This window comes from Streptomyces sp. NPDC050546 (assembly GCF_044457425.1).
In the GTDB taxonomy this organism is placed as follows: domain Bacteria; phylum Actinomycetota; class Actinomycetes; order Streptomycetales; family Streptomycetaceae; genus Streptomyces.
Genome location: NZ_JBITGX010000003.1, coordinates 1 through 54,612 on the forward strand (window position 1 = coordinate 1; position 54,612 = coordinate 54,612).

55 protein-coding genes, 1 tRNA gene and 1 riboswitch (1 of these 57 only partly in view) are annotated in these 54,612 nt (G+C 70.7%); of the genes, 30 read left to right on the plus strand and 26 right to left on the minus strand.

The window, feature by feature from the left end:
* Positions 1-1,149, plus strand: a 1,149-nt coding sequence (locus ACIBK5_RS07880) for an FtsK/SpoIIIE domain-containing protein (protein WP_399017333.1), incomplete at its 5' end; no start/stop codon positions are given.
* A gap of 204 nt (positions 1,150-1,353) precedes the next feature.
* Positions 1,354-1,818, plus strand: a complete 465-nt coding sequence (locus tag ACIBK5_RS07885) for a hypothetical protein (protein ID WP_399017335.1) — start codon at positions 1,354-1,356, stop codon at positions 1,816-1,818.
* 45 nt (positions 1,819-1,863) lie between these two features.
* Here the strand turns inward: ACIBK5_RS07885 and ACIBK5_RS07890 are convergent, their stop codons facing one another.
* Positions 1,864-2,070, minus strand: coding sequence for a hypothetical protein (locus ACIBK5_RS07890; RefSeq protein ID WP_399017337.1), 207 nt, complete (start codon positions 2,068-2,070; stop codon positions 1,864-1,866).
* Between the two features lie 444 nt (positions 2,071-2,514).
* Here ACIBK5_RS07890 and ACIBK5_RS07895 point away from each other — a divergent pair, with 444 nt between their 5' ends.
* The 5 genes from ACIBK5_RS07895 (at position 2,515) to ACIBK5_RS07915 (ending at position 7,550) form a co-directional block, all read left to right on the plus strand.
* Positions 2,515-3,210: an SAM-dependent methyltransferase gene (locus ACIBK5_RS07895; RefSeq protein ID WP_399018295.1), complete on the plus strand. Its 696-nt coding sequence runs from the start codon at positions 2,515-2,517 to the stop codon at positions 3,208-3,210.
* Entirely contained in the window at positions 3,207-4,055 is an 849-nt protein-coding gene (locus tag ACIBK5_RS07900) for a bifunctional DNA primase/polymerase (protein ID WP_399017339.1), read from the plus strand. Before ACIBK5_RS07895 ends, ACIBK5_RS07900 begins: the two co-directional genes overlap by 4 nt.
* Before the next feature lie 2 nt (positions 4,056-4,057).
* Positions 4,058-5,530, plus strand: coding sequence for an ATP-binding protein (locus ACIBK5_RS07905; protein WP_399018297.1), 1,473 nt, complete (start codon positions 4,058-4,060; stop codon positions 5,528-5,530).
* 460 nt (positions 5,531-5,990) lie between these two features.
* Positions 5,991-6,236: a helix-turn-helix domain-containing protein gene (locus tag ACIBK5_RS07910; RefSeq protein ID WP_399017341.1), complete on the plus strand. Its 246-nt coding sequence runs from the start codon at positions 5,991-5,993 to the stop codon at positions 6,234-6,236.
* Positions 6,237-6,311: 75 nt separating this feature from the next.
* Positions 6,312-7,550: a tyrosine-type recombinase/integrase gene (locus ACIBK5_RS07915; protein WP_399017343.1), complete on the plus strand. Its 1,239-nt coding sequence runs from the start codon at positions 6,312-6,314 to the stop codon at positions 7,548-7,550.
* 78 nt (positions 7,551-7,628) lie between these two features.
* Here ACIBK5_RS07915 and ACIBK5_RS07920 read toward each other — a convergent pair whose 3' ends face one another.
* Positions 7,629-8,390, minus strand: a complete 762-nt coding sequence (locus ACIBK5_RS07920; RefSeq protein ID WP_399017345.1) for a phosphoglyceromutase — start codon at positions 8,388-8,390, stop codon at positions 7,629-7,631.
* Between the two features lie 162 nt (positions 8,391-8,552).
* Between ACIBK5_RS07920 and ACIBK5_RS07925 the strand changes: the two genes are divergently transcribed.
* Positions 8,553-9,848 (plus strand): MDR family MFS transporter, encoded by a 1,296-nt coding sequence (locus ACIBK5_RS07925; protein ID WP_399017347.1) that lies wholly within the window; start codon positions 8,553-8,555, stop codon positions 9,846-9,848.
* 65 nt (positions 9,849-9,913) lie between these two features.
* Here ACIBK5_RS07925 and ACIBK5_RS07930 read toward each other — a convergent pair whose 3' ends face one another.
* From ACIBK5_RS07930 to phoU, 3 genes are all read right to left on the minus strand, one after another.
* Positions 9,914-10,165: an SCO4226 family nickel-binding protein gene (locus tag ACIBK5_RS07930; protein ID WP_399017349.1), complete on the minus strand. Its 252-nt coding sequence runs from the start codon at positions 10,163-10,165 to the stop codon at positions 9,914-9,916.
* A 194-nt stretch (positions 10,166-10,359) separates the two neighbouring features.
* On the minus strand, positions 10,360-10,515 hold the full coding sequence (locus tag ACIBK5_RS07935) for a hypothetical protein (RefSeq protein WP_399017350.1): 156 nt from the start codon (positions 10,513-10,515) through the stop codon (positions 10,360-10,362).
* Between the two features lie 146 nt (positions 10,516-10,661).
* On the minus strand, positions 10,662-11,366 hold the full coding sequence (phoU, locus tag ACIBK5_RS07940; RefSeq protein WP_399017352.1) for a phosphate signaling complex protein PhoU: 705 nt from the start codon (positions 11,364-11,366) through the stop codon (positions 10,662-10,664).
* Between the two features lie 264 nt (positions 11,367-11,630).
* Between phoU and ACIBK5_RS07945 the strand changes: the two genes are divergently transcribed.
* Together ACIBK5_RS07945 and ACIBK5_RS07950 are read left to right on the plus strand one after the other, a co-directional pair.
* Entirely contained in the window at positions 11,631-12,923 is a 1,293-nt protein-coding gene (locus tag ACIBK5_RS07945) for a sensor histidine kinase (protein ID WP_399017354.1), read from the plus strand.
* On the plus strand, positions 12,920-13,600 hold the full coding sequence (locus tag ACIBK5_RS07950; RefSeq protein WP_004929857.1) for a response regulator transcription factor: 681 nt from the start codon (positions 12,920-12,922) through the stop codon (positions 13,598-13,600). Before ACIBK5_RS07945 ends, ACIBK5_RS07950 begins: the two co-directional genes overlap by 4 nt.
* 108 nt (positions 13,601-13,708) lie before the next feature.
* On the opposite strand, the gene ACIBK5_RS07955 is transcribed toward ACIBK5_RS07950, so the two are convergent.
* On the minus strand, positions 13,709-14,416 hold the full coding sequence (locus tag ACIBK5_RS07955; protein ID WP_399017355.1) for a DUF461 domain-containing protein: 708 nt from the start codon (positions 14,414-14,416) through the stop codon (positions 13,709-13,711).
* Positions 14,417-15,016: 600 nt separating this feature from the next.
* Here ACIBK5_RS07955 and ACIBK5_RS07960 point away from each other — a divergent pair.
* The 6 genes from ACIBK5_RS07960 to ACIBK5_RS07985 all read left to right on the plus strand — a co-directional run bounded on the left by ACIBK5_RS07960 (position 15,017) and on the right by ACIBK5_RS07985 (position 21,486).
* A complete protein-coding gene (locus ACIBK5_RS07960) occupies positions 15,017-15,499 on the plus strand; it encodes a CarD family transcriptional regulator (RefSeq protein WP_003953493.1) in 483 nt (160 codons plus the stop codon).
* A 296-nt stretch (positions 15,500-15,795) separates the two neighbouring features.
* Positions 15,796-16,560: a 2-C-methyl-D-erythritol 4-phosphate cytidylyltransferase gene (gene ispD / locus ACIBK5_RS07965; protein ID WP_399017358.1), complete on the plus strand. Its 765-nt coding sequence runs from the start codon at positions 15,796-15,798 to the stop codon at positions 16,558-16,560.
* A complete protein-coding gene (gene ispF, locus ACIBK5_RS07970) occupies positions 16,550-17,056 on the plus strand; it encodes a 2-C-methyl-D-erythritol 2,4-cyclodiphosphate synthase (protein WP_399017360.1) in 507 nt (168 codons plus the stop codon). The genes ispD and ispF overlap by 11 nt, the downstream gene beginning before the upstream one ends.
* A gap of 103 nt (positions 17,057-17,159) precedes the next feature.
* A complete protein-coding gene (gene cysS / locus ACIBK5_RS07975) occupies positions 17,160-18,575 on the plus strand; it encodes a cysteine--tRNA ligase (protein WP_399017361.1) in 1,416 nt (471 codons plus the stop codon).
* Between the two features lie 143 nt (positions 18,576-18,718).
* Complete coding sequence (rlmB, locus tag ACIBK5_RS07980; protein ID WP_399017363.1) at positions 18,719-19,654, plus strand: 23S rRNA (guanosine(2251)-2'-O)-methyltransferase RlmB; 936 nt, start codon at positions 18,719-18,721, stop codon at positions 19,652-19,654.
* A gap of 128 nt (positions 19,655-19,782) precedes the next feature.
* On the plus strand, positions 19,783-21,486 hold the full coding sequence (locus tag ACIBK5_RS07985; protein ID WP_399017365.1) for a DoxX family membrane protein: 1,704 nt from the start codon (positions 19,783-19,785) through the stop codon (positions 21,484-21,486).
* A gap of 96 nt (positions 21,487-21,582) precedes the next feature.
* Here ACIBK5_RS07985 and ACIBK5_RS07990 read toward each other — a convergent pair whose 3' ends face one another.
* The 3 genes from ACIBK5_RS07990 to ACIBK5_RS08000 all read right to left on the minus strand — a co-directional run bounded on the left by ACIBK5_RS07990 (position 21,583) and on the right by ACIBK5_RS08000 (position 24,173).
* Positions 21,583-22,314 carry an NDP-sugar synthase gene (locus ACIBK5_RS07990; RefSeq protein WP_399017367.1) on the minus strand — a complete coding sequence of 244 codons (732 nt, stop codon included), beginning with the start codon at positions 22,312-22,314 and terminating at the stop codon, positions 21,583-21,585.
* 101 nt (positions 22,315-22,415) lie between these two features.
* Positions 22,416-22,871 (minus strand): hypothetical protein, encoded by a 456-nt coding sequence (locus ACIBK5_RS07995; protein ID WP_399017369.1) that lies wholly within the window; start codon positions 22,869-22,871, stop codon positions 22,416-22,418.
* A 219-nt stretch (positions 22,872-23,090) separates the two neighbouring features.
* Entirely contained in the window at positions 23,091-24,173 is a 1,083-nt protein-coding gene (locus ACIBK5_RS08000; RefSeq protein WP_399017371.1) for an ABC transporter ATP-binding protein, read from the minus strand.
* Between the two features lie 238 nt (positions 24,174-24,411).
* Here ACIBK5_RS08000 and ACIBK5_RS08005 point away from each other — a divergent pair.
* Positions 24,412-24,485, plus strand: a tRNA-Thr gene (locus tag ACIBK5_RS08005).
* A gap of 40 nt (positions 24,486-24,525) precedes the next feature.
* On the opposite strand, the gene ACIBK5_RS08010 is transcribed toward ACIBK5_RS08005, so the two are convergent.
* The 3 genes from ACIBK5_RS08010 to ACIBK5_RS08020 are packed head-to-tail and all read right to left on the minus strand — an operon-like array spanning position 24,526 to position 27,649.
* Positions 24,526-25,446, minus strand: coding sequence for an aminoglycoside phosphotransferase family protein (locus ACIBK5_RS08010; protein WP_399017373.1), 921 nt, complete (start codon positions 25,444-25,446; stop codon positions 24,526-24,528).
* Between the two features lie 5 nt (positions 25,447-25,451).
* On the minus strand, positions 25,452-26,444 hold the full coding sequence (locus ACIBK5_RS08015; RefSeq protein ID WP_399017374.1) for a zinc-binding dehydrogenase: 993 nt from the start codon (positions 26,442-26,444) through the stop codon (positions 25,452-25,454).
* Between the two features lie 44 nt (positions 26,445-26,488).
* Positions 26,489-27,649, minus strand: coding sequence for an FAD-dependent oxidoreductase (locus tag ACIBK5_RS08020; RefSeq protein WP_399017376.1), 1,161 nt, complete (start codon positions 27,647-27,649; stop codon positions 26,489-26,491).
* A 135-nt stretch (positions 27,650-27,784) separates the two neighbouring features.
* Here ACIBK5_RS08020 and ACIBK5_RS08025 point away from each other — a divergent pair, with 135 nt between their 5' ends.
* Entirely contained in the window at positions 27,785-28,480 is a 696-nt protein-coding gene (locus tag ACIBK5_RS08025; protein ID WP_399017377.1) for a pentapeptide repeat-containing protein, read from the plus strand.
* A 36-nt stretch (positions 28,481-28,516) separates the two neighbouring features.
* On the opposite strand, the gene ACIBK5_RS08030 is transcribed toward ACIBK5_RS08025, so the two are convergent.
* Together ACIBK5_RS08030 and ACIBK5_RS08035 are read right to left on the minus strand one after the other, a co-directional pair.
* Entirely contained in the window at positions 28,517-29,173 is a 657-nt protein-coding gene (locus ACIBK5_RS08030; RefSeq protein ID WP_399017379.1) for a hypothetical protein, read from the minus strand.
* 137 nt (positions 29,174-29,310) lie between these two features.
* The gene (locus ACIBK5_RS08035) at positions 29,311-29,811 is read right to left on the minus strand and encodes a hypothetical protein (protein ID WP_399017381.1); all 501 of its coding nucleotides are present in this window, start codon (positions 29,809-29,811) and stop codon (positions 29,311-29,313) included.
* 38 nt (positions 29,812-29,849) lie between these two features.
* On the opposite strand from ACIBK5_RS08035, the gene ACIBK5_RS08040 reads away from it, so the two are divergent.
* Positions 29,850-31,244 carry a M1 family metallopeptidase gene (locus ACIBK5_RS08040; RefSeq protein ID WP_399017382.1) on the plus strand — a complete coding sequence of 465 codons (1,395 nt, stop codon included), beginning with the start codon at positions 29,850-29,852 and terminating at the stop codon, positions 31,242-31,244.
* A 163-nt stretch (positions 31,245-31,407) separates the two neighbouring features.
* Here the strand turns inward: ACIBK5_RS08040 and ACIBK5_RS08045 are convergent, their stop codons facing one another.
* A complete protein-coding gene (locus ACIBK5_RS08045) occupies positions 31,408-31,983 on the minus strand; it encodes a TerD family protein (RefSeq protein WP_382840672.1) in 576 nt (191 codons plus the stop codon).
* A gap of 168 nt (positions 31,984-32,151) precedes the next feature.
* Between ACIBK5_RS08045 and arfB the strand changes: the two genes are divergently transcribed.
* On the plus strand, positions 32,152-32,589 hold the full coding sequence (gene arfB / locus ACIBK5_RS08050) for an alternative ribosome rescue aminoacyl-tRNA hydrolase ArfB (protein WP_399017383.1): 438 nt from the start codon (positions 32,152-32,154) through the stop codon (positions 32,587-32,589).
* 17 nt (positions 32,590-32,606) lie between these two features.
* On the opposite strand, the gene ACIBK5_RS08055 is transcribed toward arfB, so the two are convergent.
* Together ACIBK5_RS08055 and ACIBK5_RS08060 are read right to left on the minus strand one after the other, a co-directional pair.
* Positions 32,607-33,074 carry a GNAT family N-acetyltransferase gene (locus ACIBK5_RS08055; protein WP_399017385.1) on the minus strand — a complete coding sequence of 156 codons (468 nt, stop codon included), beginning with the start codon at positions 33,072-33,074 and terminating at the stop codon, positions 32,607-32,609.
* Positions 33,075-33,124: 50 nt separating this feature from the next.
* Positions 33,125-33,709, minus strand: a complete 585-nt coding sequence (locus ACIBK5_RS08060) for a flavin reductase family protein (protein ID WP_399017388.1) — start codon at positions 33,707-33,709, stop codon at positions 33,125-33,127.
* A gap of 371 nt (positions 33,710-34,080) precedes the next feature.
* Between ACIBK5_RS08060 and cdgB the strand changes: the two genes are divergently transcribed.
* Entirely contained in the window at positions 34,081-35,742 is a 1,662-nt protein-coding gene (gene cdgB, locus ACIBK5_RS08065) for a diguanylate cyclase CdgB (RefSeq protein WP_399017390.1), read from the plus strand.
* A gap of 119 nt (positions 35,743-35,861) precedes the next feature.
* On the plus strand, positions 35,862-36,818 hold the full coding sequence (locus ACIBK5_RS08070) for a carbohydrate-binding protein (RefSeq protein WP_399017391.1): 957 nt from the start codon (positions 35,862-35,864) through the stop codon (positions 36,816-36,818).
* Between the two features lie 6 nt (positions 36,819-36,824).
* Here the strand turns inward: ACIBK5_RS08070 and ACIBK5_RS08075 are convergent, their stop codons facing one another.
* The 3 genes from ACIBK5_RS08075 to ACIBK5_RS08085 all read right to left on the minus strand — a co-directional run bounded on the left by ACIBK5_RS08075 (position 36,825) and on the right by ACIBK5_RS08085 (position 40,035).
* Entirely contained in the window at positions 36,825-37,754 is a 930-nt protein-coding gene (locus tag ACIBK5_RS08075; protein ID WP_399017393.1) for a 1-phosphofructokinase family hexose kinase, read from the minus strand.
* 128 nt (positions 37,755-37,882) lie between these two features.
* Entirely contained in the window at positions 37,883-39,094 is a 1,212-nt protein-coding gene (gene nagA, locus ACIBK5_RS08080; protein WP_399017394.1) for an N-acetylglucosamine-6-phosphate deacetylase, read from the minus strand.
* Positions 39,094-40,035 carry an ROK family protein gene (locus tag ACIBK5_RS08085; protein ID WP_399017396.1) on the minus strand — a complete coding sequence of 314 codons (942 nt, stop codon included), beginning with the start codon at positions 40,033-40,035 and terminating at the stop codon, positions 39,094-39,096. The genes nagA and ACIBK5_RS08085 overlap by 1 nt, the downstream gene beginning before the upstream one ends.
* 154 nt (positions 40,036-40,189) lie before the next feature.
* Here ACIBK5_RS08085 and ACIBK5_RS08090 point away from each other — a divergent pair, with 154 nt between their 5' ends.
* Together ACIBK5_RS08090 and ACIBK5_RS08095 are read left to right on the plus strand one after the other, a co-directional pair.
* Positions 40,190-41,443: an ABC transporter substrate-binding protein gene (locus ACIBK5_RS08090; protein WP_399017398.1), complete on the plus strand. Its 1,254-nt coding sequence runs from the start codon at positions 40,190-40,192 to the stop codon at positions 41,441-41,443.
* Positions 41,444-41,478: 35 nt separating this feature from the next.
* Complete coding sequence (locus tag ACIBK5_RS08095; RefSeq protein ID WP_399017400.1) at positions 41,479-41,742, plus strand: DUF3263 domain-containing protein; 264 nt, start codon at positions 41,479-41,481, stop codon at positions 41,740-41,742.
* Between the two features lie 83 nt (positions 41,743-41,825).
* On the opposite strand, the gene otsB is transcribed toward ACIBK5_RS08095, so the two are convergent.
* The 3 genes from otsB to ACIBK5_RS08110 form a co-directional block, all read right to left on the minus strand.
* Positions 41,826-42,653 carry a trehalose-phosphatase gene (gene otsB, locus ACIBK5_RS08100; RefSeq protein WP_399017402.1) on the minus strand — a complete coding sequence of 276 codons (828 nt, stop codon included), beginning with the start codon at positions 42,651-42,653 and terminating at the stop codon, positions 41,826-41,828.
* Between the two features lie 6 nt (positions 42,654-42,659).
* Positions 42,660-44,048, minus strand: coding sequence for a trehalose-6-phosphate synthase (locus tag ACIBK5_RS08105; RefSeq protein WP_399017403.1), 1,389 nt, complete (start codon positions 44,046-44,048; stop codon positions 42,660-42,662).
* 107 nt (positions 44,049-44,155) lie between these two features.
* Positions 44,156-45,100 (minus strand): glucosyl-3-phosphoglycerate synthase, encoded by a 945-nt coding sequence (locus tag ACIBK5_RS08110; RefSeq protein WP_382495068.1) that lies wholly within the window; start codon positions 45,098-45,100, stop codon positions 44,156-44,158.
* A gap of 155 nt (positions 45,101-45,255) precedes the next feature.
* Positions 45,256-45,412, plus strand: a riboswitch (SAM riboswitch).
* 18 nt (positions 45,413-45,430) lie between these two features.
* Between ACIBK5_RS08110 and thrC the strand changes: the two genes are divergently transcribed.
* The 6 genes from thrC to ACIBK5_RS08140 all read left to right on the plus strand — a co-directional run bounded on the left by thrC (position 45,431) and on the right by ACIBK5_RS08140 (position 52,712).
* Positions 45,431-46,717, plus strand: coding sequence for a threonine synthase (thrC, locus tag ACIBK5_RS08115; RefSeq protein WP_399017405.1), 1,287 nt, complete (start codon positions 45,431-45,433; stop codon positions 46,715-46,717).
* Between the two features lie 103 nt (positions 46,718-46,820).
* Positions 46,821-47,096, plus strand: a complete 276-nt coding sequence (locus ACIBK5_RS08120; protein WP_148000006.1) for a MoaD/ThiS family protein — start codon at positions 46,821-46,823, stop codon at positions 47,094-47,096.
* Positions 47,097-47,544: 448 nt separating this feature from the next.
* Positions 47,545-47,748, plus strand: a complete 204-nt coding sequence (locus ACIBK5_RS08125) for a cold-shock protein (protein ID WP_003949956.1) — start codon at positions 47,545-47,547, stop codon at positions 47,746-47,748.
* A gap of 333 nt (positions 47,749-48,081) precedes the next feature.
* The gene (groL, locus tag ACIBK5_RS08130; protein WP_399017407.1) at positions 48,082-49,704 is read left to right on the plus strand and encodes a chaperonin GroEL; all 1,623 of its coding nucleotides are present in this window, start codon (positions 48,082-48,084) and stop codon (positions 49,702-49,704) included.
* Positions 49,705-49,943: 239 nt separating this feature from the next.
* Positions 49,944-51,065, plus strand: a complete 1,122-nt coding sequence (locus tag ACIBK5_RS08135) for an NADH:flavin oxidoreductase (protein ID WP_399017410.1) — start codon at positions 49,944-49,946, stop codon at positions 51,063-51,065.
* Between the two features lie 96 nt (positions 51,066-51,161).
* A complete protein-coding gene (locus ACIBK5_RS08140) occupies positions 51,162-52,712 on the plus strand; it encodes a carboxylesterase/lipase family protein (protein WP_399017412.1) in 1,551 nt (516 codons plus the stop codon).
* 10 nt (positions 52,713-52,722) lie between these two features.
* On the opposite strand, the gene ACIBK5_RS08145 is transcribed toward ACIBK5_RS08140, so the two are convergent.
* From ACIBK5_RS08145 to ACIBK5_RS08155, 3 genes are all read right to left on the minus strand, one after another.
* The gene (locus ACIBK5_RS08145; protein ID WP_399017414.1) at positions 52,723-53,292 is read right to left on the minus strand and encodes a hypothetical protein; all 570 of its coding nucleotides are present in this window, start codon (positions 53,290-53,292) and stop codon (positions 52,723-52,725) included.
* Positions 53,293-53,314: 22 nt separating this feature from the next.
* Positions 53,315-53,947, minus strand: a complete 633-nt coding sequence (locus ACIBK5_RS08150) for a Uma2 family endonuclease (protein ID WP_399017415.1) — start codon at positions 53,945-53,947, stop codon at positions 53,315-53,317.
* A gap of 89 nt (positions 53,948-54,036) precedes the next feature.
* On the minus strand, positions 54,037-54,612 hold the 3' portion of the coding sequence (locus ACIBK5_RS08155) for a hypothetical protein (protein ID WP_399017417.1). 282 nt of this gene lie beyond the right edge of the window; only the last 576 of its 858 coding nucleotides appear in the window; its start codon lies beyond the right edge, outside the window; its stop codon occupies positions 54,037-54,039.

A 54,612-nucleotide genomic window follows, 5' to 3' on the forward strand; every position in this document is an offset into this window, starting at 1 on the left:
GCGCTGGACGAGCCGATCGGCCCGTCCCCGCTGGTCACCGACGAGACCATGACCGCCGACTACACCAAGGGCCGCGCCCCCTGGGGCCAGGACCTGCGCGGAGATGCCGCCGCGCTGAGCCTGTATCAGCGCCACCTGCTCATCACCGGCCTGTCCAACCAGGGCAAGACCGTCGCGCTCAGGTCGCTGGCGCTGTGGCTGTCGCTGGACAAGTCGGTGCAGTTCCTCATGGGCGACCTCAAGGGCGTGGGCGACTGGGCCATGTTCGACGGCCTCGCCGGCACCCTCATCCAGGGCCCGACCGATGAGCACGTGATCCAAGTGGTTGAGATGGTCGAGGGCGCTGTGGAGGAGATGAACCGTCGTCTCCAGGCGCCGCCCGGCAGCGTCTTCCCGCCGCTGATCGTGCTGGTCGACGAGGCGCAGGTGGCGTTCATGTGCCCGCTCAAGGACGAGGAAAAGCGGCCCTACGGCGGCCAGAAGGCCAACTCCCGCTACTACATGGCCGTCCGCAAGATTCACAACCAGGGCCGGGCGGTCAACGTGCTGATGTGGCAGGGCACCCAGGACCCGACCAACGAGAACCTTCCCAAGCTGGTCCGCGAGGGCGCCCACACCCGCGCCTCGCTCGCCCTGGGCACCGAGTCACAGGCCCGCATGGCACTGGGGGACAAGGCCGTCGACGGCGGCGCCGCCCCCAACCTGCTGCGTCCCGGCCTGGACCAGGGAACCCTGGTCCTCGCCTCCTCCGGCATCGACATCCCGGCCGGACAGTCGTCCATCACGGTGCGCACGCACTACATCGACGACGACAACGCCGAAGCCATCACCGACCGCGCCAAGGCGATCCGCGACGGCGTCACCACCCTGCACGCCATCGAGCGGGGCGAGGAGCATGACTCGCTCGCCGACATCGCGAATGTGCTCGGGGAGTCCTCGCGGGTGCGGACGAAGGATGTACTCACCCGTCTGGCGAACCTGAACCAGGACGCCTACGGCGGCTGGTCGTTCATCGACCTCAAGCGCGTCCTGGACGACGCCGGCGCCGAGCCCTACAAGTCCGACGGCGTCATGGTCGTCGCCCGCGACCGCGTCGCCCGCGCCCTCGCCAACCGCGACGACGAGGGTTCCGCTTCCGCCGACGGATGACAGGGATCCAGCCCCCGACGGGTCAGGGAGGCAGGGAGAACTCCCTAACCGCCTCCCTGGCCCGCCTCCCTGGCCCTGACCTGCATGAATGATCACTCAGGGAGTCAGGGAGGCACCGCAGGCCAGGCCCCTGAAACCCCCTCCACACGGCACCCCGAAGGGGGTGTCTCAGCCTCCCTGAACCGGCACCGGAAGGGATTCCGCATGTACCCCGAACACCCCGGCCACGCGCCCGCCGAGAGGGCCGTGGAAGTCCACCACCCCACCCCCATCACCCCGGCCGCCGTGACGCCCGTGCCGCTCATCCCCGTCCAGCCGCACGGAGTGCCGACGGTTGCGAGCGTGGTCCTGCCCGACGGCCGCGTGGTCACCGGCTACGCCATCGAACCCGCCAAGGCCGAACCGGTCGCGACCAAGCCGCCGGTCTCCCGGGCGGCGGTGAACGTCGCCCTCGGGGGCGTCGGGTTCCTCGCTGTGTGCGGCGGGCTCATCCTGCTCACGTCGTTCATCGCCGCGCTCACCGCGTTCATCACCCAGCTCATCATCCTGGCCGCCGTGATCTTCGGCGGATGGCTCGCCGTGCAGATCTTCAGCGCGAGCGGCCACCAGGGCGGCACCACCGTGAACATCCGCAAGGCGACGTTCAAGCGCAACCACTTCCACGGCTAGCACGAAGGGTGCCCCGGCGGCCGGCGCCTGCCGCCGGGGCAAGACTCACTCGCCCCCGCCCGCCCCGGACTTGCGGACGATCAGCACCGAGATGGCACGGGCGTGGTTGGCCATCGCACGCAGGTGATCGCTGATGGTCTCCGCCGACTTCTTGGCCGACGGACCGCAGGGCGCGACCGGGTCGGACGCGAGAGCGATGAGCGAGAAGCAACCCAGCGTGAAGGGCACGGTCTGGGCGATCAGGTCGAACACGGGTTTCCCCCTTGAGCGTTGTGATCATTGGATGCGCCGGGCGCCTCGACGCACATCCAGGATCACGACCTCAAAAGCAAGATCGCAAACAGCGTTTCCGCAGGTCGCGGAGATTTTCGTGGGGGTGGGGGGGGGGGGGGGGGGGGGGGGGGGGGGGGGGGGGGGGGGGGGGGGGGGGGGGGGGGGGGGCCCCGGGGCGCCCCCCCCCCCCCCCCCCCCCCCCCCCCCCCCCCCACCCCCACATCTCCGCGCCACCCGCACCGCCTCATAACGGTTGAGCAACAGGTAACGGAGCATCAGATTCCGTCGCAGAAACGCGAGTTGGTCACCCTCGCTGCTTCCACGCTCACCCGCCGGTATGCCAAGGGCGGCCCCCGCATCTCGTCAAAGAACTAGGGCCGCCCTTGTCAGCCAGAACCTTTCTAGGAACTGGAGATGTCCAGCATGACCCACCCCACCACCATCCGACGAGTGCCCAGCCGACGGCCGCGCTTACTGGACCTGTTTTGCTGCCAGGGCGGCGCCGGCAAGGGCTACACCGATGCCGGGTTCGACGTGACCGGCGTCGACAAGGACCCGCAGCCGCGCTACCCGTTCCGGTTCGTGCAGGCGGACGCGATCACGTTCGTTCTGGATCACGGGGCCGCGTTCGACTTCATCCACGCTTCGCCGCCGTGCCAGCACGACACCGAATGCCAGCGCATCCAGGACAACGACCATCCCGATCTGATCGCCCCGACCCGCGTGGCACTGGAGGCGACCGGCCGCCCGTGGGTGATGGAGAACGTGCGTGGTGCGGTGCCCAAGCTCCACGCCCCGGTGATGCTGTGCGGGCAGATGTTCGGTCTGGCCAACTACCGCCACCGGTTCTTCGAGACCGGCGGCGGCTTCACCTTCGCCCAGCTCGGCCACCCCGCGCACCTCGTACCGCAGGCCAAGATGGGCCGCCCCGTCCCGCCCGGCCACTACGGGCAGTTCGTCGGCAACTTCTCCGGCGTCGACCTCGCCCGTCGGGTGCTCGGGGTGCCGTGGATGAACCGCGACGGCATCCGCGAGTGCATCCCGCCCGCCTACAGCGAGCACATCGGGCATGGCGCACTCGCCCTGCTGGCCACAACCGGTCTGGAGGCAGCCGCATGAGCACGCTGTCTGAGCCCCTGCGGACCGCGCTCACGCTGGCAGCTACCGGTGTGCCGGTGCTGCCCCTGCGCGCGGGGAAGGCGCCGTTCGGCAACTGCCCGCAGTGCGCGAGCAACGTGTGCGGCGGCCGACCGAACATGAAGAGCGCAGGCCCGTGCCGGTGCCCGGATGTCTGCCACGCATGGGCCGCCGCAACCACCGACCCGGCCGTCCTCACGTCCCCGGCCTGGACGGCCGCATGGCGGCGGGCCGTCTGCGTCGCCTACCACCCCGGAGCCGCCGGGCTGACCGTCGTCGACCTCGACGACGCGGCGGCCGTCGACTGGGCCCGCGAGACCCTGCCCGCCACACGGGTCGTGCAGACGACGCGCGGTGAGCACTGGATCTACCGGGGCGCTATGTCGTCGCACAACGCCGTCCGGCCCGGTGTCGACATCAAGTCGACCATGGCCTACGCCCGCTACCTCGGGCGCGGCACCGGCACCTTGACCGATCTGCCCAACGCCGTCCGCACGCTGGCCGCGAAAGAACCGCCCGCCATCTGGCACGCGCCCCGTTCCGTCTCCGTGCCAGCACCCTCGGGCGTGGGGCAGTGCCCGCACCGCACACCCGCCTTCCTGGAACGCGGCATCGCAATGGCGGAGCAGCGCATCACGCAGGCCCGCAGCGCGATCCACTCCACCGTGTACGGGACATTGCTGGCTGTGCTGTCCACGCACGGCCGGTGCGGCTGCCTCACCGACTCCCACGTGTCCCGCCTGTTCACCGCCGCGCAGAGCAAGGGCGAGACGGCCCGGCACTGCATGGACGCCTGGAACAACGCCCGCACCACGTTGGGACTGTGACCATGTCCGACGACGAGAAGAACCCGGCCCGCGAGGTCATCACCGACTACGCCCAATCCCACTTCCGGTACTTCCGCACCGCCGACGGAACCGTCTACGCACAGAAGAACGGCCACCCCGTGGCCCGCCCGATCCGCTCCCAGGGCACCACGGGAAGCCACCGCCAGGAACTCATGGTCGGGCTGTTCAAGGACGGCATCGGCGTGTTCAACGGGACCGCGCTCAAGGAGGCGTTGGACTTGATCGAAGCACTCGCGCTGACCGAGGACGTACAGCCCGTGCACATCCGCGTCGCGCCCGGATTCGACGGGGCGACGTGGCTGGACCTGGGCCGCAACGACGGGCAGTCCGTCCGGATCCACCCCACCGGCTGGGACATCGCCACCCCGGACCCGCGTGAGGTGTGCTGGCGTCGCACTCAGCTCACCGGGGAACTGCCCCTGCCGGCCAAGGACACCAACGGCAAGGGCATCGATCTGCTGCTGCGGCTGTGCAACTTCGCCACCGCGGAGACCGAGTGCCTGGCCATCGCCTGGCTCATCGGCTGCCTGGAGCCGACGGTTCCCGTCCCGGCCCCGTTCCTCACTGGCCCCCAGGGGGCGGGGAAGTCCACCGGCGGCAGGATGCTCGTGCGGATCATCGAGGGCATGAGCGGCGACCTACGCCGGGCACCGAAGGATGAGGAGAACCTGATCGCGGCCGTGGCCGCCGGATGGGTCACCGCCCTGGACAACCTCTCCCACATGACCCCGGACCTGTCGGATGCGATGTGCTGCATCGTCACCGGAGCCGAGAACGTCAAGCGCGCTCTGTTCACCGACGGGGACGTCTTCCGCGCCCGCTATCGCCGTCCCCTGCTCCTGACCGGCATTGACGTCGGCGTCATTCGCCCCGACCTCGCCGAACGGCTCCTGCCCCTGCGCCTGGAACGCCCCCGCGTTCGGCGCACCGAGGCGGAACTGTGGGCGGAGTACGCGGAGGTTCTGCCAGTCGTCCTCGGGTCGCTGCTGGACCTGACAGTCAAGGTCCGCGCGGTGGAGGCGGAAACTCCGACCGATCTGCGGATGGCGGACTTCGCGCACCTGTGCGCGCAGCTCGACGCGGCCACCGGTTTCGGGGCGCTCACCGCGTACCGGGCCAGTCTGGACGACCTCAACGACGACGTCATTGAGGGCGACTTGCTCGCACAGACCGTCCTCAGGCATGCCGCCGAGATCGAACCGGGCGCAGAGCAGCGGATGACCTCCACGGAGTGGCTGTACTGCCTCACCCGCCTCTACACGGGCGAAGACTTCCGTCCCCTGCCCAAGGGCTGGCCGACTACCGGCAAAGTCCTCTCCGACCGTCTCAAGCGCCTTCAGCCGACCCTGGCCGCCAGGGGCGTCCTCATCGACTCGGGCCGCACCAGGGAGGGCCGCTACATCGAGATGACCCGCGCACCGTCCGCGCCCCCGCACGAGCAGCAGGCGTTCTGACCGGCACCGCCCCGACCGCACGAGCAAGAGGAGCACCACCGGCCGGGCGTGCTCCTCTTGCTGTTCGGCGGCGGCCGCCGCCCTGCGCTGGACGCGCCGCGAAGCGGCTCCTTCTTCATGTCCTGAGCCGCACTGCACCACCACAGACGCCCCCTTCTTTTTCCTAAGTGGGGAACGCTGCGTCACCTGCGTCATGAGCCCCCGGAAAACGGCGGGTGACCTGCGCATACAGCCGTGACGCAGACGGCCGATCCCTGCGTCACGCCGCGTCACCCGCGTCACCCGTGACGGACAGCCTGCGTCACCAGTGACGCACCACCGGCGCTCTGCGTCACCCAAAACCCGCAGGTCAGAAGCCTGAATGACGCAGGTGACGCGGTGACGCAGAAATCCGCACCTCGGACACACGCGGAGTCCGAGAACTCCTCGAAGCCAACGCGACTCAACCTCTGAGGACTCCATGAGCCGAACTCGTTCCGCTCAACCCGACCCCCGCGCCACCCTCCACAGCGGTCTCCCGGACCGGTACCTCACCCCCGACGACATCGCCGAGATCTTCGGCGTCCCCCTCGAAACCGTCTACCAGTGGCGCAGGAAGCGCACCGGCCCTCCCGGCTTTCGCGTCGGCAAGCACGTGCGCTACGACCCCGCCGAAGTGGGGGCCTACGTCACTCAGCTCAAGAACGTCGACCGCGTCGCGGTCTGACGCAACCTCGCACACGCCAGGGGTGGCCGTTGAACGGCCACCCCTGATCCATGCTGAGAAGGGACCCCGCCTCCGATGGCAGGCAGCATCCAAGACCGCTGGTTCAAGTCCGAGACCAACGCGGACGGCAAGACCGTCCGCGTCAAGACCGAGCGTCATGGAACCGGCATGCGCTACCGGGCCCGCTACTTCGCGCCCGACGGCAAGCGCAAGGGCAAGTCCTTTCCTGACGGACAGAAGCGGCTCGCTGAACAGTGGCTGAGCAAGGTCACGGCGGACGTGGCCCGTGGCGACTACATCGACCCGAACGCGTCCCGGACGTCGTTTCAGGAGTTCGCGGAAGGCTGGCTCACGAGCCAGAGCGGAGACCCGAACACGCGGGCGTCGATGCAGTCTCAGCTCAAGCTGCACGCCTTCCCTCGGATCGGGTCCCGTCCCCTAGGCTCGTTCCAGCCCAGCCACATCCGCGAGTTCGTGACGCAGCTCGAAGCATCCGGCATGTCCGGCGCGTACGCCCGCGTGATCTTCTCCAACGTCCGGGCGGTGCTCTCTGCGGCCGTAGAGGACGGCTACCTTCGCCGGAACCCGTGCAACTCGCGCACGGTGACGCTCCCCGAGATGGGCATGCGCCGTGTCGTCCCCTGGGAGCCGGGACGCGTCTTCGCCATGCGGGCCGCCATGGTCGAACGCTTCCGGCCCATGGTGGACATGGGCGCCGGCTGTGGCCTCCGGCAAGGCGAGATCCTCGGACTGTCCGTGGATGAGCTGGACTTCGACAGCGGCACCCTGCACGTGGTGCAGCAGCTCAAGCTCAGCCTGAGTAAGGCTGTGTTCGCGCCCCCGAAGGGTGGCAAGCTTCGTGACGTCCCGCTGCCTGATCCCGTGGCGGAAGCGCTCAAGGAGCACATCAAGCGGTTCCCGCCCGTTGAGATCACGCTGCCGTGGATGCGGGCGAACGGCCAGCCCGTGACCAAGCGTCTGATCTTCACCGGGCCCAACGGTGGCCACGTCTGGCGTACTTCACTGAACGAGGACCACTGGAAGCCCGCTCTGGCATCCGTGGGCGTCATCCCGAAGGCCAAGAGCCGGGAGCACACCGCCGCGCGCGAGCACGGCATGCACGCCCTGAGGCACTTCTACGCGTCGGTGCTGCTGGACGCGGGCGAGAGCATCAAGGCCGTCAGTGAGTACCTCGGGCACTCTGACCCGGGACTCACGCTGAAGGTGTACGCGCACCTCATGCCGAGCAGCCGCGACCGGGCCCGGAAGGCACTCGGTCAGGCCCTCCGCCCACCGCAGGACCCGCTGCGCTGAGGTCCCACAGAGGGCCCAGGCCGTGAAAATGCCCCCGCTCCGCGCCGTATGCGCAGGTCGGGGGCATGATCACGATCTCTACTTCTTCTTGCCCTGGTTCTTGACCGCCTCAATGGCCGCCGCGGCCGCCTCGGGGTCCAGGTACGTCCCCCCCGGCTTCACCGGCTTGAAGTCCGAGTCGAGTTCGTACGACAGCGGGATGCCCGTCGGGATGTTGAGGCCCGCGATGTTCTCGTCGGAGATGCCGTCGAGGTGCTTGACCAGGGCGCGCAGCGAGTTTCCGTGGGCCGCGACCAGGACCGTGCGGCCGGTCAGGAGGTCGGGGACGATCGCGTCGAACCAGTACGGGAGCATGCGGACGACGACGTCCTTGAGGCACTCCGTCTGCGGGCGCAGCTCCGGCGGGAGGGTCGCGTAGCGCGGGTCGGAGAACTGGGAGTACTCGGCGTCGACGTCCAGCGCCGGAGGCGGGGTGTCGTAGGACCGGCGCCACAGCATGAACTGCTCCTCGCCGAACTCGGCGAGCGTCTGCGCCTTGTCCTTGCCCTGCAGGGCGCCGTAGTGGCGCTCGTTCAGGCGCCAGCTGCGGTGGACCGGGATCCAGAGGCGGTCGGCGGACTCCAGGGAGAGCTGCGCCGTGCGGATGGCGCGCTTCTGGAGGGACGTGTGCACGACGTCGGGGAGCAGGCCGGCGTCCTTGAGCAGCTCGCCGCCGCGCGTCGCCTCCTTCTCGCCCTTCGCGGTGAGGTTGACGTCCACCCAGCCGGTGAACAGGTTCTTCTCGTTCCACTCGCTCTCGCCGTGGCGGAGGAGGATCAGCTTGTACGGTGCGTCGGCCATGCCCCAGAGCGTAATCCACGCATTCGCCCGTTCGCGTGGCTGCCCGGCAGGCGGACGCTTGACCGGATCCGTTAATTGAGTGGCCGCCGTCAAGCAGCCGCTCGTAATGTGTGACTCCTGCGTGCGCCACTTACGCGCGGCCACTTACATCCGGGGGAGTCCATGCCGTACGCCGTCCGCGCCAGACGGGCCGTCCAGGAGACCGTCTCGGGGCTGCCCCGCGAGTTCTGGTGGCTGTGGACCAGCACGCTCGTCAACCGGCTCGGCGCCTTCGTCGCCACCTTCATGGCCCTGTACCTGACACTCGACCGCGGCTACTCCGCCACGTACGCCGGTCTGGTCGCCGCCCTGCACGGGCTCGGCGGAGTGATCTCCTCGCTGGGCGGCGGGGTGATGACCGACCGGCTGGGACGGCGGCCGACACTGCTGATCGCACAGGCCTCGACCGCCGTGTCCGTCGCACTCCTCGGGTTCGTGCACGACCCGGTCGCGATCGCCGGTGTCGCCTTCCTCGTCGGCATGGCGAGCAACGCGTCGCGGCCGGCCGTGCAGGCGATGATGGCGGACATCGTGCGGCCCGAGGACCGTATCCGTGCCTTCTCCTTGAACTACTGGGCCATCAACCTCGGCTTCGCCGTGTCCTCCATGGCCGCGGGGTTCATCGCCGAGGTCAGTTACCGCGCCGGGTTCCTGATCGAGGCCGGTATGACGATGGCCTGCGCGATCCTCGTCTTCCTGCGGCTGCCGGAGTCCAAGCCCGCCGCCGAGACGGCCGCGAGTGACAGGAGCGGTGCCCGGGACGACTCCGTCAGCCTCGGCACCGTGCTGCGCGACGGGCGCTTCATGAGCGTCGTCGGGCTGTCCTTCCTCGTCGCGTTGATCTTCCAGCAGGGGTCGGTGGGGCTGCCGGTGGCGATGGGCGAGGCCGGGTTCACGCCGGTCGAGTACGGGGCGGCGATCGCCGTCAACGGCGTACTGATCGTCGTCCTGCAGATTCCCGTCACGCGGTTCATCGAGCACCGCGACCCCCGCCGGCTGCTCGTCCTCTCCTCGCTCCTCGCGGGGTATGGCTTCGCTCTCACCGCCTTCGCCGGGTCGGTCGGCGCTATCGCCCTCACGGTGTGCGTGTGGACGCTGGCCGAGATCGTCAACGCCCCGACGCAGACCGGCCTCGTCGTCCGGCTGTCCCCGCTGCACGGCCGCGGCCGCTACCAGGGCATGTACACGATGTCCTGGTCCGTCGCCGCCCTCGTCGCCCCGCTGCTCTCCGGCTTCGTCATCGACCGGGTCGGGGCGGAGTGGCTGTGGGGACTGTGCGCGGTGGTCGGCACGGTGGCCGGGCTGGGGTACGCGGTGCTGATGCGGCGGCTGCCGCAAGAGACGACGGAGGAAGAGCAGAGTGAGCCTGCCGCGCAGGCCCTGGGGCACGTCCCGGAGGGTTCCGCCTCCGGGACCTGACCCCGGCCCGGGATGTTCCCGATGGTGTGCGGCTACGGCGCGAGTTCTGCCGCCGGCCGCTCACCTCACTGAATCGACAGCGGCACCGGATGGATCTCGTCGGCCTTGTGCCCGGCGCGCTCGTGAATGCGCTGGATGGCTTCGGCCGAGGGCGCCTCGGAGAGGCAGTAGACGTGGCCCGACTCCGGGTCCGCCCAGGCCCTCTCGAAGTGGACCTGCTCGTCTCCCTCGATGGCGAGGTCCGCGTTGTGGGCCTCGCGCAGCTGCTCTTCCGTGATGCCCTTCATGCTGTGGTGGACATCCATGAACTTGGCCATGGCCCGCGCCTCCTTCCGTACGAACCCTGCGGTGAACCCTCAGGTCCATGCTCCGCCCGTACGAGCACGCGGGCGACCTCAACGCCGCAGGGCCAACGCCGTAGGGCCAACGCCGTAGGGCCAACGCCCTGGGGTAACGCGGGAGGGCCAACGCCGCAGGGCTCCGGCGGCGAACCACCGGAGCCCTGCGGGATTCAGCCGCACTGGCAGGGGCTGCCCGACTGGCACCCGCAGCCGCAGCCCGAGCCGCAGCCGCACGCGGCGATCAGGGTCAGGTTCCTGACCTCGGCGGGCTGCTCGGTCGGGCGCTCCTGCGTGGGGTCGGGCGTGGTGCTGGGGGAATCGGCCATGGGTTCCTCCTCGAGGCTGGTGCCTGTGCCCATTGGACGCCCGTTCCGTTGGGCGCATCAACGGCGCACTGAGGCTTGCGCGCGCCCCGGACGCCCCTCGGCCGCCCCCGGCGGACCCCTACCCCTGGCCTACTCCCACTCGCCGCTCAGGCGCTCTCCGCCTCCGTCGTCACCGCCTGGATCTCCGGCTGCACGTCCGGCTGGAGCTCGTCGGCGTGCTCGCCCGTCACCAGGTACACCACGCGCTTGGCGACGGAGACCGCGTGGTCGGCGAACCGCTCGTAGTAACGGCCCAGCAGCGTGACGTCCACGGCCGTCTCGATGCCGTGCTTCCAGCGGTCGTCCATGAGGTGCTGGAAGAGGGTGCGGTGCAGCAGGTCCATCTCGTCGTCGTCCTGCTCCAGCTGGAGCGCCAGGTCGACGTCCTTGGTGATGATCACCTCGGCGGCCTTGGCCATCAGGCGCTGGGCGAGCTGGCCCATCTCCAGGATGGTGGCGTGCAGGTCGCTCGGGACCGCGCGGTCCGGGTAGCGCAGGCGCGCGAGCTTCGCCACGTGCTGGGCGAGGTCGCCCGAGCGCTCCAGGTCGGCCGACATCCGCAGCGACGTGACGACGATGCGCAGGTCCGTCGCCACCGGCTGCTGCCGTGCCAGCAGGGCTATGGCCCGGGCCTCCAGGTCGTGCTGGAGCTCGTCGACCTTCTGGTCGGCCTCGATGACGGCCTCGGCCAGCTTCAGATCGGAGTCGAGCATGGCGGTGGTGGCGCGCCCGATCGCCGATCCGACCAGCCGGGCCATTTCCACCAGACTGTCGCTGATCGAGTCCAGTTCCTCGTGGTACGCGTCCCGCATCAGGCTTCCCTCTCGTGCGTCTGTGTCGGGGGTTCGAGGGCCGGGGCCCACCGAACGAGCCGGGGCCCACCGAACAACCGGCGGTACGACCGTCGTATTACCAACGGTCCGAACCCCACGCTCCCACGTTCCGGCCTGTACGCGTCCGTTTCCGTCATCCCAAATGAACCAATACTGGCTCCAAGGTGAACTCTGGGCGACGAGTGTTCGAGGTCGCAGTCCGACGGCTGTGGCCCGTGCCCGAGCCATGCCTAACCTGGGTGCATGGACGTGAACGCGGCGGTCGCCGCAGTGGCAGCGATCGCCGGGGTGCTCACCGGTGTCATCGCCATGCTGGCGTTCCGGTGGAGCGAGCGCGAGCAGAAGCGCCCCACGCGTACCTCCCTGCACACGGACCCGGTGCTTCCGCCGGGCGTGGACACCGTCCTGTCGGTGCTCAGGTCCTCCGCCGTCGTGCTCGACGAGGCGGACGCGGTGGTCAAGGCGAGCTCGGCGGCGTACGCCCTCGGGCTGGTCCGCGGCGGCAAGCTCGCCGTCGAGCCGATGCTGCAGATGGCCCGGGACACCAGGCGCGACGGGGAGATACGCCAGGTGGAGCTGGACCTGCCGCGGCGCGGTACCGGACGCGGAGAGGCCCTGGCCGTCTCCGCGCGGGTCGCGCCGCTCGGCTCCCGGCTGGTGCTGCTGCTCGTCGAGGACCTCACCGAGGCCCGCCGCATCGAGGCGGTCCGGCGCGACTTCGTCGCCAACGTGAGCCACGAGCTGAAGACCCCGGTCGGCGCCCTCTCGCTGCTCTCCGAGGCCGTCATGGACGCCTCCGACGACCCCGAGGCCGTCGAGCGGTTCGCCGGGCGCATGCAGATCGAGGCCACCCGGCTGACCAGCCTGGTGCAGGAGCTCATCGACCTCTCTCGGGTGCAGAACGACGACCCGCTGGAGGACGCCGAGCCGGTCCGCGTCGACGAACTCGTCGCCGAGGCCATCGACCGCTGCCGGCACCAGGCCGGCGCCAAACAGATCACGATGGCCGCGGGCGGCACCGCCGACCTGCAGATCTGGGGAAACCGCGGCCAGCTCGCCGCCGCCCTCGGCAACCTCGTCGAGAACGCGGTCAACTACTCGCCCGCCCGTACCCGCGTCGGCATAGCCGCCCGCAGGATCAACGCGTCCGGCGGGGAGCACATCGAGATCGCCGTCACCGACCAGGGCATCGGCATCTCCGACAAGGACAAGGAGCGCATCTTCGAGCGCTTCTACCGCGTCGACCCCGCTCGCTCCCGTGCCACCGGCGGTACGGGACTGGGGCTGGCGATCGTGAAGCACGTGGCCGCCTCGCACGGCGGGGAGGTCTCGGTGTGGAGTGCCGAGAACCAGGGCTCCACCTTCACCCTGCGGCTGCCGGAGGCCGGTGCGGCCCGCGACCGCGCACATCAGCAGCCCGCCCGAGATGAACGCGCAGGAGGCGCGGGCCTCGACGAGGAGGCCGGGCGGTCCACCCCCACATCCCCCGAATCAACCGCGTACGAAACGCTTCCTGCCCCGGAGGTCCTTCCGTGACCCGAGTGCTCGTCGTCGAGGACGAGGAGTCCTTCTCCGACGCCCTGTCGTACATGCTCCGCAAGGAGGGCTTCGAGGTCGCGGTCGCGACCACGGGCCCCGACGGACTCGACGAGTTCGAGCGCAACGGCGCCGACCTCGTCCTCCTCGACCTGATGCTGCCCGGCCTGCCGGGCACCGAGGTGTGCCGCCAGCTGCGCGGCCGCTCCAATGTCCCCGTCATCATGGTGACCGCCAAGGACAGCGAGATCGACAAGGTCGTAGGCCTGGAGATAGGAGCCGACGACTACGTCACCAAGCCGTTCTCCTCGCGCGAGCTGGTCGCCCGTATCCGGGCCGTCCTGCGCCGCCGCGGCGAGCCCGAGGAGGTGACCCCGGCCGCGCTGGAGGCCGGCCCGGTCCGCATGGACGTCGACCGGCACGTGGTCACCGTCGGCGGCACCAAGGTCGACCTGCCGCTGAAGGAGTTCGACCTGCTGGAGATGCTGCTGCGTAACGCCGGGCGCGTGCTGACCCGGATGCAGCTCATCGACCGGGTCTGGGGTGCCGACTACGTCGGTGACACCAAGACCCTCGACGTCCACGTCAAGCGTCTGCGCGCCAAGATCGAGCCGGACCCGGGCGCCCCGCGCTACCTGGTGACGGTTCGCGGCCTGGGCTACAAGTTCGAGCCGTAAGCCGCGAAGCGGGACCCGTGAGCCGCACGCCGGCGACGGAAACAGGCGGAAACAGAAGGGGCGGGACCTCCAGGAGGTCCCGCCCCTTCTACTGCTTTCTACGGCCGCTCAGTGCCCGGCGCCCGCGCCACCCGTCGCGCTGGCCGAAGCCGCGTCGGTCGGCGTGGCGGGCGACTCGTGACCGCCCGGGGTCTCACCGCCTGCGGGGCTCTCCGGCGCACCCGACTCGCCCTCGGCCGGAGAACCGGACGGCGACCCGGACGGCGAACCGGAGGGGGCTCCCGACGCGCCCGGCGCGGCGGGCACCTCGGACGGGCCCCACTCCTTGAAGTAGTGCTCGGCGGGGACGACGAACGCGCGCAGGCTCACGGCACCGGTCTTGCTGAAGGTGAAGGTGACCTTCTGGGCGTTGCCGTCCTGCACGGCCTCGCGGCTGCTCGGCAGCATGGCGGTGGCGTTGCCCTTGCCGCCCAGGATCAGCGAACCGCCGGCCGGGATGCTGAGGCTGCCGCCCTTGGCGGGCTTGAGCTCGGCCGTCTTGCCGGTGCCCGGGATGGTGATGGACTCCAGCGTCTCGGCGGTCTTGCCGGAGTTGAAGAAGGTCGCGGAGATCGCGGCCGGTCCGGTCGACTCCAGGTCGGGCTGGGTGATCACCACGGCGTTCTGGATCTTGATGTCGCCGACGCTGGTCGCCGCGTTGTCCGGCTTGATCTCCAGTGTCTGGGCGCTGTTGCCGGCGCCGCACGCGGCGAGCGAGGCGATCGAGAACACGACGGCGGCAGCGGCGAGGGCGCCGCGTCGAAGGCTGCTGCTCACGGCGGCGGCAACTCCTTGACTCGAGCAGAGCGGCCGATAAAGCCGCCCTAAGTGTGTGTCAGCAGGCCTCAGGTTACCGAGCCGTTCCCGCACGGCCGCACCCGACCCCCCGGCACCTCTGATCCCACCTGTCTCGCAACTGACTCCTGTGTCACATGTGACTCCTGGGTCACATTGGCGGAGTGCTCGTCCGGCATTCACATAAGAGCCCCGGGCGGTACCGCAAAACTTCCGTGAAGGAATGCGCGGACCACCTCGGAATTGATCACCGACGGCTCGCCCGGAGGCCGTGTGATCAATTCCGGATTCGACCGGAAGCCCGCTCGGGCCACCGAACGGAGTAGCGGAAGTCGATCATACGGAACGGGACATATCGGGATGTTCGGCCGTCTGGAGGGTGCTTCGGATGTGTGTAACGTACGCGTTTCGCTCGGCCCGGACAGCCGCTCCCACCTGCGAATACCTTCTTCCATCCCCTGTGCGAAGCACGTTCCTGTCGGACTTGTCAAGCCCCGAGATATGCCCTGACCTGCGAAAACGCCATTCAGAACCCGCAGTTTCCGTGTTACCCTGGATAGCCACGGAAGGGGTACCTGTCACATGACGTTCAAGGTTGGCGACACCGTGGTCTATCCCCATCACGGGGCCGCGCTGATCGAGGCCATCGAAACTCGCCAGATCAAAGGCGTGGACAAGACCTACTTGGTGCTGAAGGTCGCCCAGGGCGACCTGACGGTGCGTGTGCCAGCGGACAATGCGGAGTTCGTCGGCGTGCGTGATGTGGTCGGTCAGGACGGGCTGGACCGGGTCTTCGAGGTGCTGCGCGCACCGTACGCCGAGGAGCCCACGAACTGGTCCCGTCGATACAAGGCAAACCTGGAGAAGCTCGCCTCCGGCGATGTCATCAAGGTCGCGGAAGTCGTGCGTGACCTGTGGCGTCGTGAGCGCGAGCGTGGACTCTCCGCAGGTGAGAAGCGCATGCTCGCCAAGGCCCGCCAGATTCTGGTGAGCGAACTGGCCCTCGCGGAGAACACCAACGAGGACAAGGCCGAGGCACTGCTCGACGAGGTACTCGCCTCCTGAGGCGAAAACCCGTCGATCAGCACTCTGCTTGACGCTTGATCAACGCTGCACACCGAAATGCCGCGGTGCCCGATGACGAATTTCCTGTCGCCGGGCGCTGCGGCATGTTCGTACTCGGATGCCGATGCACCGTCACCCCGGGGTGTGTTATCACTCACGCCCCAGTTGCTTTGGCGTGCCGGGCCCGGGCAGCCGGCTCGACCAGCGTCACGGAAGGGTCCGGTCGAGCGCGTCGCGCCCGGCACTCCTCCAGGCCATACCCACGCCAGGCCAGCACACAAACCTGACAGGAACCGATGTCTGACGAATCACGCCCTTCGCCGCCGGCCGCCCCCGCGGCAGCCCGTACGGCGGCCGTGATCCCGGCCGCCGGCCGCGGTGTACGGCTCGGCCCGGGCGCCCCCAAGGCGCTCCGCGCACTGAGCGGCACTCCCATGCTCATCCACGCGGTCCGCGCGCTGGCCGCCTCCCGCGCCGTCTCCCTGGTCGTCGTCGTGGCCCCGCCCGACGGTGCAGCCGAGGTCAAGTCGCTGCTCGACGCGCACGCGCTGCCCGAGCGGACGGACTTCCTCGTCGTTCCCGGGGGACAGACCCGCCAGGAGTCCGTGAAGCTCGGCCTGGACGCGCTGCCGTCCGGCCACGACATCGTCCTGGTGCACGACGCGGCCCGCCCGCTGGTGCCGGTGGACACCGTCGACGCAGTGATCGAGGCCGTACGGGACGGTGCCCCGGCCGTGGTTCCGGCGCTGCCGCTCGCCGACACCGTCAAGCAGGTCGAGCCCGCGCGGGTCCCCGGCGAGCCGGAGCCGGTCGTCGCCACGCCGGAGCGCGCGCTGCTGCGTGCCGTGCAGACCCCGCAGGGCTTCGACCGGGCCACGCTGGTCCGCGCGCACGAGACGGTGACCGGCGAGGTCACCGACGACGCCGGCATGGTCGAGCAGCTCGGCCTCACGGTCGTGGCCGTGCCAGGCCATGAGGAGGCCTTCAAGGTCACCCGCCCCCTGGACCTGGTCCTCGCGGAGGCGGTCCTGGCCCGCAGGAGGCTCAACGATGGCTTCTGACGAACCCCGCTACGAGCCCCCGCTCCCCCAGGTCGGCATCGGCACCGACATCCACGCCTTCGAGGACGGCCGCGAGCTGTGGTGCGCCGGCCTGAAGTGGGAGGGCGAGGGCCCGGGCCTGGCAGGCCACTCCGACGCGGACGTCGTCGCCCACGCCGCCTGCAACGCCCTCTTCTCCGCGGCGGGCCTCGGCGACCTCGGACAGCACTTCGGCACGGGCCGCCCGGAGTGGTCCGGTGCGTCGGGTGTCGTCCTCCTGACGGAGGCGGCCCGCATCGTCCGCGAGGCGGGCTTCCGCATCGGCAACGTCGCGGTGCAGGTGGTGGGCCCCCGTCCGAAGATCGGCAAGCGCAGGGACGAGGCCCAGAAGATCCTCTCGGAGGCGGCGGGAGCACCGGTCTCCGTGTCGGGCGCGACCACGGACGGCCTCGGCTTCCCAGGCCGGGACGAGGGCCTCATGGCGGTGGCAACGGCGCTGGTCGTGAAGCGCGGATGACCGGTCCAACCCTTGGGGGCGCGGGGAACTGCGCGACAAACCCCCACGCGCCCGCACCCGAGAACGGTGCCGTACATACCCCACGGCCTACTACCCTGGTCCCGTGACTATTCGCCTGTACGACACCAGCGCCCGGCAGATCCGTGACTTCACCCCGCTCCAGCCGGGTTGCGTCTCGATCTACCTGTGCGGTGCCACCGTGCAGGCCGCCCCGCACATCGGCCACATCCGCTCCGGCCTGAACTTCGACATCCTGCGCCGCTGGTTCGCCTACCGCGGCTACGACGTCACGTTCGTGCGGAACGTCACCGACATCGACGACAAGATCATCGCCAAGTCGGCCGACCAGAACCGCCCCTGGTGGGCCATCGGCTACGAGAACGAGCGCGCGTTCAACGACGGCTACCACGCCCTCGGCTGCCTCCCGCCGACCTATGAGCCGCGTGCCACCGGCCACATCACCGAGATGGTCGAGATGATGCGCGGCCTCATCGAGCGCGGGCACGCCTACGAGGCCGACGGCAACGTCTACTTCGACGTGCGCTCCTTCCCGGGCTACCTGGAGCTGTCCAACCAGGAGCTGGACAACCTCCAGCAGCCGTCCGGCGCCGGCGAGACCGGCAAGCGCGACCCGCGGGACTTCGCCATGTGGAAGACGGCGAAGCCGGGGGAGCCGAGCTGGGAGACGCCGTGGGGCCGCGGCCGCCCGGGCTGGCACCTGGAGTGCTCGGCGATGGCGCACAAGTACCTCGGCACCGTCTTCGACATCCACGGCGGCGGCCTCGACCTGGTCTTCCCGCACCACGAGAACGAGATCGCCCAGGCCAAGGCCTACGGCGACGAATTCGCGCGGTACTGGCTGCACAACGCCTGGGTCACCATGAGCGGCGAGAAGATGTCCAAGTCGCTCGGCAACTCGGTCCTGGTCAGCGAGATGGTCAAGCGCTGGCGTCCCATCGTGCTGCGCTACTACCTCGGCACCCCGCACTACCGCTCGATGATCGAGTACAGCGAGGAGGCGCTGCGCGAGGCCGAGTCGGCGTTCGCGCGGATCGAGGGCTTCGTGCAGCGCGTGGTGGAGCTGGCCGGGGGCCCGGTCGAGCCCGCCGCCGACGTGCCGCTCGCCTTCGCCGAGGCCATGGACGACGACCTGGGCGTGCCCCAGGCGCTCGCCGTGGTGCACACCACCGTCCGGCAGGGCAACAGCGCGCTGGCCGCCGACGACAAGGAAGCCGCCGTGGCCCGGCTCGCCGAGGTCCGCGCGATGCTCGGCGTCCTCGGTCTCGACCCGCTCGACGAGCACTGGGCCGGGGAGGGCGACCGCGGCGACACTGTGCTCAACAAGAGCGTGCACGGCGTGGTCGACACGCTGGTGCGCATGGTCCTCGACCAGCGCGAGGCCGCCCGGGCCCGCAAGGACTGGCCCACCGCGGACGCCATCCGCGACCAGCTCGGCCAGTCCGGCCTGGTCATCGAGGACGGTCCGCAGGGTCCGCGCTGGAGCCTCGGCCCCCGCTGAGACAAGGCCCACGGCTGATCGACTGTGCCGCCCGGGCCTCCGGGCGGCACACTGCATAGACGTAACAACAGGCACAGACGTAACAGACGTACGCAGACGTACGCAGACGTACGTACGAACCACTTCACGGAGACGGGTAGCTCATGGCCGCGAACAACCGCCGCATGTCCGGCAAGAAGGGCGCGCAGGTCGGCAGTGGCGGCAAGCGGCGCCGGGGCCTGGAAGGCAAGGGGCCGACGCCGCCCGCCGAGGCGCGCAAGGGACACGCCAAGCAGCGCGCCGCACAGGCCAAGTCGCGCCGCGCCCAGAGCCGCACCAAGGGCCCGCGCGCCAAGGGCACCTCGGAGCTGGTCGTCGGGCGCAACTCCGTCGTCGAGGCACTGCGCGAGGGCGTGCCGGCCTCCACGCTGTACGTGCAGCAGTTCATCGACAGCGACGAGCGGGTGCGCGAGGCCCTGCAACTCGCCGCCGAGCGCGGGGGCATCAACCTCATGGAGGCGCCGCGCCCCGAGCTCGACCGGATGACGAACGGGCTGAACCACCAGGGCCTCGTGCTCCAGGTCCCGCCGTACGAGTACGCCCACCCCGAGGACCTCGCCGCTGCCGCCGCCGACGCGGGCGTGGACCCGCTGATCGTCGCGCTCGACGGGGTGACCGACCCGCGTAACCTCGGCGCGGTCGTCCGGTCCGTCTCGGCCTTCGGCGGGCACGGCGTCGTCGTACCCGAGCGGCGGGCCGCCGGGATGACTGCCGGTGCCTGGAAGACGTCCGCCGGCGCCGCCGCCCGTACGCCCGTCGCCCGCGCCACCAACCTGACGCGCACGCTGGAGCAGTACAAGAAGGCCGGCATCGTGGTCGTCGGTCTCGCCGCCGACGGTGAGGCCGAGCTCGGCGATCTCGAGGCCCTGGGCGGGCCCGTCGCCATCGTCGTCGGCAGCGAGGGCAAGGGACTGGGCCGGCTGGTCGGCGAGACGTGCGACTACCGGGTGCGGATCCCCATGCCGGGCGGCACCGAGTCGCTCAACGCCGGTGTGGCGGCGGGGATCGTGCTCTACGAGGCGGCTCGCCGACGTCGCTGAACAGGTATCCGGCACTTCACCCGAACGGGGTAATTCGGGGGGTGGTGGGGCGACAAGGACAAGCTTGACGGGGTCCGGACAGATCCGGCCGGTCAAAGCAGTGTCCTATCGCGACGTCACTCGGTTAGATGAGTGTGGACACCAGAACACCCCGCACTCCCACGGGGGACCGCTCGTCGGGACTCGACGACGCTCCCGCGCTGAGCATGGTGAAGGTGCCGAGCGACCCGGCGCAGGTCATCGTCAATCACGCGTCTTTCCGCGTGCAGTTGGGCGTCTCGACGCGTCGCGTCCAGTCCCCACGGGTCGCACGGCACCTGACCGCCAGCGAGGACACCGCCCGCATCCCCGTCACCACCGCCGGGGGCCAGGCGGACGGGGCCACCGCCCGCCGCCGGCCCGTCGTCTGGAGCGGTAGATCCGCGCCCGACGACACCGGCGCCCACCGGCTCCTCCAGGCCGTACGGCACGAAAGCGTCCGCCACGCCGAGGAACCCACCGCCGACGCCGGCGCCACCCAGGTCATCGCCCGCCCGGGCACCGGCCACGGGAGCACGGGCCACGGGAGCACGGGCTACGGCGGCACCGGATACCCGGGCGACGGCTACGGCGCCGGATACGCGGACGACCTCGACCAGACGGTCGAGACCCCCGTCGTCGGCCCCCAGCGCACCCACTCCGACGACACCCGGCTGCTGCCGCCCATGCGCACCGTCGGCAGCGCCTACGACGAACCCGCCTACGCGGAGGAGGACTTCGAGGACCTCACCGCCAGCGCGGACGAGACCGGGCGGGCCTCCAGGCGCCACGCCGACGACCCGGCCCGGCACGCCTACTACCCGGGCCGCCGGATGAACCTCGGCGTCGTCCTGCTCCCGCTGCGCGTGTTCCTCGGGTTCATCTCCATCTACGCCGGCATGGGCAAGCTGTGCGACCCCGTCTACTTCGACGGCGGCAAGCGCGGCTCCATGGTCACGTGGCTCAACACGCTGCACCCCTGGGAAGTCGCCGAGCCCCTGCGCCAGTTCGCCCTGCAGCACCCGGTCGGCTCCGGTCTTGTCATCGCCTTCGCTCAGGTCATCGTCGGTGTCCTGACGGTCCTGGGCTGCTGGCAGCGCGTCGCCGCCGCCTTCGGCGCCCTGCTCTCGGCCGCGCTGCTCGTCACCGTCAGCTGGAAGAGCGTCCCCGCCTACGAGACCCCCGACATCATCTACCTGGCCGCCTGGTCCCCGCTGATCATCGCCGGCGCCCCCGTCTACTCCGTCGACGGCCGGCTGGCCGGCAGCGCCTGGCGCCGTCTCGGGCCCCGCGCCGACATCTGGGACCTGCGCAGTTACGTGCTGCGCCGGGGTGTCCTCGTCACTGCCATCGCCACCGGATTCACCCTGCTCGTCGGCTCGCTGCTCGGCGGCGCCGTCCGCGACGCCGACCGGGTCGTCGTCCCCGGCCCCGGCGAGGCCCCGCGCAACGAGCTGCCGGGTTCCCCGCTCCCGGGCGAACCCGGCAAGCGGCAGGAGAAGAGGACCCCGTCGGCCTCCACGTCGCCGACCCAGGGCGCCACGGCCGGCTCGGCGAGCCCCAGCGCGGGCACCACGACCCGGCCGGACGCCACCCGGGGCAGCGGCACCGTCACCGGCGGTTCGCCCAGCCAGACCCAGGGCAGCGCGGGCCAGGCCCCGCCCCGGCAGTCCTCCCCGGCCGACGAGGCGCCGAGCACGACCTCCGGTCCCACGTCCGGCGGCTCCGCCACGGGCGGCTCCGGCTCGACCGGCGGCACCGGCGACGGCTCCTCCTCGGGCCAGCCGGGCCTGGTGGGCGGCCTGCTGGGCTAGCGGCCGACCGAGGCAGGACAGACGAGAGGGGCCCCGCACCGTCACGGTGCGGGGCCCCTCTCCTTGTCTCCTGGGCGTTGTCTCCTGGGCGCGTTCTCAACGGCCCGTGGCGGCCAGCTCCTTCGCCGCCTCCGTCAGGTCCTTCGCCGTGTCGATGGCACGCCAGTAGGACCCCTGCGGGATCGTGAACCCGGCCAGACGCTGCTCCCGGGCCAGGCGGGGGAACGTCGTCCGCTCATGGTCGCCCCGCTGCGGCAGCAGCTCCGCGAACTCGGGGGAGAAGACGTAGACGCCCGCGTTGATCTCGAAGGTCGACGGCGGGGCCTCGATGAAGTCGGTGATGTGGCCGAAGCCGTCGGTCTTCACCGCGCCCCACGGAAGGCGGGGCCGGGCCAGCGCGAGGGTCGCGATCGCGTCCCGCTCGGTGTGGAAGTCGGCCATGTCACGCAGCGAGAACCGGGTCCAGATGTCGCCGTTCGTGGCGTACCAGGGCTGGTCCGGGTGGGGCAGGTGAGCGGCGGCGTACTTGAGGCCGCCGCCGCGACCGAGGGGCTCCGACTCCACGACCGTGGTGACGGAGACGGGCAGATCGGCCGAGTCCAGCCACTTCTGCAGCACATCGGCGAGATGGCCGCAGGAGACCACCACGTCCGTCACGCCCTCCTCGGCGAGCCAGGACAGCTGATGGCCGATGATCGGCGTCCCCGTCCCGGGGATCTCGACCATCGGCTTGGGCCGGTCGTCGGTGTACGGACGCAGCCGGGAGCCCTGGCCGCCGGCCAGAACGACGGCTTGAACGGGGCGGGACGCGGCGCTCGGATCGCTCATGAGACCGAACTGTACGGTGCGTCCCGCCCGGGGACTGCGGCGGACGAGGGGTTCCCGCGTCTGCCGTTATCGACTGCCCACCCGGTGGCAGGGCGGTGCGCTCAGCTGTGTGCGGCGGCGACGCCGGTGGCGAAGGCGGTGTCGCAGACCGGGCGGGCGTAGGACTGGGCGCGCGTCGGGCCGTAGACCCGGACGGCGGCCTGGCCGAGGGCGCGGGCGATGGACGCGCAGTGCCGGGCCAGCGTCGGGCGTTCGTCCACGGCCTGCTGGAGGTGGGTGAGGGCGACGCCCGGGTTCTCCTGCTGGAGCTCGGTCAGCAGCTTGTCGCGCAGGACGTCCTGCGGGGCACGCTTGGCGGCACGGGAGGTGCCGGCGGACGTCGCGGTGTCCGCCGCGGTGAGCACCGGGTCGGAGGAGCCCCCCGACCAGTTGACTCGGCTCACCGCGAGGGTCCCGGAGAGCACCAGGACGACGGGCAGGACGAAAGCGAGGGTGCGGCCGATTCGCCGGGCGGGGCCCCGGCCGCGTCGCGTCTGTTGGGTAGTGGAGTGCTTCACGCGTGTGAGGGTAGCGCGGGGTAATGGTTTGTAGACATTTAGTCACCGGTTCGGGGGATGAGAGAGGGCCCTTTTTTGGGTAGGGCGTTGACGCACACTGCTCGAAACGTCCGGTCTGCCGGGGTATTTGTCGACAACGAGAAAGGCCCCGCAGCGCTCTGCGGGGCCTTCTTCGTCAACCTGGGTGAATTACCCGGGGTTGGGTGTTTGCGGTTGCCGTCAGTCGGACAGGCGGGCGCCGGTCGACGTCGAGAACACGTGCGTCTCGCCGGAGCGGGGCACGATGTGCAGCTGGCTGCCCTTCTCCGGGACCTCACGGCCGCTGACGCGGACGACGAGGTCCTTGGAGTCGTCGCCGACCTTCGCGGTGCCGTAGACGTAGGCGTCGGCGCCGAGCTCCTCGACGACGTTCACGGTGACCGCGAGGCCCTGCTCGGCGTCCGAGACGTCGAAGTGCTCGGGGCGGACACCGACCGTGACGGTCTTGTCGGTGGCGGCGGCGATCGCGTCGCGCTGCACCGGCACGACCGACTTGCCGAACTTCACGCCGCCGTCGGTGATCGGCACCTCGACCAGGTTCATCGCGGGGGAGCCGATGAAGCCGGCCACGAAGAGGTTGGCGGGCTTGTCGTACATGTTGCGCGGGGTGTCGATCTGCTGGAGCAGACCGTCCTTGAGGACCGCCACGCGGTCGCCCATCGTCATGGCCTCGACCTGGTCGTGGGTGACGTAGACGGTGGTGATGCCGAGGCGGCGCTGCAGGCTCGCGATCTGCGTACGGGTGCTGACGCGGAGCTTGGCGTCCAGGTTGGACAGCGGCTCGTCCATGAGGAACACCTGCGGCTCACGCACGATGGCGCGGCCCATGGCGACACGCTGGCGCTGACCACCGGAGAGCGCCTTCGGCTTGCGGTCCAGGTAGTCGGTGAGGTCGAGGATCTTCGCGGCCTCCTCGACCTTCTGCCGGATCTCCGCCTTGTTGACGCCGGCGATCTTGAGCGCGAAGCCCATGTTGTCGGCGACGGACATGTGCGGGTAGAGCGCGTAGTTCTGGAACACCATGGCGATGTCCCGGTCCTTCGGCGGCAGGTGGGTGACGTCGCGGTCGCCGATGCGGATGGCGCCGGCGTTGACGTCCTCGAGCCCCGCGAGCATGCGGAGCGAGGTGGACTTGCCGCAGCCGGACGGGCCGACGAGGACGAGGAACTCGCCGTCCTCGATGTCGATCTCCAGCGCGTCAACAGCGGGCTTTTCGGTGCCCGGGTAGATCCGGGTCGCCTTGTCGAACGAGACAGTGGCCATGATGAACGAACCCCTTCTACCGGCAGGAACGTGCCGGACGATCCGAGTAGGAAGGCGGTGCCACGACGGGAGTTCCGTTGTGGTGTAGTCCACGCGTATGAACTGGCTCAGGACCGTACCTGGCGTTCACCTGGTCTGTCAGTACCTCCGGGCCTGTGAACTTCGCGGAAATTTTCGACGGGGCCCCTCGGGGACGTGGGTACACTGCTCGGGCACGTGCGGGTGCCTACCCGTACGGGCCTCCTTAGCTCAGATGGCCAGAGCAACGCACTTGTAATGCGTAGGTCGTCGGTTCGAATCCGACAGGGGGCTCTTCGTCGCCCAGGCCGGGTCTCTCCGGGCCTGGGCTTTTTCATGGGGTGGCCAGGCGGTGGGCGATCTCGAGCTGGGCCTTGTCGATCGGGCGGTCGTCCTCGATGTCCCACAGGGCGTTCTGGAGGAGGCGGCCGAGGGTCCAGGCCCGGGCTCGGGGGCGGTCCAGGGCGAGGATGTCGGTCATGGCGTCGAAGCGCCAGAGGACGTCGCCGGGGTCGTAGCGGTTGTCGAGGGCCGGCCACAGTTCAAAGCCGGGGTCGCCGGCCAGGGGCTTGGGGTCGATCGCCAGCCAGGGGGCGCGGTCGGAGGCGAGGACGTTGTCGAAGTGGAGGTCCCAGTGCAGGAGGCGGTCGCCCGGTTCGTCGACGACCTCGCGTACGGCGGCCGCGCAGTCGGCGACCAGGCGGCGGGACTCGGGGTCGGGGATGCGGCCGAGGGCCCATGGGGTCTGGTCGAGCATGGCCCGGGCGATGTCGCCGAGGCAGCGCAGGCCGGGCGGGGCGGGGAAGGCGGTGAGGTGGGCGAGGAGCTCCGCGATCGTGACGACGGCCTGGTGGGTGTCCGGCACGTGGGACAGCATGCGGGTCTCGTCGAGGCGCTCCAGCAGCATGGTGCCGGTGGGCTCGTCGTGGTCGAGGAGGCGGACCGCTCCGTCGCCGTTCCAGGCGCGCAGCGCCACCGGCTCGCCTTCGCTCTCCTCGTCGAGGATCTGGAGCTTGAGGACCGCAGGGGTGTCGTCGGCGCGGCGCAGGACCGGGAGGACCAGGGCGGAGACGCCGTGCATCGGGGGGCCGTCGGGTGCCAGGTCCCAGTGGTCGAGGAAGCGGGCCGTCTGCTCCGGCAGTCCGTTGATGAAGGCGCGGCCCGCCTCGCCGTTGAACTTCTCCTGTGATGCCGCCAGTTCGCGGGGAATGTCGATCACTTTCCGCACGGTAGTGGGGGGTGCCGGGCGGGTCATGTGAATTAGCCGGGGGTGGGTTCCAGGACCACCTTGCCCGTCGTGCCCCGGGTCTCCAGTGCCCGGTGCGCGGCTGCGGCCTCGCGGAGCGGGAAGCGGTGGACGGCCGGGGTGAGGCGGCCGGTGGCGGCCTCGGTGAGGGCGCGCAGTTCGAGGGTGCGCAGGGGGTCGGGGCCGCCGGCCTTCCCCAGCATCGCGGGGCCGAGGACCTGCTCGGAGACTCCGTCGACGAGGTAGGGCTCGCCGTCGAGGATGCCCTGGCCGGACCAGCCGAAGACGATGTGCTTTCCGCCGGGGCCGAGGAGGGCGACGGCCTCGCGGGCCACGTCGCCGCCGACCCCGTCGAAGACGACGGTCGCGGTCCGGCCGCCGAGGTGGGCGCGGACCTTCGCGGGCCAGGCCGGGTCCCGGTAGTCGACGGCGAGATCGGCACCGTTCGCCTGCACCAGGGCGATCTTCTCCGGGCCGCCCGCGAGGCCGACGACGGTCGCGCCGGCATTCCTGGCGTACTGCACGAGAAGCGTCCCGATGCCTCCGGCGGCGGCCGGGACGACGGCCACCGAGTCGGGCCCGAGGTCGGCGAACTGGAGGATCCCCATCGCCGTACGGCCCGTGCCGATCATGGCGACGGCCTCGGCGAAGTCCAGGTTCTCCGGGATCTCATGCAGGCGTTCGACGGCGGTGACGGCCAGTTCGGCGTACCCGCCGGGGACGAAGCCGAGGTGGGCGACGACCCGCTTGCCGAGCCAGAGGTCCGCGACGCCCTCGCCCAGGGACTCGACGACGCCGGCGACCTCGCGGCCGGGGACGGTGGGCAGGGCTGCCTGATCGGCCGTCGGTCCGCCGCGCATGCCCTCGCGCAGTGCGGCGTCCAGGAGGTGGACGCCCGCCGCCCGTACGGCGATACGGATCTGTCCGGGGCCCGGCCGGGGGTCCTCGACGCGCTCATAGGTGAGGTTCTCGGCCGGGCCGAAGGCGTGCAGGCGGATGGCGTGCATACGAGGCTCCTCGTGTCGCGGTGGTCTGCGGCCAGCCTTCAACCTCAAGCTTGCTTGAGGTCAAGCTCCCGCCGGCCGAGGGCGAGGGACACCGCCGTCAGGGCGCTGTTGAAGGAGACCTCCGACAGCACACCGGGGGCCGCGACCTGGTCACCGGCGAGGTAGACACCGTCGCCCCGGTCCACGGCGGGCCGGTCGCGCCAGCTGGTGCCGGGCAGGTCGACCGCGCCCGTACGGCCCGCCGCGACGGACTCGCGCCGCCAGGTGACGCGCTCGCGCCAGCCCGGGAACCCCAGGTCGAGCAGCTGCTCGGCGCGGGCGGTGCCGTCGGCCTTGGACTCGTGCGGGGCGAGGGGGAGCTGCCCCTGGATGAGCTGCTCGCCGGCCGGGGCCAGGCTGCGGTCCTGGGCGGTGAACCGTTCGAGCCAGCCGGGCGCGTCCAGGTCTGAGACCGCGAAGGCGTCCCCGCGCCGCGTGCGCACGGCCAGGTCGACGAGGGCGGTACGGCCGCTCGGCCAGGTCAGGGAGGTGTCGCCGAGCAGCCGCCGGGCGGCGTCCAGGGAGGTCGCGACGATCACCGGTGTGTCGGTAGGGAGCGTGTCGACACGGGACAGGGTCTCCATCCGGACGCCCAGATTCCAGGCCCGGGCGGCCATCCGGTCGATGAGGCTGCCCCAGCCGCCGCGCGGGTAGTGGGCCTCGGGCGGCAGCTTGGTGGCCCGGCGCAGGCGCTCCTGCACGAACGCGGCCGACAGGGAGCCGGGGTCGTGGTGGAAGAGGGCGACGGCGGAGTAGTGGGCGGCGGCGCGGGCGCCCTCCTCGCCCGCGACGCCGGTCGCCCAGGTCAGGAAGTCGGCGTCCACCGGCGCTTGCCGGGCGGTCCGGCGCAGCAGCTTCAGCATCGGGAAGGGCGGGGTGCGGCGCAGCACGCCGTGGTGGCGCAGCCGTAGCCGGGCGGCCTCCAGGGGTGGGATCGGGGCGAGCGGGCCGAGGAGGTCGCGCTGCTTGAGCCAGGCCCAGTGCGGGCCGCCGTTGTAGAGGGCGTGCGGGCCCTCGTTCGTGCGGTAGGGGCCCTCGGCGGTGCGGGCCCGGCCGCCGAGGGTGTGGTGGGCTTCGTGGAGGGTTACCTTGACGCCTGCCTCGGCGGCGGTGATGGCGGCGGTCAGTCCGGCGAAGCCGCCGCCGATGACGGTGATGCGGTGCATGGCTGGGATCTCCCTGGGGCCTGAGGTCGTCGATCGCCTTCGGGATTACGACCGCCCGCGGGGCCCGGAATGTGACATGGCCGGTGTTCGCGCAGGTCAGGGGGCGTTGTCAGTGGTGGGGTGCAGCATGGGGGCATGGCGAGGAGAGCGGCGGGCGGTACGGGTGTGACCCGCGGTACGGGTGTGAAGGGTGCGCGGCGACCGGAGGTGCGGCTGCCCGGGCTGGAGCCGTACGAGGGCGGTGGGCTGGAGCCGGACGGGGACTACGACGGGCTGGAGTTCCGGGACGCGGACCTCACCGGGCAGGACGGGGCGGGGGCCCGCTTCATGGACTGTGCGCTGACGGGGTGCGCGCTGGACGAGACGCGGCTGCGGCATGCCCGCTTCCTGGACTCGGTCCTCACCGGCGTGCGGGGCGTCGGCACCGACCTCGCCGAGGCGACCCTGCGGGACGTGGAGCTGACCGAAGCCCGCCTCGGGGGACCGCAGTTGCACGGGGCGGTGCTGGAGCGGGTGCTGATCCGCGGCGGCAAGATCGACTATCTGAATCTGCGCACGGCCCGGCTCAGAGACGTCGTCTTCGAGGGCTGCGTCCTCGTCGAGCCGGACTTCGGGGGCGCCCGCCTGGAGCGGGTGGAGTTCGTGGACTGCGCCCTGAAGGGCGTCGACTTCCATGCGGCGACCCTCACGGACGTCGACCTGCGCGGGGCCGCGTCGCTGGAGATCAGCCGGGGTCTCGACCGGCTGTCGGGGGCGGTGATCAGTACGGCGCAACTGCTGGATCTGGCACCGGTGCTGGCGATGGAGTGGGGGATCAGGGTGGAGGGCTGACCCCGCGCCCTCACCCTCAGTACTCGTACCAGCCCCTCAGTACTCGTACCAGCCACCTTCCCCCGCCTGCTCCGGCCAGTCATAGGACTGGTGCAGCGCTATGAGGGCGTGGACCAGACGGGGGTCCAGTTCGTGCCGCAGCAGCCGGTAGTCCTCGGCCACCGCGCGGAAGACGAGGTGGGCGCGGTGGGAGCCGTCCCGCCAGGTGATGCGCCGGGGTGGACGGAAGCCGTCGTCGATCTCCGCCATCAGGGCCAGGAGCAGGAAGAGGAGGTAGACCGGCAGCCCGAAGGGCCACCACAGCGCCCACCACACCAGTCGGCCCACATACCCGTGCAGGACCGGCCCCGCCGCCGGTTCCACGGTCCAGCGTTCGCGACCCCACCGGAAGGCGCGGCGCCGCCGCAGGGTGATCCGCCCGAGCGGCGCACCGTAGGGATCGAGGACGTGGTACACCGCCGGGCGTCCGCTCAGCCGCGACCCCAGGGGCTGCTCCGTCACCCCCCGGGCGACCGGCGCCCAGTCCTCCGCGCGCAGATGGAAGGCCCGCAGTGAGCGGAGCCGGTCCGGGGCGGGGCTGTCGGGGTCGCGGTGAAGCCGGACGGTGGTGCCCTGCTCGAGCCCTTCTCCGCTGACGATGACCGGTGGCGTCATCTTGTAGTTCAGGCCGTAGGTCACGCGCCCCTGGCTCATGTCGCCGTTCTCCCCGTGTCCGCTGTATGTGCTGCCGGTCGAAGGGCGATCGTGTCAGCCCGGTGGCGGACCGTCGTCGGGAGCCCCTGGGACCAGTCGTCAGGAGACCCTGGGAAACAGGAGACCCTGGGAAGTCGTCAGGAGACCCTGGGGAAGCGGGCCTGGAGGGTCCAGATCGCCGGGTTCTCGGCGAGGTCGTCGTGCAGATCGGTGAGGTCGGCGATCAGGTCGTGCAGGAAGTCCCGGGACTCGCGGCGCAGTTCGGAGTGGGAGACGGTGAGCGGGGGCTCCTCCGCGCGCATCCAGTCGGCCTCGATGTCCACCCAGCCGAAGCGGCGCTCGAACAGCATGCGGTCGGTCGACTCGGTGAAGTCCAGCTCCGCCCGCTGCGGCCGGGACGCCCGCGAGCCCGCCGGGTCCCGGTCGATCCGCTCCACGATGTCGCACAGCGCCCACGCGAAGTCGAGCACCGGCACCCATCCCCAGGCTGTGGACACCTCGTGGTCCGTCTTGGTGTCCGCCAGGTAGACGTCACCGCAGAACAGGTCGTGCCGCAGGGCGCGGACGTCCGCGCGGCGGTAGTCGGTCTGTGGCGGGTCGGGGAAGCGGTTGGAGAGGGCGTAGCCGATGTCGAGCACGGGGGTGATGCTGTCACGCCCGCCATAGGATCGAGATCGTGGCCCGGTCCGTACGTCTTGTCCCCGCCCTGCTCGTCTCCGCTCTCGCCCTCACGGCCTGCGGCGGCGGAGTCCACGGAACCCCGGGCGGATCCGGCGTACGCGATCCGTACTTCCCGAAGGCCGGCAACGGCGGCTACGACGTCACCCACTACGGCCTGCGCCTCGCCTACGACCCGGACGCCCACCACCTCACCGGCACGGCCACCCTCACCGCGCGTGCGACCAAGGACCTCACCGCCTTCAACCTCGACCTGACCGGCCTGGAGGTCGGCAAGGTCACCGTCGGCGGCGAGACGGCCCGCTGGAACCGCGCCGGGCAGGAGCTCACCGTCCGGCCGCGCGAGGACCTCCGCCGGGACGAGACGTTCCGCGCGACCGTCCGCTACTCCGGGGCGCCCGAGACCGTCACCGACCCCGACGGCTCCCAGGAGGGCTGGCTGCGCACCACGGACGGGGCGCTCGCGCTGGGGGAGCCGGCGGGATCCATGGCGTGGTTCCCCGGCAACCACCACCCGTCCGACAAGGCGTCGTACGACCTCACGGTGACCGTGCCGCGGGGGCTCCGGGCGGTCTCCAACGGGGAGTTGCGCGACGTCACGACCGCGAAGGGCGGCCGTACGACGTTCAGCTGGCACTCCGCCGAGCCGATGGCGAGCTACCTCGCCACGCTCGCGATCGGCCGTTACGACATCACCCGCTCCACCGCCCGGGACGGTCTGCCCGTGTACACGGCCGTCGACCCGGCGGAGCGGGAGGCGGGCCGCGCGGTGCTCGCGCGCATCCCCGAGATCCTGCGCTGGGCGGAGCGGCGGTTCGGCCCCTACCCCTTCTCCTCCACCGGTGCGATCGTCGACCGCGCGGCCGAGGTCGGCTACGCCCTGGAGACCCAGACCCGGCCCGTCTTCCCCGGCGCCCCCGGCATCACCCTCCTCGTCCACGAACTCGCCCACCAGTGGTACGGCGACTCCGTCACGCCGGAGAGCTGGCGCGACATGTGGCTCAACGAGGGCTTCGCGACGTACGCGGAGTGGCTGTGGCGGGAGGACCACGGCGGGGAGAGCGCGCAGGAGTCCTTCGACGCGCTGTACGAGAACGGGGAGAAGACGTACAAGGACCTCTGGGCGTTCCCGCCCGCGAAGCCGGCGGACGCCGCGAACATCTCCGGGGACCCGGTCTACCAGCGGGGCGCGATGGTCCTTCAGAAGATCCGCCAGGCCGTGGGGGATGACAGGTTCTTCGCCATCCTGCGGGGGTGGGCGGCGGAGCACCGGTACGGGAACGCGGACACGGCCGAGTTCACGGCGTATGTCGAGGAGCAGGCGCCAGGGGAGGACTTCGCGGGGATCTGGGAGGAGTGGCTGTACGGGGAGGGGAAGCCGGAGCGGTCATGAGGGGCGGGAGCGGGAACGCCGTTGTGGGCTCAGGTGCGTGGGCGGCTGCGGGTTCGTCGTGGCTTGTCGCGCAGTTCCCCGCGCCCCAAGAGAAAGGGCGGAGCCCCCGGGCCTCTTCCAAGGCCCGGGGGCTCCGCCGTCAGAACAAGACCGGCGTTGGTCGTCAGACGTTGACGCCGAAGTCCTGGGCGATGCCGACCAGGCCCGAGGCGTAGCCCTGGCCGACGGCGCGGAACTTCCACTCCGCGCCGTTGCGGTACAGCTCGCCGAAGACCATGGCCGTCTCCGTGGCCGCGTCCTCCGACAGGTCGTAGCGGGCGATCTCGGCGCCGCCGGCCTGGTTGACGATGCGGATGTAGGCGTTGCGGACCTGGCCGAAGTTCTGCGAGCGGTTCTCGGCGTCGTAGATGGACACCGGGAAGACGATCTTCTCGATGTCGGCCGGGAGGGCGGCGAGGTTGACGTTGATCGCCTCGTCGTCGCCGGCGCCCTCGCCCGTGCGGTTGTCGCCGGTGTGGACGATCGTGTTGTCCGGGGTCTGCTTGTTGTTGAAGAACACGAAGTGGGCGTCCGAGTAGACCTTGCCCTGTGTGTTGACCGCGATCGCGGAGGCGTCGAGGTCGAAGTCCGTGCCGGTGGTGGTGCGGACGTCCCAGCCGAGGCCCACGGTGACGGCGGTCAGGCCCGGAGCCTCCTTGGTGAGCGAGACGTTGCCACCCTTGGACAGGCTTACAGCCATTGTTGGGAGTCCCTTCCCTCGTTTACGTACGGCAGTACGGCAAAGCAGCTGCGGCAAAGAAGCTACAGCTACCCCCCTGAACGTGGAGAGGGGTACGCGAGGTTCCAGCTCCTTTACTTTCTTTACTCTCGATTATTGGGATGACGTGGACCGGACAGGAGAGGGAACATGGACGGCATGTCTGGTCCCCACGTCATCCGCGGCTCCGTCTCCCTGCCCGAGGCCGAGCTCCTGTGGCGTTTCTCGCGGTCCTCGGGGCCCGGCGGACAGCACGTCAACACCAGTGACTCGAAGGTCGAGCTCAGCTTCGACCTGGCGAAGACCGAGGCGCTGCCCGAGGTGTGGAAGCAGCGGGCGCTGGAGCGGCTGGCCGGGCGCCTGGTCGACGGAGTCGTCACCGTACGGTCCTCCGAGCACCGCTCCCAGTGGCGCAACCGCGAGTCCGCCGCCGTACGCCTCGCCGCCCTCCTGGCCGAGGCCACCGCACCCCCGCCCAAGCCCCGCAGGCAGACCCGGATCCCCCGGGGGATCAACGAGCGCCGGCTGCGCGAGAAGAAGCAGCGCTCGGAGACCAAGCGGGGCCGATCGGCCCAGGGCTGGAGCTGACGCCTCTCCGAGGGGCCCTAGGTAAGCTCCAGCAACCCCACCGTCTGGCCCCCGCTGTTCTCCCCGGCCGGGCGGAAGCCGAGCCCCAGGTAGAAGCCCTCGGGGCCGTTCGGTCCCGGGTGCCAGGTGACGTAGAACTTCTCGGTGTCGCGCCGGCGCAGTTCGGCGGCGACGGACTCGACGGCGAAACGGCCGTACCCCTTGCCCTGCTCACCGGCCGCGATGTTCAGCCGCCACAGGCCGGAGCGGATGTCGCTGCCGTCCCCGTACCAGTCGATGCCGAGGCAGGCCATGAGGAAGCCGACCGGGCGGTCGCCGTCGACGATGAGGCGCGGCCAGGCGATGGCGCCGTGCGCGTACGCCTCGGCGAGTGACTTCACGACCGGGGCGACCGCGTGTTCCTGGTCGGGGCGGACGCGGATGCCGAGGGCGGCGTCGAGGTTCCCGGGGGTGATCTCTTCGAGCCGGGGCGCGGGAATCGTCATCCGGGCAGCGTAGGAGCGCCCGCGCCGACGCGGCCACGGGATTTCTCGGGTCACCCCAACTGCCGGTACCGCCCCCGGAAGTACGTCAGCGGCCCGCCCTCCGCGCTCGGTACGCGGGCCGTCAGCACGCGGCCGATGACCAGCGTGTGGTCGCCGGCCGGCACGCGCTGCTCGGTGCGGCACTCCAGGACGGCCAGGGCGCCGCCCACCAGGGGTGCCCCGGTGTACTCGCCGCGCGTGTACGGGATGTCGGCGAACAGCAGCCGGTCGCTGACCCGGCCCTTCATGGCGAACCGGCCCGCGATGTGCCGCTGGCTCTCGGACAGCACGGAGACCGCCCACTGGGGCTGTTCGTCGAGCAGTTCGTCCATGCGGGAGCCCTCGCGCAGGCTCACCAGCACCATGGGCGGGTCCAGGGACACCGACATGAAGGCCGTGGCCGTCATGCCCACGTCCTCGCTGCCCGGCGCCGAGGGGTCGTCCGGGTCGAGCGGCGGCTCCTGCGCGGTCACCAGGACCACACCCGAGGCCAGCCGGGACATGGCGGCGCGGAACTCGTCGTTGCTCACCCCCTCAGCATGCCCGGAGGCGGGTGACGGAATGATCGAGGACGTGGCAGGGGGAGTGTTCGGCACACCGAAACGCTAATCTCCGCCCCGCGCGTCACGCATCGGGCTCCCGCCCGATCAGGGTCTTAGGACTCGCGACGGACTTTCCCGCCGCCGCCCGAGCCCTTTTCCGTAAGACGCCCGTCAGCGGAAACGGAGTACAAACGTGTGTACAGCGTGACAAGGTTTCGCTCGACGGACGCACGGGAGGAACGCAGAAACTCCAGGCAATTGTTCAGCTTTACCTGTGACTTGAGTCACAAGGGGCAGGAATTGTTGACCCTGTGTACCGAGTGAGCAGCGCGCTGTGATTCAGTGGCGGGGAAGCTGCCAGGACGTACGCCGATGAGAACCCTTGATTCTTGATTCGCTGCGAGGTACTCGGGGGGAGGGCGAGCATGGAGACCGAGTCGGAGCCCTACGTCCGCCTTGCCTCCCTGCGACAACTGCACCAGGTCATGGCCGACATGAACACGGCCCGCAGCCTGGCGGACACACTGCAGACCGTCGCGGAAGGCGTCGTCGCCGCTCTCGGGTACGAGATGGCGTGCGTGAACCTCGTACGCCCCGACGGTGATCTCGTCGTCGCCGCCTTCGCCGGGAACCCCGCCGCCGAGGCCCTCATCACCGGCCGCGTCGGCTCGCGCGAATCCTGGGAACGCCGGCTCGGCATGGGCGAGCGCTGGGGCGACCTGGTGTTCATACCGCACACCGAGGGCTGGGTCCTCGACGACGACGACGTCCCGCAGTGGTACACCGACGGCCCCGCGCCCCGCTTCGAGGACGAGTGGCATCCGGCCGACCGGCTCTTCGCGCCCATGTACGCGCCCGGGCCGCAGGGCAGCGCGGCCTGCGGCGAGCTGATCGGCGTGCTCTCCGTGGACCGCCCGCGCAACGGCCGCCATCCCGGCGCCTGGGGCCGCGAGGCCCTCCAGATGTACGCCTTCCAGGCCGCCATCGCGATCAGCAACGCCCGGCTGCGGGCCAATATGCAGCGCGCGCTCGTCCGGCTGGAGCGCGAGCAGCAGGCGCTGCGGGCGAGTGAGGAAAGCTTCAGGCAGGCCTTCGAGTACGCCCCCTCCGGCATGGCCATCGCCGAGATGGGCGGCGACCAGCACGGCCGGATCCTGCGCACGAACGACGCCCTGTGCCGGCTGCTGGGCCGCCCCGCCTCCGCGATGCGCCGCTACTCCTTCTCCGACCTGGTCCACCCCGAGGACATAGGCACCCTGCTGCGGACCTCGGCGGAGGGCGGCCGCGCGGAACTCCGCCTCGGCCGCCGGGACGGCACGTATGTGTGGGTGTCGCTGCGCAACAGCGTGGTCGCCGACGCCGCCGACGGACCGCGCTTCCTCCTCACCCACGTCGAGGACATCGAGGAGCGCAAGCGCCGCGAGTTGCAGCTCGCCCACCGCGCCTCGCACGACTCGCTCACCGGCCTGCCGAACTCCGCCGAGCTGCGCTCCCGCCTGTCGTCGCGCCTCTGCCAGCGTGCCGCGCCCCCGCACTCCGCGGTCGCCGAGTCCCATGACGCGGCCTACGGCCACCCCGCCTTCGACGTCGTCGGCCCCGGCTTCGACTTCCGGCAGGCCGCCGACCCGTTCGACGCCTACGACCACCATGTGCACACCGTCGCCCCGGAGGGCGACCTCGACGACGGCACGAAGGGCCTCGCCGTCCTCTTCTGCGACCTCGACGGCTTCAAGTCGATCAACGACCGGTTCGGGCACAACGCGGGTGACGCGGTTCTCATCGAGGTCGCCCGGCGGCTGAGCGGGGGCGTCCGCGACGGTGACACGGTCGCCCGGCTCGGAGGTGACGAATTCGTCATCCTCGCGGACGGACTCGGCCGGGCCGACGCGCAGGACCTCGCGGTCCGCCTCCGCAACGAGATCATCCAGCCCATCCGCGCCGAGGGGCGTGCCGTCCGGGTCGGCGCCAGCTTCGGCATCGGATGGGCACACTGTGGAATGACAGCGGACGAAGTGTTGAAGTCCGCTGACGAGCGGATGTACGTCGAGAAACGATCTCGTCCCAAACAACACAGACGCGCCGGGTGAACCCGAGGTCAGCGAGTTGATGCGGTCTGAGTCACCCGTTTGGGTCACTGGGAGCGGGTAGGCTCGCTCTCTCACGACCCGTACCGCATTGCACCGCACCTGACTGAGGAGACCAAGGGATGACGCCCGGCAACAACGGCGCGAGCACGCCCGAGGACGACGACCCGTTCGGCTATCTCTACGCCGACGGGCAGGCCAACGGAGCCCAGCCGCCGTCCGGGGGCTACGGCTACCCGAACTCGGTCAACCGGGTGCGGGCGGTGGGCACGCGCCAGTACGGCCAGCAGCCGCAGGCCGGGCAGGCGGCGGCCTACGGTCAGGTCCCGCAGCAGCAGGGTGCGTACGGCCAGCCGAACGCGCACTACGCGGCACCCGAGACGCTGCCCGGCGGCGGCGGATCCGCTACCGCTCCCCAGCACCAGGTGTCCGGCGGCGGCCGCGGGGGCCGCGGCCCGAACACCAAGGGCCTGCTGATCGGCGCGGTCGCGGTGGTCGCGGCGGTCGTCGTCGGCATCGCGATCGCCATGGCGAGCGGTGACAAGGACAAGAGCGACTCTGACGACCAGGCGGGCACGACTCCGACGCAGTCCCAGGAGTCCGAGCCGAACCCTTCGAAGAGCAAGGGCGGCGGCGAGAGCAAGGTCGACCTGCCGACGATCGACGCCAAGGCGCTGCGCCTCGGTGGTGGAGCCACCCTCACCCAGGACGTCAAGGGCGCCCAGTCCGACGGCGGCATCTACGTGGGGAACCTCAACGCGCCCGGCTCCTCGGTCACCTGGACGGTCAATGGTGTCCCCAAGGACGGTCTCTACACCCTCTTCGCCCGTTACAGCACGGTCGACGAGGACCAGGAGATGACGCTCACGGTCAACGGCAAGCCGTTCGGCAGCAAGCTGAACATGGGCAACTTCACCCACGCCAAGGGCGGCGACTTCGCCAAGGGCTGGACGAAGACCTACGCCTGGCCGACCCTCAACAAGGGCACCAACACGATCACGGTCTCCTGCGGAGACGGCGACAAGTGCAACGTCCTGCTGGACCAGCTCTGGCTGAAGGCGGGCCAGGTCAAGGACTGAGCCGGCCTAGGCCGCACTGACCTCCCCCGTCACCGTCACCCTCCCCAGCCACTCCTCGTAGACCCCCCGGTCGAACTCCCCGGCCACCGGCGCCTGCACCGTCGCCGCCGACAAGGCCGTCGCCCGGGTCAGGCGGGCCGGCCAGGGGAGGTGTTCGACCAGGCCCGAGAGGAGGCCCGCGACCGCGGAGTCGCCGGCGCCTGTCGGGTTGCCTCGTAGGAGGGCTGGTGGGGCGGCGCGCCAGCGGCCCTCGGGGGATACCGCCAGCAGGCCTTCCGCGCCCAGGGACGCGACCACCGCGCGCGCACCCCGGCGGCGGGCGTCCTGGGTGGCTCGCAAGGGGTCGTGGGAGCCCGTCAGTTCTGCCAGTTCCCCGGCGTTCGGCTTGATGATGTCGGGGCGGGCGGCGACGCCTCGGCGCAGGGGTTCGCCGCTGGTGTCCAGGAGGACCGGGACCGAGAAGGAGCGGGCCGTGCGGACCAGGCCCGCGTACGCGCCCACCGGGACGCCCGGTGGGAGGCTGCCGCACAGGGCTACCGCCGAGGCGGACGCCAGCAGGTCCTCGTAGGCCTCCTGGAAGGCGGACCACTCGGTGGGGGTGATCGTCGGGCCCGGTTCGTTGAGTTGCGTCGTGTCGCCGGTCCGCTCGTCCGCCACGGCGATCGTGCGGCGGGTCGTGCCCGTGATCGGGACCAGCGCGTCCACGATGCCCGGCACCGGCGCCAGCAGTTCCTGGACGACCCGGCCCGTCGCACCGCCCGTGAAACCGGTCACCGTCACCTCGTGCCCGAGGGCCGCGAGGACCCGGGCCACGTTGACGCCCTTGCCGCCGGGGCGTTCCGTCACCTCGGAGACGCGGTGGGAGGCGTGCGGCCGGAGGGACCGTACGCGGTAGGTGATGTCGAGAGCGGTGTTCAGCGTGACCGTGAGGATCACCTGGTCGACCTCCCCCGATACAGAGCCATGCGCTTGCTGCCGTGAACTTCCGGAGGCTCGATCATGCCAAAGAGACGGCGGTCGGCCCAGTCCCGGACTCGGCCACCGTCTCCCGACTGGGGGATGGATCAGTGCAGTTGGGGACCGATCACCCATTCGCCCCGGCGCATCACGCCCTTCAACTCGAAATCCGAGTTCAGCAGCACCAGGTCCGCGTCCTTGCCCGGCTCCAGGGAGCCGATGCGGTCGGCCATGCCGAGCAGGCGGGCGGGGGTCGCCGAGAGGGCCTGTACCGCGTCCTGGACGGAGAGGCCGTCGACCGTGACGGCCCGTTTGAAGGCGCGGTCCAGGGTCAGGGTGGAGCCCGCGATGGTGCCGTCCTCGACCAGGCGGGCCACGCCGTCGGCGACCTCCACCTCCAGCGGGCCGAGCCAGTAGCGGCCGTCGCCGAAACCGGCCGCGTCCATCGCGTCCGTGATGAACGCGACCCGTGACGCGCCCGCGTGGTGGAACGCCAGCCGGAGTGCGGCGGGGTGCAGGTGCGTGCCGTCGTTGATCAGCTCGACCGTGATCCGGTCGTCTTCGAGGAGCGCGGTGATCGGGCCGGGGGAGCGGTGGTCGAGGGGCGGCATCGCGTTGAAGAGGTGCGTGGCGACCGTGGCGCCCGCGTCGATGGCCTCGACCGTCTGCTCGTAGGTCGCGTCCGTGTGGCCGATCGCCGCGATCACGCCCTGGTCGGCCAGCAGGCGTACGGAGTCCAGGCCGCCGGGGAGTTCGGTGGCCAGCGTGACCATCCTCGCCTGGCCCCGGGCGGCCTCGATCAGCTTGCGGACGTCCGCGGGGTGCGGGTCACGCAGCAGGTCCTCGGCGTGGGCGCCCTTGCGGCAGGGGGAGATGAACGGGCCCTCGAAGTGGATGCCGGCGATCTCGCCCTGCTCGGCCAGCTCGCTCAGCAGGCCGGCGCGTTGGGAGAGGAAGTCCAAGTCGCCGGTGACGGTGGAGGCGACCAGGGTGGTCGTGCCGTGCAGGCGGTGGGTGTGGATGCCCTTGAGGATGTCCTCGGCCGAGCCGGAGGTGAAGGAGCCTCCGCCGCCGCCGTGGTTGTGGAGGTCGACGAAGCCGGGGATGACGTAGTGGTCTGTTACGTCGATGACCTGGGCGTTTTCCGGGGCGGTGGTGGTGATGCGGGTGCCGTCGACGACGACCCGGCCGTTTGTGATCGTTTCCGTGGGGAGGACGACGGTCGCGCCGGTCAGGACCGTGGGGTGTCCGGACGCTGCGGGGTGCGGGTGGGTGGGGGCTGGTCGCGCAGTTCCCCGCGCCCCTGGGGCATCGGTCATCAGGGCGTTACCTCCATACGGTCGGTCGATGCCAGAAGGTCCCAGGCCAGCAGGCCCGCCCCCAGACAACCTGCACTGTCCCCCAGGGCCGCCGGCACGAGCGTCGGCTGTTTCTGGAAGGTGATGCGGCGGTCGATGGCCTCGCGGAGAGGTGTGAACAGCGTTTCCCCCGCCTCCGCCAAGCCGCCGCCGATGATCAGGACGCGCGGGTCCAGCAGGGTCAGGGCCGTGACCAGGCCGTCGGCCAGGGCGTCCACGGCGGACTGCCAGACTGCCCCGGCCCTCGGGTCGCCGGACTCCACCGCCTTCGCGCAGTCCGCCGCGTCTGCGTCCGGGTCGCCCGAGGCCGAGGCCCAGGCCTCGGTGACGGCAGCCGCCGACGCGAAGCGCTCCAGGCAGCCGCGCTGCCCGCACGGGCAGGGGGCTCCGCCGGGCCGTACGACGATATGGCCGATCTCGCCCGCGAAGCCGTGCGCACCCGACTCGACCCGGCCCTCGACACCGATGCCGCCTGCGATGCCGGTGCCCAGCGCCACGAACAGGAACCGGTCGGCGCCGCGGCCCGCGCCGACCCGGCCCTCGGCGAGAGCGCCGGTGCGCACGTCGTGGCCGAGGGCGACCGGGACGCCCAGTCGTGCCGTGAGCGCGTCGCGCAGGGGGACGTCGCGCCAGCCGAGGTTCGCGGCGTAGACGGCGATGCCCTCCGCCTCGTCGACGATGCCGGGGACGACCACGCCCGCGGCGGCCGCGGGCGTGCCGAAGTGCTCGGCGCCGTGGGCGCGCAGCTCGGCGGCGAAGTCGAGGATGCCCGCGACGACGGCCTCCGGACCCTGGTCGCGTCCGGTGGCCCGGCGGGACCGGTGCAGCACCTCGCCCCCGGGTCCGGCCAGAGCGGCCTTCATTCCGGTGCCGCCCACGTCGAGGGCGATGACATGTCTCACGGAACACAGTGTGACCCGGGGACCCGCAAGAGGTCTAGTCCACTCACGTGGTGTAGACCTTATTCCGAATATCGAAAAGTTTCGGTGGCGGACCACGCCAGGATTTGGCGGGCGACGCCAGGGTTGGGGAAGAACAGCGGTGCAGCGGCGGCGGATGGCAGGAACGATCGCGGTGGTGTCCGCACTGGGCATGACGGCGGTCCTCGGCGGCTGTGGCGTGACGGGCGGCTCGGGCGACGTGACCCTGAAGCTGGTCGCCGCCGACTACGGCGACAGCAAGGCCAACAGCTCCCAGAAGTACTGGGACGAGCTCGTCGAGGAGTACGAGGCCGACCACCCCGGCGTCAAGATCGACGTCAGCGTGTACTCCTGGAACGACGTCGACCGCAAGGTCAGGGAGATGGTCGCCGCCGGTGACCCGCCGGACATGGCGCAGATCGGCTCGTACGCCGGGTACGCGGCCCAGAACCAGCTCTACAAGGCCGACGAGCTGCTCTCCATACCCACGCAGGCCGACTTCGTCGGGCAGCTGGCCTCCGCGGGGCAGGTCAAGGGCGTGCAGTACGGCATGCCGTTCGCCTCCTCCACGCGCGTGCTCTTCTACAACAAGACCCTCTTCGACGAGGCCGGCATCACCCCGCCCAAGAGCTGGGACGACCTGGCCGACGACGCCGAGGCGCTCAAGGCGGACGGCGTGACGTACCCGTACGCGCTGCCCCTCGGCCCGGAGGAGGCGCCTGCCGAGGCCATGCAGTGGATGCTCAGCGGCGGGGGCGGCTACACCGACAGCGTCGACGGCTACGGCATCGACTCCCCTGAGAACGTCGACACCTTCTCCTGGCTGAAGGACGACCTGGTCGGCGAGGGCCTGACCGGCCCTGTCGCGCCCGGGGAGCTCAACCGGGCCGACGCGTTCGCCGCCTTCGCCAAGGGCGAGGTCGGCATGGTCAACGGGCACCCGTCGCTGATGAACATCGCCGCGAAGAAGGGCGTCAAGTACGGCATGGTGCCGACGCCGGGCAAGGAAGGCACGAGCAAGTCCACGCTCGGTGTCGCCGACTGGATGACGGCCTTCCGCAAGAACGGGCACCGCGACCAGGTCGGCGACTTCCTCGACTTCGTGTACAGCGAGAAGAACGTGCTGGCCTTCTCCCGCGAGTACGACCTGCTGCCGGTCACCACCTCCGCGTCCGGGACCATGTCCGTCTCCGACCAGGACCGGCACCTCAGGCCGTTCCTGGAGGAGCTGCTGACCTCCGAGCTCTACCCGGTCGGCAAGACCTCGTGGGCCGACGTCAGCGCCGAGATCAAGCAGCGGATCGGCAAGGCCGTCGCCCCCGGTGCCAGTCCCTCGGCCGTCCTGGGCGGGCTCCAGGCGGAGGCGTCCCGGGCGGAGAACGCGGAGTAGTCCGGCTGTCGGTGGCGGGCGTTACGGTGCCTGGCATGGACGAGGACGACGCGGACACCGGGGGGTCGGGTGAGCCGGGGCTCGGGCGCCGGGAGCGGGACATTCTCGCGCTTGAACGCCGGAGCTTTTCCGGGCCCGGTGCGAAGGAACGGGCCGTGCGGGAGGAGCTGGGGCTCGCGCCGGTGCGCTACTTCCAGCTTCTCAACGCGCTGTTGGACGACCCTCGGGCTCTCGCCCATGATCCGGTGACGGTGAATCGGCTGCGGCGGATACGGGAGAGGCGGCGGGCGGAGCGCTGAGGGCCGTGGGACTGATCGGCCGTCGCGGGGTGCGGGTGAGTGGGGGCTGGTCGCGCAGTTCCCCGCGCCCCTTTTAGGGCGCTTCAGCTGAGCTGGGTCGCCAGTGCTCCCAGCAGGCGTACGACGCCCTCCGGGCCGTTCACCACCAGGTCCGCTCGCTCGCGCAGCTCGGTCACCTCGTCGCTGCCGCTGCACACCAGCAGGCCCGGGGTGCCGGTCGTGCGGAGGCGGTCGACGGCGGAGTAGGCGGGCAGGTCGCCCAGGTCGTCGCCGCCGTAGAGGACGGAGCCGGCGCCGGTCTCCTGGGCGAACTCGGTGAGGGCGACGCCCTTGTCCATGCCGGGCGGGCGCAGTTCGAGGACCATGCGGCCGGGCTCGACGATCAGGCCGTGGCGGGTCGCCAGGGCGGTGAGCGGCTCGCGCAGGGACTCGAAGGCGGCCTGCGGGTCGGCGGCCCGGCGGGTGTGCACGGCCACCGCCCGGCCCTTCTCCTCGACCCAGGTGCCGCTCCCTTCGAGCAGCCCGGGCAGTTCGGCGCGTACGGCCGCGACGCCGGGGTGCGGCTCCGGCGCGGTGATCTCGCCGCTGCGGGCGTCCCACCGCTCGGCGCCGTAGTGCCCGAGGACGACGAGGTGTTCGAGACCGGGTACGTCCGCGAAGCCGCCGTTGCGGACCGCGACCTCGGCCGGGCGGCCGGTGATCACCGCCACGGCGGCCACCTTCGGCGCGAGCGCCACCAGCGCCCCCAGCGCCTCCGGATGGGCCCTGGCCAGCTCCGGGTCGGCCACGATCGGCGCGAGCGTCCCGTCGAAGTCCAGCCCGACCAGCGCCTCCGAGGGCCGCGCGAGGAGGGCGTCGAGACCCTCCTGCCCGGCCTTGGTGAGGGGGGTCGGCAATGCCACCGAGCTCATCACCGCTCAGCCCCTCAACGCGTCGAGCTGGTCCACGAACCACTGCGCCGGGGGCAGCGCGGTCGCCGCCGCGGCCAGGCGTTTGGCGCGCTCGGCGCGTTCCTCCGGGCGCATCGAGAGCGCCTCGTGCAGGGCCGCCGCCGTGCCGGTCACGTCGTACGGGTTCACGGTGATCGCGTCCTCGCCCAGCTCCTCGTGCGCCCCGGCCTCCCGCGACAGCACCAGCGCGCAGCCCGTGTCGGAGACGACCGGGACCTCCTTGGCGACGAGGTTCATGCCGTCGCGGATGGGGTTGACGAGCGCGACGTCGGCCAGCCGGTAGGCGGCCAGGGAGCGGGCGAAGTCGTCCTTGACGTGCAGCACGACCGGCGTCCAGCCCGGTGTCCCGTACCGCTCGTTGATCTCGTCCGCCAGCCGCTGTACCTCGGCCGTGTAGTCCCGGTACACGGCGAGGTCCTGCCGGGAGGGGTAGGCGAAGGCGACGTGCACGACGCGCTCGCGCCACTCGGGGTGGGAGTCGAGGAGCGTGCGGTAGGCCAGCAGGCCGCGCACGATGTTCTTCGACAGTTCGGTGCGGTCGACGCGGACGATGGTGCGGCGGCCCTCGCCGATCTGCTCCCGCAGCGCGGCCATCCGCTCCTCGACGTCCGCCTCGTGCGACCGCTGCCGCAGGAAGTCCGCGTCGGCCCCCAGCCCGTGCACGCCGACCCGCGTGCCACCGAGCCCGCCGGCGAACCGCTCGGCGCATTCGACGAACGCGTCCGCCCAGCGCTGGGTGAGAAAGCCCAGCCGGTCCGCGCCCAGCATGCCGCGCAGCACCTGACCGGCCACGTCGTCCGGCAGCATCCGGAAGTACTCGGGCGGCGCCCACGGGGTGTGCGAGAAGTGCCCGATCCTCAGGTCCGGCCGCAGCTCGCGGAGCATGCCGGGCACCAGCGTCAGGTGGTAGTCCTGCACGACCACGGCCGCACCCCGCGCCGCCTCCTCCGCCAGCGCCTCGGCGAACGCCCGGTTGTACGCCTCGTACGACGTCCACTGCCGCCGGAACTCCGCGTCGAAGACCGGCTCCAGCGGGGTCTGGTACAGCATGTGGTGGACGAACCACAGCACCGAGTTGGCGACGCCGTTGTACGCGTCGGCGTGCACGTCGGCCGGGATGTCCAGCATCCGCACGCCGTCCTCGCCGACGCCCCGCCGGACGGCCTCGCGGTCGCCGTCGGACAGCGCCGAGCAGACCCACAGCGCGTCCGCGTCCGAGCCGATCGCGGAGAGCCCCGAGACCAGCCCGCCGCCGCCCCGCTTGGCGTTCAGCGAACCGTCCTCGCCCACCGCGTACGAGACCGGGCCGCGGTTGGAGGCCACCAGCACCTGTGCAGCACCGAACGTTGAAGCCATAGCCCTCAACCTAGCCCGGCCCGGAAACGCTCAAACGTACGGACCTGGCGGCCCCCCGACCCGCCCGGCCGAAAATCAGCCCCGGTCAGGCCAGTGCCCGGCCACCGTCAGGCCGCCTTCCGCGCCTGGTACTCGGCGATCTCCACCATCGGCGGACGCTCCTCGGTGTCCACGGAGTACGTCCGCGGCTCGAAGCCGTCCCCGCCCCGCTCGAACTGCGTCAGGGACGGCCGGATCAGATGCCCGCGGGCCAGCCGCAGCTGGGCGGTGCGGTAGATCGCGGCGGCCATCCGGCCCAGCGCCTGCCCGTCCTGGTGCCGGTGCTTGCGCACCCCGACATCGACCTGGGCGAGGGCGTCGAGCCCCGCCAGGTGCAGGGCGTCGACCAGCATCCCCAGTTCGACGCCGTACCCGACGGGGAACGGCAGCTGCTCCAGCAGCGAGCGGCGGGCCGCGTACTCGCCGCCGAGCGGCTGCACGAAGCCGGCCAGCTGCGGCCAGTGCATGTTGAGCAGCGGGCGCGCCATCAGCTCGGTGACCCGGCCGCCCTGCCCGGCGGCGGCGCCGAGCGGACGGTCGTACATGGCCTTCACCAGGTCCACGCCCGGCTCGGTGAGCAGCGGGCCCACGATCCCGGAGACGAAGTCGGAGGAGAAGTCCCGCAGGTCCGCGTCGACGAAGCAGACGATGTCCCCGCGGGTGACGAGCAGTGAGCGCCACAGCACCTCGCCCTTGCCGGGCACCGCGGGCAGCCGCGGGAGTATCCCGTCCCGGTGCACCACCGTCGCGCCCGCGGCGGCGGCCACCTCCGACGTGCGGTCGGTCGAGCCGGAGTCGACGACGACGAGCTCGTCGACGAGCGGCACCTGCCGCATCAGGTCGTGGCGGATCACGGCGGCGATGTCGCCGACCGTCTCCTCCTCGTTGAGGGCGGGCAGCACGACACTGACCGTCTGGCCCGTGCGCTGCTTGGCGGCGAGTATCTGGTGGAGGGGGCGATCGGTCGCGGACCAGGAACGGGTGCTCAGCCAGCGCTCGACTTCTTCCAGCACCGTGGCGGCTCCTCTGCGTACTCTCGGCGGGACGGACTGTGAGCCATCTCGCGGTTCGGACGACTATCTCAACTGTCCTGGTCGTCGGTTACAGTCTTGAACAACGCGGGTGACCATCGCATGTCCGGGGTCAACCTGCGTCGACAACCGAATACAGCTCATCCAGAGGGACTGAGGGAAACGGCCCGTTGAAGTCCCGGCAACCCTCCAGTCGGTACTCGTAGGTCACCGTCGACCACACGCGCGAGGCTCCCGGCTCGGGAAGGTGCCAAATCCGTCTCACGGCGAGATGCGTCGTGAGGAAGATGAGGAGAAAGGGCCTCGCCTCACATGGCTGCGCAGACTGTTGCAAGCACCACTGAATCCACCGTAGACCTCGGCCCCGCCGCCGCCCTGAGCTGCCGCGAGTGCGGTCACCGCGTCCCCCTCGGCCCGGTCTTCGCGTGCGAGGAGTGTTTCGGCCCGCTGGAGATCGCCTACGACTTCTCGGCCTACGACACCGAAGAGCTCCGCAAGCGCATCGAAGCGGGCCCCGCGAACATCTGGCGCTACGCCCCGCTGCTGCCGGTCCCGGCCGACGTCGCGGACAAGCCGAACATCAACCCCGGCTGGACCGCGCTCGTCAAGGCCGACAACCTCGCCCGTGAGCTCGGCGTCGACGCCGGCAAGCTCTTCGTCAAGGACGACTCCGGCAACCCGACGCACTCCTTCAAGGACCGCGTCGTCGCCCAGGCCCTGGAGGCCGCCCGCGCCTTCGGCTTCACCACCCTGTCCTGCTCCTCCACCGGCAACCTCGCCGGTGCGGTGGGTGCCGCCGCGGCCCGCGCCGGCTTCCGCTCCTGCGTGTTCATCCCGCACGACCTGGAGCAGGGCAAGGTCGTCATGGCCGCGATCTACGGCGGCGAGCTCGTCGGCATCGAGGGCAACTACGACGACGTGAACCGCTTCTGCTCCGAGCTGATCGGCGACCCGGCCGGCGAGGGCTGGGGCTTCGTCAACGTCAACCTGCGGCCGTACTACGCCGAGGGCTCCAAGACCCTGGCCTACGAGATCTGCGAGCAGCTCGGCTGGCAGCTGCCGGACCAGCTGGTCGTGCCGATCGCCTCCGGCTCGCAGCTCACGAAGATCGACAAGGGTCTGCAGGAGCTGATCAAGCTCGGGCTGGTCGAGGACAAGCCGTACAAGATCTTCGGCGCGCAGGCCGAGGGCTGCTCGCCGGTGTCGACGGCGTACAAGGCCGGGCACGACGTCGTACGGCCCCAGAAGCCGGACACCATCGCCAAGTCGCTGGCGATCGGGAACCCGGCGGACGGTCCGTACGTGCTGGACATCGCGCGGCGTACGGGCGGTGCGGTGGAGGACGTGAACGACGAGCAGGTCGTCGAGGCGATCAAGCTGCTCGCGCGGACCGAGGGTGTGTTCGCGGAGACCGCCGGGGGTGTGACGGTGGGGGTGACGAAGAAGCTGCTGGAGAACGGGCTTCTCGACCCTGCCAAGACCACGGTGGTCCTGAACACGGGGGATGGTCTCAAGACGCTGGATGCGGTGGCTGGGACCGGGCTTACCGCGACCATCCGGCCCAACCTGGACTCGTTCCGGGACGCCGGTCTCGTCTGAACCGTTGTTCGCTGCGGGCCGGTGGGGGCTGGTCGCGCAGTTCCCCGCGCCCCTGGGTGCGCGGCCCAGCCGTAGCTCAATCGAAACCGGAGGTCATATTCCGATGAGCGTCAACGTACGAATCCCCACCATCCTGCGTACCTACACCGGCGGGCAGGCCGAGGTCGCCGCCGAGGGTGCGAACCTCGGTGAGGTCATCGCCGATCTGGAGAAGAACCACACCGGGATCGCCGCCCGGGTGCTGGACGACCAGGGCAAGCTGCGCCGGTTCGTCAACGTGTACGTCAATGACGACGACGTGCGGTTCGAGCAGGGTCTCGAGACGGCGACGCCGGACGGTGCCGGTGTGTCGATCATTCCGGCCGTCGCCGGCGGCTGAACCGGTCGACCGGCTTGATTATTACCATCGGTAACGGCCGTCACTGAGCGTTCATCGAATTGCCCCCTCCGTGAGAGAAGCGGAGGGGGCAATTCTGTGTGGTTGAGCGCGGTACAGTTGGGGAACGCGATCCCGATCCCCTGATCGGGCACCCTGAATTCCTGCCGCGCGCCCGACAAGATGTAGCCAAAGTGTGTGCGTCTTTCGCCGCTTTTGTTCCCTTTGCGTGGCCCGACTTGCCCTGAAGTCGCACGAATTCTCCCCACATTCCGGATCCCGCGCGTCCAGAATTCTCGTCCGATTGACCTGTTGCAGAGGGCAGTTGGACAGATACATTCGGCCGCGGTCGACGCGTTCCGGCGCACGCCCCCAATCCGTGGGGGGTGAGGTCTGACCCGGATCCGCGAAGTGCGGGTCTGTGCAAGGGCCAGTAATAGGGGAGTTAGGCATGGCTCAGGGCACCGTCAAGTGGTTCAACGCGGAGAAGGGGTACGGCTTCATCGCGGTCGACGGTGGTGCGGATGTTTTCGTCCACTACAGCGCGATTCAGATGGACGGCTACCGCACCCTTGAAGAGGGTCAGCGGGTCGAGTTCGAGATCTCGCAGGGCCAGAAGGGTCCACAGGCCGACATGGTTCGCGTCGCTGCCTGAACGCGCGACCACGACAAACCGCAAGCGGCAGGTCTTCTCTGAAGGGCCCGTACCCCCCGGGGTGCGGGCCCTTCGGTCTGTCCGAAGGCCCCGCCGGACGCTGTTCGCGGGCGGCTGACGGCCCTGCCCGATCCCCGGGAGGCGCTTGCACTCGCCATGCCCGAGTGCTAATCATTGCGTTAGCACTCTGAAGGTGAGAGTGACAACGTAAGGACCGGGTCGGTGAGGCCCGCAGGCCGGGTGGGGAAGGAACCACGAGGCTGGCGAGCCGTCCGTCGCGGGCGCGGGCGCGGTCCGAAGTAATCACCCCCAGTCCTGGAGGGACCACTTCACATGGCCAAGATCATCGCGTTCGACGAGGAGGCGCGGCGCGGCCTCGAGCGCGGCATGAACCAGCTCGCGGACGCCGTCAAGGTGACGCTCGGCCCCAAGGGCCGCAACGTCGTCCTCGAGAAGAAGTGGGGCGCCCCCACGATCACCAACGATGGTGTCTCCATCGCCAAGGAGATCGAGCTCGAGGACCCGTACGAGAAGATCGGCGCCGAGCTGGTCAAGGAAGTCGCCAAGAAGACGGACGACGTCGCCGGTGACGGTACGACCACCGCGACCGTTCTCGCCCAGGCCCTGGTCAAGGAGGGCCTGCGCAACGTAGCCGCCGGCGCCAACCCGATGGCCCTCAAGCGCGGCATCGAGCGCGCCGTCGAGGCCGTCTCCGCCGCCCTGCTGGAGCAGGCGAAGGACGTCGAGACCAAGGAGCAGATCGCCTCCACGGCCTCCATCTCCGCCGCCGACACCCAGATCGGCGAGCTCATCGCCGAGGCGATGGACAAGGTCGGCAAGGAAGGCGTCATCACCGTCGAGGAGTCCCAGACCTTCGGTCTGGAGCTGGAGCTCACCGAGGGTATGCGCTTCGACAAGGGCTACATCTCGGCGTACTTCGCCACCGACATGGAGCGTATGGAGGCCGTCCTCGACGACCCGTACATCCTGATCGCGAACTCCAAGATCTCGAACGTCAAGGACCTGCTCCCGCTCCTGGAGAAGGTCATGCAGTCGGGCAAGCCGCTGCTGATCATCGCCGAGGACGTCGAGGGCGAGGCCCTGTCGACCCTGGTCGTCAACAAGATCCGCGGCACCTTCAAGTCCGTCGCCGTCAAGGCCCCGGGCTTCGGTGACCGTCGCAAGGCGATGCTGCAGGACATCGGCATCCTCACCGGCGGCGAGGTGATCTCCGAGGAGGTCGGCCTCAAGCTGGAGAACGCCACGGTCGACCTGCTGGGCAAGGCCCGCAAGGTGGTCATCACCAAGGACGAGACGACCATCGTCGACGGCGCCGGCTCGACCGACCAGGTCAACGGCCGCGTCAACCAGATCCGCGCCGAGATCGAGAACAGCGACTCGGACTACGACCGCGAGAAGCTCCAGGAGCGCCTGGCGAAGCTCGCGGGCGGCGTGGCCGTCATCAAGGCCGGTGCCGCCACCGAGGTGGAGCTCAAGGAGCGCAAGCACCGCATCGAGGACGCCGTGCGCAACGCCAAGGCGGCCGTCGAGGAGGGCATCGTCGCCGGTGGTGGCGTGGCCCTGCTGCAGGCCTCCCAGGTCTTCGAGAAGCTGGAGCTCGACGGTGACGAGGCGACCGGCGCCAACGCCGTGAAGCTCGCGCTGGAGGCCCCGCTGAAGCAGATCGCCGTCAACGGTGGTCTCGAGGGCGGCGTCGTCGTGGAGAAGGTCCGCAACCTCCAGGTCGGCCACGGCCTGAACGCCGCGACCGGTGAGTACGTCGACATGATCGCCGAGGGCATCATCGACCCGGCGAAGGTGACCCGTTCCGCGCTGCAGAACGCCGCCTCCATCGCCGCGCTGTTCCTCACCACCGAGGCCGTCATCGCCGACAAGCCGGAGAAGGCCGCCGCGCCCGCCGGTGGCGGTATGCCGGGCGGTGACATGGACTTCTGATCGACCCCTGGGGATTCCCCGGGTTGATCAACGGTCTTGCCGAGGGCGGCACTTCCTGTTCCGGGTTCCGGGCAGGGGGTGCCGCCCTCGGGCGTGTGTGCGCGTGTCTGCGCGTGTGCGGGCGTAGGCGGGCGTGTGCGGGGTCACAGTGCGGGCGGGATGCGAGGGCGGGGCCGGGTGGTTGAAGCAAACGTCCTATGCGTATGCACATACTGTCCGGTATCCGAAGGAGCCCCTGAGTGACCGTCGCCGCCTCCCGCGCCGCCGAAATCCTGTCCCGGCCCGTCACGCTCAACGGCCTGACCGTCCCGAACCGCATCGCGATGGCGCCGATGACCCGGATGTTCTCCCCGGGCGGTGTCCCCGGCGAGGACGTCGTCTCGTACTACTCCCGCCGTGCCGCCGCCGGAGTCGGCCTGATCGTCACCGAGGGCACCTACGTCGGGCACGACTCGGCCGGGCAGAGCGACCGCGTGCCGCGGTTCCACGGCGAGGAGCAGCTCGCGGGCTGGGCGAAGGTCGCAGACGCGGTGCACGCCGCGGGCGGCACGATCGTGCCGCAGCTGTGGCACATCGGCATGGTCCGCAACCAGGGTGAGCCGCCGTTCGCGGACGCCCCGGCCGTCGGCCCCTCCGGTCTGCGCATCGGCGCCACCGAGCCCACCGGCATGGCCATGACCCAGGCCGACATCGACGCCGTCATCGGCGCGTTCGCCGAGGCCGCGGCCGCCGCCGAGCGCATCGGCTTCGACGGCGTGGAGATCCACGGCGCCCACGGCTATCTGCTCGACCAGTTCCTCTGGGAGGGCACCAACCGCCGCACCGACGCCTACGGCGGCGACCGCGTCGCCCGCGCCAAGCTCTCCGAGGAGATCGTCGCGGCGGTCCGTGAGACCGTGTCCGCCGACTTCCCGATCATCTTCCGCTACTCGCAGTGGAAGCAGGAGGCCTACGACGCCCGCCTCGCCGAGACGCCCGAGGAGCTGGAGTCCATCCTGACCCCGCTCGCGGCGGCCGGTGCCGACGCCTTCCACGCCTCCACCCGCCGCTACTGGGTGCCCGAGTTCGAGGACTCCGACCTCAACCTGGCCGGCTGGACCAAGAAGCTCACCGGCAAGCCCGCCATCACCGTCGGCTCGGTCGGCCTGAACGGCGTCGACTTCCTCAAGTCCTTCCAGGGCGAGGGCGCCGACGTCAACGACCTCGACAACCTCCTGGACCGCTTCGAGCGCGACGAGTTCGACATGGTCGCCGTCGGCCGTGCCCTGCTCCAGGACCCGCAGTGGGCGGCCAAGGTGCTGGACGGCCGCTTCGGCGACACGGCCCCGTACGACCCGGCGGCGCTGAAGACCCTCAGCTGACCTGGGGGCCGGGAGCCCTGCGACTCTGGATTTACTTGCGTCAGTCAATGACACTGGCGGAGCGCCTGTTCACCGGCATTCCGTGAGGGGATTGAGATGACGACGACCGAGTCCCGCCCGACGGCGGGTGGCCGTTCAGATGAGCCCGCACCGGTGGTCCGTACGACCGCCGGTGCGGTACGCGGCCGAAGGGAGGAAGGGCTCGCGGTCTACCGAGGCATCCCCTTCGCCGCGCCCCCGGTGGGCGAGGCCCGCTTCCAGGCACCCCGCCCCGCCCAGCCCTGGGACGGCATACGCGACGCGTACGCCTTCGGCCCGCCGCCCCCGCAGGACGTCGGCAGCCTGGGCGGCCCGGGACTGCTCGATGTGCCCGAGGGCGACGACTGGCTCACGGTCAACGTCTGGACCCCCGAACCCGACCCGGCCGCCCGCCGCCCGGTGATGGTGTGGATCTACGGCGGCGCCTACAAGCTCGGCCACTCCGGCAGCCCCGGCTACGACGCCCGGCACATCGCGACCGACGGTGACCTCGTGGTCGTCTCCCTCAACTACCGCCTGGGCATGGAGGGTTTCGCGTCCATCGAGGGCGCGCCCGCCAACCGTGGTCTGCTCGACCAAGTGGCCGCGCTGGAGTGGGTCCGCGACAACATCGAGGCGTTCGGCGGCGATCCGGACCAGGTCACGGTCTTCGGAGAGTCGGCGGGCGCGGGCTCGGTCGCCTCGCTGCTCTCCATGCCGCGCGCGGCCGGTCTGTTCCGGCGGGCGATCGCGCAGAGCGTGCCGGGGACGTTCTTCTCCGACGAACTCGCCCGTGACATCGGCCTCGCTCTCGCCGCCGAGATGGGGCTGCGCCCCACGGTCGCCGACCTTTCGACGATCCCTCCCCATCGGCTGACGTCGGCCGGTGAGACGCTGGGCGCCAAGATGCTCCAGTACGTCGACCGCTGGGGCCAGGCGGCGCCCACGGTCACGCCCTTCTCTCCCGTGGTCGACGGCGAGGTGCTGCCGACCACGCCCTGGCAGGCGCTCGCGGCCGGTTCGGCGAAGGACGTCGACCTGCTGGTGGGCCACAACCGGGACGAGTTCCGGCTCTTCATCGCCATGGCGGGCCAGCAGATCACCGAAGAGAAGGCGAGCGCGGCCCTCCGTCTCTTCGCCCCCGGCCCCGACGGGGAGCAGGCCTACCGGGCCGCGTTCCCCGACGCCTCGCCGAGCGAACTCTACGAACGCGTCCAGACGGACTGGCTGTTCAACATGCCCAGCCTGCACCTGGCCGAGGCGCAGAGGGCGGGTGGCGGACGCGCCCATGTGTACGAACTGACCTGGGCGGCCCCGGGCAACGGCGGCGCGCTCGGTGCCTGCCACGGCCTGGACATCCCGCTGCTGTTCGGCACGTACGGGGCGGACCTGGGGCTGCTGACGTTCGGGGGCGGTGAGCCGTCCGAGGAGGCCCTGGCGCTGTCGGCGCGCTTCCGCGCGTCCTGGACGTCCTTCGCGAGGTCGGGAGACCCGGGCTGGCCGGCGTACGACGACGAGCGGCGGCTGGTGCAGGTGCTGGACGCGGAGCCGGTGGTCGGCGCCTACCCGGAGGAGACGTCGCGGCGGCTGTGGGAGGGCTACGGCTTCCCCGCGCTGCCGCTGCTGTGAGCTTGAGCCGCTAAAGGTTGCCCATCGGCTCGATGTCGACCTTCACCGGCGTCCCCCATACCCGCAGCACCTCGTAGTCGGTGAACTCGTGCACCAGCCGGTACGCCATCGCGGCCCGGGGTGCGCGGCGCTGGGCGTTGATGAACAGCTCGGCCTCGCGGCGGTCCCGGCGCGGGGTGCCGCACAGTTGCCAGGTCTGGCCGTTCCACAGCTCCGGCAGCCAGCGCTGCTGGGGCTGGGGGCGGTCGCCGCTCACGCCGTAGCGGGACTGGACGGGGTCGGTCTGCGGCTGCTGCGGGGCGGGGCCGTTGTACTCGTTCCGGCGGGCGGTCCTGCGGCGGGTCTCGCACAGCAGGCACAGGTCGGGGGCGTTCTCGTCGACCGGGCCGTTCGGATGCTCGGCGCAGCGGGTGCTGGGCGCGGCGCCCGCGACGCTCTCGTCCAGCAGGTCCAGCGCGCGCTTCAGGTCGGCCTTGACCTCGTGCAGCTTGGCGTCCGGGGTGTCGGAGGTGAGGGCCTCGCCGTGCTCGCCGAGGACTCGGAGGGCACGGCCTAGGGCGGTGAGCTGGGCGTGGTTCATACGCCCATTGTCCTCAGTCGGCTTAGTCCTTGAGCTTCTCGGTGTCCAGAGTGATGTTCACGGGGGTGGGGAGCTCGACGGTGGCGCCCCAGGGGTGTCGGGAGATCTGCTCGTAGCGGCCGTCTTTCGGTTCGCTGTGGACGGTGAGTGTGTTGTTGTCGCGGTCGATGAGGAGGTAGACGGGGATGTCGGCCGTCGCGTAGCCGACAGGCTTGTCGATGCGGTCGCGTTGGTCGGTGTCGCGGTCGTGGGAGGTGATCTCCACGGCCATCAGAGACCCGTCGGGGTCCGACCACTCGCCATCGCCCTTGAACCGATCCACGGCAGCGAGGGTGCCGTCCGTCCGTGCTCGGCCTTTGCGATAGGCCTCTGCCTTGACGCCGGACTCGGGTACGAGATTCAGATCGGGGCGCTGCATCAAGCACTGGCGCAGCAGCCACATGAAGATCTCGCGGTGGTTGCCGTCCGGCATTGCCTTGACCTCTAGTTTTCCGTTGATGTACTCAAGCCGCACCGTCTCCGGGGCACGGCGTTCCAGCTCCTCGAAGTCCTCGACGCTGAGCGGGTCCTTTGTGCGGACACGTCCGTCGACGTATTCGAGCCGGACGTTGTCCGGTGCCACATCGAGCAGCTCCTTGAAGTCCTCGAAGGGCATCAGCGGGCGATCAGCGGTACCAGGCGTCATGGTGGTGCCTCCTCCCTTCCATCGTGCCCTGGGGGAGTGACGTCGCACCGTAGGAGCCGTCATGCGTATGCCTTCTCTTGTAGTCGTTGGGACATTGCGGCGCGGATACCGGCCGCGTGGGCCTGGACCGTGGGGGCGGAAAGGGGTGCAGGGGGTTGTGCGGGGGCGTGTTCGCCCCGGCAGGCGCTGCAACGGCCCCCTGGCAGGGTTTCCGGACGCCCCGGGGCGCCGCAGTTCGCGCACTCCAGCACGCGTAGGGGCGGACGTGGGGTGGGTGGGGGTGGGAGTTTGCTGGTCAGGCGGCTGCGTACCAGGGCCGCGGCGTGGTGGACGGGAGTCGGCAGGCCGGATGTCAGCTCCCGTAGTACGTCGCCCTCCGAGGCGCCTCGCGCGAACCAGTCCGCCACGAGTGGGGCGAGCGTCGCGCAGTCCCGTTCGGAGAGGGACAGGACGGAGGCTGTGCGGCCGAGGGCGGCGAGGAGGATGTGGGCCCGGGAGCGGGTAGGGCGAGCCGCTGCCTGCGGCCGTGGTGCGTCGCCGCGAGTGAAGGCGGCCCACCAGTCGTCGTCCCGGGCGGTGCGGGTGAACCACGTTCGAGTGATCCAGCGGGAGCTGCCGTCTTCGGCCGTCATGCA

Bases quoted from the DNA above. Each gene is read 5' to 3' on its own strand.
- ACIBK5_RS07885 (WP_399017335.1), top strand. From the start codon at position 1,354: ATGTACCCCGAACACCCCGGCCACGCGCCCGCCGAGAGGGCCGTGGAA.
- ACIBK5_RS07895 (WP_399018295.1), top strand. From the start codon at position 2,515: ATGACCCACCCCACCACCATCCGACGAGTGCCCAGCCGACGGCCGCGC.
- ACIBK5_RS07900 (WP_399017339.1), top strand. From the start codon at position 3,207: ATGAGCACGCTGTCTGAGCCCCTGCGGACCGCGCTCACGCTGGCAGCT.
- ACIBK5_RS07905 (WP_399018297.1), top strand. From the start codon at position 4,058: ATGTCCGACGACGAGAAGAACCCGGCCCGCGAGGTCATCACCGACTAC.
- ACIBK5_RS07910 (WP_399017341.1), top strand. From the start codon at position 5,991: ATGAGCCGAACTCGTTCCGCTCAACCCGACCCCCGCGCCACCCTCCAC.
- ACIBK5_RS07915 (WP_399017343.1), top strand. From the start codon at position 6,312: ATGGCAGGCAGCATCCAAGACCGCTGGTTCAAGTCCGAGACCAACGCG.
- ACIBK5_RS07920 (WP_399017345.1), bottom strand. From the start codon at position 8,390: ATGGCCGACGCACCGTACAAGCTGATCCTCCTCCGCCACGGCGAGAGC.
- ACIBK5_RS07925 (WP_399017347.1), top strand. From the start codon at position 8,553: ATGCCGTACGCCGTCCGCGCCAGACGGGCCGTCCAGGAGACCGTCTCG.
- ACIBK5_RS07930 (WP_399017349.1), bottom strand. From the start codon at position 10,165: ATGGCCAAGTTCATGGATGTCCACCACAGCATGAAGGGCATCACGGAA.
- ACIBK5_RS07935 (WP_399017350.1), bottom strand. From the start codon at position 10,515: ATGGCCGATTCCCCCAGCACCACGCCCGACCCCACGCAGGAGCGCCCG.
- phoU (WP_399017352.1), bottom strand. From the start codon at position 11,366: ATGCGGGACGCGTACCACGAGGAACTGGACTCGATCAGCGACAGTCTG.
- ACIBK5_RS07945 (WP_399017354.1), top strand. From the start codon at position 11,631: ATGGACGTGAACGCGGCGGTCGCCGCAGTGGCAGCGATCGCCGGGGTG.
- ACIBK5_RS07960 (WP_003953493.1), top strand. From the start codon at position 15,017: ATGACGTTCAAGGTTGGCGACACCGTGGTCTATCCCCATCACGGGGCC.
- ispD (WP_399017358.1), top strand. From the start codon at position 15,796: ATGTCTGACGAATCACGCCCTTCGCCGCCGGCCGCCCCCGCGGCAGCC.
- ispF (WP_399017360.1), top strand. From the start codon at position 16,550: ATGGCTTCTGACGAACCCCGCTACGAGCCCCCGCTCCCCCAGGTCGGC.
- rlmB (WP_399017363.1), top strand. From the start codon at position 18,719: ATGGCCGCGAACAACCGCCGCATGTCCGGCAAGAAGGGCGCGCAGGTC.
- ACIBK5_RS07985 (WP_399017365.1), top strand. From the start codon at position 19,783: ATGAGTGTGGACACCAGAACACCCCGCACTCCCACGGGGGACCGCTCG.
- ACIBK5_RS07990 (WP_399017367.1), bottom strand. From the start codon at position 22,314: ATGAGCGATCCGAGCGCCGCGTCCCGCCCCGTTCAAGCCGTCGTTCTG.
- ACIBK5_RS08000 (WP_399017371.1), bottom strand. From the start codon at position 24,173: ATGGCCACTGTCTCGTTCGACAAGGCGACCCGGATCTACCCGGGCACC.
- ACIBK5_RS08010 (WP_399017373.1), bottom strand. From the start codon at position 25,446: ATGACCCGCCCGGCACCCCCCACTACCGTGCGGAAAGTGATCGACATT.
- ACIBK5_RS08015 (WP_399017374.1), bottom strand. From the start codon at position 26,444: ATGCACGCCATCCGCCTGCACGCCTTCGGCCCGGCCGAGAACCTCACC.
- ACIBK5_RS08020 (WP_399017376.1), bottom strand. From the start codon at position 27,649: ATGCACCGCATCACCGTCATCGGCGGCGGCTTCGCCGGACTGACCGCC.
- ACIBK5_RS08025 (WP_399017377.1), top strand. From the start codon at position 27,785: ATGGCGAGGAGAGCGGCGGGCGGTACGGGTGTGACCCGCGGTACGGGT.
- ACIBK5_RS08030 (WP_399017379.1), bottom strand. From the start codon at position 29,173: ATGAGCCAGGGGCGCGTGACCTACGGCCTGAACTACAAGATGACGCCA.
- ACIBK5_RS08045 (WP_382840672.1), bottom strand. From the start codon at position 31,983: ATGGCTGTAAGCCTGTCCAAGGGTGGCAACGTCTCGCTCACCAAGGAG.
- arfB (WP_399017383.1), top strand. From the start codon at position 32,152: ATGGACGGCATGTCTGGTCCCCACGTCATCCGCGGCTCCGTCTCCCTG.
- ACIBK5_RS08055 (WP_399017385.1), bottom strand. From the start codon at position 33,074: ATGACGATTCCCGCGCCCCGGCTCGAAGAGATCACCCCCGGGAACCTC.
- cdgB (WP_399017390.1), top strand. From the start codon at position 34,081: ATGGAGACCGAGTCGGAGCCCTACGTCCGCCTTGCCTCCCTGCGACAA.
- ACIBK5_RS08070 (WP_399017391.1), top strand. From the start codon at position 35,862: ATGACGCCCGGCAACAACGGCGCGAGCACGCCCGAGGACGACGACCCG.
- nagA (WP_399017394.1), bottom strand. From the start codon at position 39,094: ATGACCGATGCCCCAGGGGCGCGGGGAACTGCGCGACCAGCCCCCACC.
- ACIBK5_RS08090 (WP_399017398.1), top strand. From the start codon at position 40,190: ATGGCAGGAACGATCGCGGTGGTGTCCGCACTGGGCATGACGGCGGTC.
- ACIBK5_RS08095 (WP_399017400.1), top strand. From the start codon at position 41,479: ATGGACGAGGACGACGCGGACACCGGGGGGTCGGGTGAGCCGGGGCTC.
- otsB (WP_399017402.1), bottom strand. From the start codon at position 42,653: ATGAGCTCGGTGGCATTGCCGACCCCCCTCACCAAGGCCGGGCAGGAG.
- ACIBK5_RS08105 (WP_399017403.1), bottom strand. From the start codon at position 44,048: ATGGCTTCAACGTTCGGTGCTGCACAGGTGCTGGTGGCCTCCAACCGC.
- thrC (WP_399017405.1), top strand. From the start codon at position 45,431: ATGGCTGCGCAGACTGTTGCAAGCACCACTGAATCCACCGTAGACCTC.
- ACIBK5_RS08120 (WP_148000006.1), top strand. From the start codon at position 46,821: ATGAGCGTCAACGTACGAATCCCCACCATCCTGCGTACCTACACCGGC.
- ACIBK5_RS08125 (WP_003949956.1), top strand. From the start codon at position 47,545: ATGGCTCAGGGCACCGTCAAGTGGTTCAACGCGGAGAAGGGGTACGGC.
- groL (WP_399017407.1), top strand. From the start codon at position 48,082: ATGGCCAAGATCATCGCGTTCGACGAGGAGGCGCGGCGCGGCCTCGAG.
- ACIBK5_RS08140 (WP_399017412.1), top strand. From the start codon at position 51,162: ATGACGACGACCGAGTCCCGCCCGACGGCGGGTGGCCGTTCAGATGAG.
- ACIBK5_RS08145 (WP_399017414.1), bottom strand. From the start codon at position 53,292: ATGAACCACGCCCAGCTCACCGCCCTAGGCCGTGCCCTCCGAGTCCTC.
- ACIBK5_RS08150 (WP_399017415.1), bottom strand. From the start codon at position 53,947: ATGCCCTTCGAGGACTTCAAGGAGCTGCTCGATGTGGCACCGGACAAC.